42 protein-coding genes and 8 tRNA genes (2 of these 50 cut by a window edge) are annotated in these 57671 nt (G+C 26.9%); 18 read left to right on the plus strand and 32 right to left on the minus strand.

The genetic code is table 4. The features are described 5' to 3' along the window. From JXZ93_RS00205 to JXZ93_RS00215, 3 genes are all read left to right on the plus strand, one after another. A protein-coding gene (locus tag JXZ93_RS00205) for a PolC-type DNA polymerase III (RefSeq protein WP_205852388.1) crosses the window boundary here: on the plus strand, nucleotides 1-2316 show its 3' portion. The gene continues 2070 nt to the left of window position 1, outside the view; 2316 of the gene's 4386 nt are visible here — the last part of the coding sequence; its start codon lies off the left edge, out of view; its stop codon occupies nucleotides 2314-2316. Between the two features lie 13 nt (nucleotides 2317-2329). Continuing rightward, a complete protein-coding gene (locus JXZ93_RS00210) occupies nucleotides 2330-3142 on the plus strand; it encodes an HAD family hydrolase (RefSeq protein WP_205852389.1) in 813 nt (270 codons plus the stop codon). Between the two features lie 182 nt (nucleotides 3143-3324). Next, nucleotides 3325-5709, plus strand: coding sequence for a phosphoketolase (locus JXZ93_RS00215; protein ID WP_205852390.1), 2385 nt, complete (start codon nucleotides 3325-3327; stop codon nucleotides 5707-5709). A 190-nt stretch (nucleotides 5710-5899) separates the two neighbouring features. Here JXZ93_RS00215 and JXZ93_RS00220 read toward each other — a convergent pair whose 3' ends face one another. The 4 genes from JXZ93_RS00220 to JXZ93_RS00235 all read right to left on the minus strand — a co-directional run bounded on the left by JXZ93_RS00220 (nucleotide 5900) and on the right by JXZ93_RS00235 (nucleotide 13815). Next, a complete protein-coding gene (locus JXZ93_RS00220) occupies nucleotides 5900-7276 on the minus strand; it encodes a ribonuclease III family protein (RefSeq protein ID WP_205852391.1) in 1377 nt (458 codons plus the stop codon). A 125-nt stretch (nucleotides 7277-7401) separates the two neighbouring features. Further along, nucleotides 7402-9282, minus strand: coding sequence for a DEAD/DEAH box helicase (locus tag JXZ93_RS03530; RefSeq protein WP_205852392.1), 1881 nt, complete (start codon nucleotides 9280-9282; stop codon nucleotides 7402-7404). After that, nucleotides 9275-10519, minus strand: a complete 1245-nt coding sequence (locus JXZ93_RS00230) for a hypothetical protein (RefSeq protein ID WP_205852393.1) — start codon at nucleotides 10517-10519, stop codon at nucleotides 9275-9277. The genes JXZ93_RS03530 and JXZ93_RS00230 overlap by 8 nt, the downstream gene beginning before the upstream one ends. A gap of 11 nt (nucleotides 10520-10530) precedes the next feature. Then, nucleotides 10531-13815, minus strand: a complete 3285-nt coding sequence (locus tag JXZ93_RS00235) for a hypothetical protein (RefSeq protein ID WP_205852394.1) — start codon at nucleotides 13813-13815, stop codon at nucleotides 10531-10533. Between the two features lie 166 nt (nucleotides 13816-13981). On the opposite strand from JXZ93_RS00235, the gene JXZ93_RS00240 reads away from it, so the two are divergent. From JXZ93_RS00240 to JXZ93_RS00250, 3 genes are all read left to right on the plus strand, one after another. Continuing rightward, a complete protein-coding gene (locus tag JXZ93_RS00240; protein WP_205852395.1) occupies nucleotides 13982-15871 on the plus strand; it encodes an MIP family Ig-specific serine endopeptidase in 1890 nt (629 codons plus the stop codon). A 250-nt stretch (nucleotides 15872-16121) separates the two neighbouring features. After that, the gene (locus JXZ93_RS00245; RefSeq protein WP_205852154.1) at nucleotides 16122-16853 is read left to right on the plus strand and encodes an MAG0920 family protein; all 732 of its coding nucleotides are present in this window, start codon (nucleotides 16122-16124) and stop codon (nucleotides 16851-16853) included. Between the two features lie 276 nt (nucleotides 16854-17129). After that, complete coding sequence (locus JXZ93_RS00250) at nucleotides 17130-17564, plus strand: hypothetical protein (RefSeq protein WP_205852396.1); 435 nt, start codon at nucleotides 17130-17132, stop codon at nucleotides 17562-17564. A gap of 29 nt (nucleotides 17565-17593) precedes the next feature. On the opposite strand, the gene JXZ93_RS04035 is transcribed toward JXZ93_RS00250, so the two are convergent. From JXZ93_RS04035 to rpmH, 24 genes are all read right to left on the minus strand, one after another. Next, on the minus strand, nucleotides 17594-18520 hold the full coding sequence (locus JXZ93_RS04035) for a bifunctional oligoribonuclease/PAP phosphatase NrnA (protein WP_205852397.1): 927 nt from the start codon (nucleotides 18518-18520) through the stop codon (nucleotides 17594-17596). Next, on the minus strand, nucleotides 18510-20666 hold the full coding sequence (locus JXZ93_RS00260) for an ABC transporter permease (protein ID WP_205852398.1): 2157 nt from the start codon (nucleotides 20664-20666) through the stop codon (nucleotides 18510-18512). Before JXZ93_RS00260 ends, JXZ93_RS04035 begins: the two co-directional genes overlap by 11 nt. Then, nucleotides 20666-21541 (minus strand): phosphonate ABC transporter ATP-binding protein, encoded by an 876-nt coding sequence (gene phnC, locus JXZ93_RS00265; RefSeq protein ID WP_205852399.1) that lies wholly within the window; start codon nucleotides 21539-21541, stop codon nucleotides 20666-20668. Before phnC ends, JXZ93_RS00260 begins: the two co-directional genes overlap by 1 nt. Before the next feature lie 7 nt (nucleotides 21542-21548). Further along, nucleotides 21549-22853: a PhnD/SsuA/transferrin family substrate-binding protein gene (locus JXZ93_RS00270; protein ID WP_205852400.1), complete on the minus strand. Its 1305-nt coding sequence runs from the start codon at nucleotides 22851-22853 to the stop codon at nucleotides 21549-21551. A gap of 300 nt (nucleotides 22854-23153) precedes the next feature. Further along, nucleotides 23154-23777 carry a hypothetical protein gene (locus JXZ93_RS00275; protein ID WP_205852401.1) on the minus strand — a complete coding sequence of 208 codons (624 nt, stop codon included), beginning with the start codon at nucleotides 23775-23777 and terminating at the stop codon, nucleotides 23154-23156. Nucleotides 23778-23894: 117 nt separating this feature from the next. Further along, nucleotides 23895-24608: a peptide chain release factor N(5)-glutamine methyltransferase gene (gene prmC, locus JXZ93_RS00280; RefSeq protein ID WP_205852402.1), complete on the minus strand. Its 714-nt coding sequence runs from the start codon at nucleotides 24606-24608 to the stop codon at nucleotides 23895-23897. Next, nucleotides 24608-25687 carry a peptide chain release factor 1 gene (gene prfA / locus JXZ93_RS00285; protein ID WP_205852147.1) on the minus strand — a complete coding sequence of 360 codons (1080 nt, stop codon included), beginning with the start codon at nucleotides 25685-25687 and terminating at the stop codon, nucleotides 24608-24610. The genes prmC and prfA overlap by 1 nt, the downstream gene beginning before the upstream one ends. 108 nt (nucleotides 25688-25795) lie before the next feature. Next, nucleotides 25796-26428, minus strand: a complete 633-nt coding sequence (locus tag JXZ93_RS00290; RefSeq protein WP_205852146.1) for a signal peptidase II — start codon at nucleotides 26426-26428, stop codon at nucleotides 25796-25798. Next, nucleotides 26412-29117 carry an isoleucine--tRNA ligase gene (gene ileS / locus JXZ93_RS00295; protein ID WP_205852403.1) on the minus strand — a complete coding sequence of 902 codons (2706 nt, stop codon included), beginning with the start codon at nucleotides 29115-29117 and terminating at the stop codon, nucleotides 26412-26414. Before ileS ends, JXZ93_RS00290 begins: the two co-directional genes overlap by 17 nt. Nucleotides 29118-29226: 109 nt before the next feature. Next, nucleotides 29227-29302, minus strand: a tRNA-Phe gene (locus JXZ93_RS00300). Nucleotides 29303-29307: 5 nt separating this feature from the next. Continuing rightward, nucleotides 29308-29384, minus strand: a tRNA-Asp gene (locus tag JXZ93_RS00305). A 3-nt stretch (nucleotides 29385-29387) separates the two neighbouring features. Beyond that, nucleotides 29388-29464 (minus strand) — tRNA-Met (locus tag JXZ93_RS00310). 26 nt (nucleotides 29465-29490) lie between these two features. Then, a tRNA-Ser gene (locus tag JXZ93_RS00315) sits at nucleotides 29491-29583 on the minus strand. A gap of 7 nt (nucleotides 29584-29590) precedes the next feature. After that, nucleotides 29591-29666, minus strand: a tRNA-Ile gene (locus JXZ93_RS00320). Between the two features lie 29 nt (nucleotides 29667-29695). Then, a tRNA-Met gene (locus tag JXZ93_RS00325) sits at nucleotides 29696-29772 on the minus strand. Between the two features lie 5 nt (nucleotides 29773-29777). Continuing rightward, a tRNA-Ala gene (locus JXZ93_RS00330) sits at nucleotides 29778-29854 on the minus strand. Nucleotides 29855-29859: 5 nt separating this feature from the next. Continuing rightward, a tRNA-Pro gene (locus JXZ93_RS00335) sits at nucleotides 29860-29936 on the minus strand. A gap of 254 nt (nucleotides 29937-30190) precedes the next feature. Then, nucleotides 30191-30859: a beta-phosphoglucomutase gene (gene pgmB / locus JXZ93_RS00340; protein WP_205852404.1), complete on the minus strand. Its 669-nt coding sequence runs from the start codon at nucleotides 30857-30859 to the stop codon at nucleotides 30191-30193. Next, a complete protein-coding gene (locus JXZ93_RS00345) occupies nucleotides 30852-33236 on the minus strand; it encodes a glycosyl hydrolase family 65 protein (protein ID WP_205852405.1) in 2385 nt (794 codons plus the stop codon). Before JXZ93_RS00345 ends, pgmB begins: the two co-directional genes overlap by 8 nt. Nucleotide 33237: 1 nt before the next feature. Next, on the minus strand, nucleotides 33238-34893 hold the full coding sequence (locus tag JXZ93_RS00350) for an alpha-amylase family glycosyl hydrolase (RefSeq protein ID WP_205852406.1): 1656 nt from the start codon (nucleotides 34891-34893) through the stop codon (nucleotides 33238-33240). Continuing rightward, on the minus strand, nucleotides 34893-36908 hold the full coding sequence (locus tag JXZ93_RS04040) for an alpha-amylase family glycosyl hydrolase (protein ID WP_205852407.1): 2016 nt from the start codon (nucleotides 36906-36908) through the stop codon (nucleotides 34893-34895). Before JXZ93_RS04040 ends, JXZ93_RS00350 begins: the two co-directional genes overlap by 1 nt. A gap of 194 nt (nucleotides 36909-37102) precedes the next feature. Continuing rightward, complete coding sequence (gene yidC / locus JXZ93_RS04045; protein WP_205852408.1) at nucleotides 37103-39151, minus strand: membrane protein insertase YidC; 2049 nt, start codon at nucleotides 39149-39151, stop codon at nucleotides 37103-37105. Then, entirely contained in the window at nucleotides 39141-39470 is a 330-nt protein-coding gene (gene rnpA, locus JXZ93_RS00365) for a ribonuclease P protein component (RefSeq protein ID WP_205852139.1), read from the minus strand. Before rnpA ends, yidC begins: the two co-directional genes overlap by 11 nt. 13 nt (nucleotides 39471-39483) lie before the next feature. Next, nucleotides 39484-39630 (minus strand): 50S ribosomal protein L34, encoded by a 147-nt coding sequence (rpmH, locus tag JXZ93_RS00370; protein WP_205852138.1) that lies wholly within the window; start codon nucleotides 39628-39630, stop codon nucleotides 39484-39486. A 240-nt stretch (nucleotides 39631-39870) separates the two neighbouring features. Between rpmH and JXZ93_RS00375 the strand changes: the two genes are divergently transcribed. Beyond that, a complete protein-coding gene (locus tag JXZ93_RS00375; protein ID WP_205852409.1) occupies nucleotides 39871-40713 on the plus strand; it encodes an HAD family hydrolase in 843 nt (280 codons plus the stop codon). 9 nt (nucleotides 40714-40722) lie between these two features. Next, the gene (locus tag JXZ93_RS00380) at nucleotides 40723-41388 is read left to right on the plus strand and encodes a PQ-loop domain-containing transporter (RefSeq protein WP_205852410.1); all 666 of its coding nucleotides are present in this window, start codon (nucleotides 40723-40725) and stop codon (nucleotides 41386-41388) included. 22 nt (nucleotides 41389-41410) lie between these two features. Here JXZ93_RS00380 and JXZ93_RS00385 read toward each other — a convergent pair whose 3' ends face one another. Genes JXZ93_RS00385 through def form a run of 4 tightly spaced genes read right to left on the minus strand, consistent with a single transcriptional unit; the run spans nucleotide 41411 to nucleotide 44745 of the window. Beyond that, nucleotides 41411-41962, minus strand: coding sequence for a DJ-1/PfpI family protein (locus JXZ93_RS00385; RefSeq protein WP_205852411.1), 552 nt, complete (start codon nucleotides 41960-41962; stop codon nucleotides 41411-41413). A 1-nt stretch (nucleotide 41963) separates the two neighbouring features. Beyond that, nucleotides 41964-42890, minus strand: coding sequence for an MSC_0882 family membrane protein (locus tag JXZ93_RS00390; protein WP_205852134.1), 927 nt, complete (start codon nucleotides 42888-42890; stop codon nucleotides 41964-41966). Nucleotides 42891-42899: 9 nt separating this feature from the next. Further along, entirely contained in the window at nucleotides 42900-44156 is a 1257-nt protein-coding gene (locus JXZ93_RS00395) for a hypothetical protein (RefSeq protein WP_205852412.1), read from the minus strand. A gap of 25 nt (nucleotides 44157-44181) precedes the next feature. Continuing rightward, a complete protein-coding gene (gene def, locus JXZ93_RS00400; RefSeq protein WP_205852132.1) occupies nucleotides 44182-44745 on the minus strand; it encodes a peptide deformylase in 564 nt (187 codons plus the stop codon). A 75-nt stretch (nucleotides 44746-44820) separates the two neighbouring features. Between def and plsY the strand changes: the two genes are divergently transcribed. The 10 genes from plsY to JXZ93_RS00450 all read left to right on the plus strand — a co-directional run. Next, nucleotides 44821-45549: a glycerol-3-phosphate 1-O-acyltransferase PlsY gene (gene plsY / locus JXZ93_RS00405; protein ID WP_205852413.1), complete on the plus strand. Its 729-nt coding sequence runs from the start codon at nucleotides 44821-44823 to the stop codon at nucleotides 45547-45549. Nucleotides 45550-45642: 93 nt separating this feature from the next. Then, on the plus strand, nucleotides 45643-46542 hold the full coding sequence (locus tag JXZ93_RS00410) for an ROK family protein (protein ID WP_205852414.1): 900 nt from the start codon (nucleotides 45643-45645) through the stop codon (nucleotides 46540-46542). Between the two features lie 100 nt (nucleotides 46543-46642). Further along, complete coding sequence (locus tag JXZ93_RS04050) at nucleotides 46643-48691, plus strand: alpha-amylase family glycosyl hydrolase (protein WP_205852415.1); 2049 nt, start codon at nucleotides 46643-46645, stop codon at nucleotides 48689-48691. Nucleotides 48692-48792: 101 nt separating this feature from the next. Beyond that, nucleotides 48793-49242 (plus strand): hypothetical protein, encoded by a 450-nt coding sequence (locus tag JXZ93_RS00420; protein ID WP_205852416.1) that lies wholly within the window; start codon nucleotides 48793-48795, stop codon nucleotides 49240-49242. A gap of 18 nt (nucleotides 49243-49260) precedes the next feature. Next, nucleotides 49261-51738 (plus strand): hypothetical protein, encoded by a 2478-nt coding sequence (locus JXZ93_RS00425; protein ID WP_205852417.1) that lies wholly within the window; start codon nucleotides 49261-49263, stop codon nucleotides 51736-51738. Between the two features lie 6 nt (nucleotides 51739-51744). Then, nucleotides 51745-52269, plus strand: a complete 525-nt coding sequence (locus JXZ93_RS00430) for a hypothetical protein (protein ID WP_205852127.1) — start codon at nucleotides 51745-51747, stop codon at nucleotides 52267-52269. A gap of 2 nt (nucleotides 52270-52271) precedes the next feature. After that, nucleotides 52272-55388: an ABC transporter permease subunit gene (locus tag JXZ93_RS04055; RefSeq protein ID WP_205852191.1), complete on the plus strand. Its 3117-nt coding sequence runs from the start codon at nucleotides 52272-52274 to the stop codon at nucleotides 55386-55388. A 3-nt stretch (nucleotides 55389-55391) separates the two neighbouring features. After that, a complete protein-coding gene (locus tag JXZ93_RS00440; protein ID WP_205852126.1) occupies nucleotides 55392-56342 on the plus strand; it encodes a sugar ABC transporter permease in 951 nt (316 codons plus the stop codon). Nucleotides 56343-56345: 3 nt separating this feature from the next. Then, nucleotides 56346-57542 (plus strand): ABC transporter ATP-binding protein, encoded by a 1197-nt coding sequence (locus tag JXZ93_RS00445; protein WP_205852125.1) that lies wholly within the window; start codon nucleotides 56346-56348, stop codon nucleotides 57540-57542. Nucleotide 57543: 1 nt separating this feature from the next. Beyond that, on the plus strand, nucleotides 57544-57671 hold the start of the coding sequence (locus tag JXZ93_RS00450) for a hypothetical protein (RefSeq protein WP_205852124.1). The gene runs 580 nt beyond the window's last position; 128 of the gene's 708 nt are visible here — the first part of the coding sequence; the start codon lies at nucleotides 57544-57546; its stop codon lies beyond the right edge, outside the window.

Below are 57671 nucleotides of genomic sequence, written 5' to 3' on the forward strand. Positions count from 1 at the left end.
GAAAGATGTGATTATATAGAAATACCAGCGCCGCAAACACTTTCTCATAAATGAAGCGGAAAAGATGATTTTTCAAAAGAAGAAATAGAAGGGTTGCTTACACATCTTGTTAATAAGGCAAAAAGTTTAAATAAGATGGTGGTTGCTATTGGTGACGTTAGATACGAAACTAAAGAAGATGCAATATTTTTCAAATCACTAGTATATTCAAAAGGAATTGGAAATACATCTCATTTTTTGTTTGATTATAGAAAGAAAGATAGTTTACAAATACCAACATTAAATTATTTAACAACCGAAGAAATGATTCATCAATTTAGTTTTCTGGGTCATTTAGATTTAGTAAAAGAAATTGTTGTGGAAACTCCAAATAAAATTGCAGATATGGTTGATGATAATATTGTTGTAACGCGAGAAAAATTATATACCCCTAAATTTGATAATTCAAATGTAAAATTAAAAGAGTTAGTTTATAGTAATGCACATAAGAAATATGGTGAAAAATTACCTGAAATTGTAGAATTAAGGATTAAACAAGAATTGGAACCTATTTTAAAATATGGTTTTGATGTTGTTTATTGAATTTCACATATTTTAGTAAAAAAATCTGAAGAAAATGGATATATCGTTGGTAGTCGTGGTAGTGTTGGTTCATCTTTTGTTGCAACAATGGCAGAAATAACTGAAGTTAACCCATTACCACCGCATTATATTTGTGATAATTGTAAATATTTTGAGCTAGTTAAAAATCCTCCAACTCCATCAGGTTATGATTTAGATGATAAAATGTGTGAAAAATGCAATATTTTAATGGATAAGGATGGGAATTCGATACCTTTTGAAACTTTCTTAGGTTTTCAAGCTGATAAAGTTCCGGATATAGACCTTAATTTCTCAAGTGAATATCAAGGATTTATACATGATTATATAAAGGAACTTTTCGGAGAATATCATACTTTTAGAGCTGGTACAATATCAACTATAAAAGATAAAACAGCATTTGGTTATATTAAAAAAGCAAACGAAGAGTTTAATTTTGGTTACACAAATAGTTATATAGACTTTTTATCATACAAAATTGAAGGAGTTAAACGTACTACAGGTCAACACCCTGGTGGTATTATCATTGTACCAAAAGAATTTGATGTAGAGTATTTTACACCAATTAATTATCCAGCCGATGATACTTCATTAAATTGAAAAACTACTCATTTAAATTTTGAATCTATTCATGATAATTTATTAAAATTAGATATTTTAGGTCATAGAGATCCTACCGCGATTGCTATGTTATCTAAGATGACAGGAGTTAATGTTAAAACGGATATACCTAAAAAAGATCCTAGAGTTATGTCATTATTTTATAGCACTAAAGAGTTAGGTATTCAACCGAGCGAAATTGGAGACGAGCCTACAGGTGCAGTAGGATTACCAGAATTTGGTACCAACTTTGTTAGAAAAATGCTTAAAGATGCAAATCCTAGAACTTTTTCAGACTTAATTTCTATTTCAGGATTATCACATGGTACAAACGTGTGAAAGGGTAATGCAGAAACATTAATCAAAGAACAAAATATGTCTGTAAGTGATGTCATTTCTTGTAGGGATGATATTATGTTAATTTTAATTAAAAAAGGTTTAGATCCCTTATTTTCATTTAAGGTAATGGAAAAAGTTAGAAAAGGTAAAGGATTAAGCCCGGAAGAACAATCAGAGCTAAAGAAAAATAATATTCCGGAGTGAATGATCAAAAGTATGTTAATGATTGAGTATATGTTCCCTAAGGCACATGCTACAGCATATGTAATTATGGCTTGACGTATCGCTTGATTTAAGTTATATAAACCATTAGAATATTACTCAACGTATTTATCTATCCGTGTATCAGAATTTGATATTAAAGTTATTGTTGATGACTTTAAAGCGGTAAAAATTAATGAAAAAATTAACGAAATTAATAAATTAAAAGATAAAAAGAAATTAGACGAAGATCTTCTAGTAACTTTAGAAATAGCACGTGAAATTTATGCTAGAGGTTATAAAATTTCTAATATTGATTTAATGAAATCTAAAGCAGACGAATGAATAATTGATTATGAAAACAATGCTTTAATTCCGCCTTTTACATCTGTTAAAGGTTTAGGTCTTGCGGCTGCCCAAAAATTAGTTCAAGCTCGTGAAGAAAGACCGTTTATTTCGAAAGAAGACTTTAAATTAAGAAGTGGTGTGAATAAAACCATAACAAACGTGCTAGATGAATTAGGTGTTCTTAAAGATCTAACAGAAACTAATCAAATGTCATTATTTACATTATAATTAAGGAGAAAAAATGAATAAACCAAAAGTAATTTTTATAGACCTAGACGGAACAACTTTAGATGGTCCAGGCGAAAAATTTTGACACAAAGAAGCCACAGAATATACAAAAAATATAATTAGAAAACTTCAAACACAAATTCCGGTTATTGTATCAACCGGGAGAGGTGTTAACCCAAAAACAGCTAAAATAGTTAGAGATTTAGGTTCTGAAACTTATATTGCTTGAAATGGTGCACAAACAGTTGTAAAGGGAGAAGTAGTTAATAAAGAAATAGTAGATCCAAAAGTTGCTCAAGAACTTTTTGATGAAATTAAAAAAAGTAAATCTTTTGTAGTTTATAATTCAAACTCAAGAGATTTGGCGTTTGTCAAAAACTGATTTTATAAAATTCTCATGGGATTTGGTAAGAAAAATGCTAAAAGATATAAGGATTACAAAAATGATTTTGATGTATACAAGGCTCTTATTTGAAATTTAAATAAAGATAGAATCAGAGAATTAGCTAATGAATGAGGCAAAAAATTCGAAGGTAGATTAACTGTTACAATTAGTGGAAATAATAATATACTAGAAATAACAGGAGCAAATGTATCTAAAGGTGATGAAGAGTTAAGATTATGTAAACTGTGAGGGATCGATCCAAAAGATGCAATTCATATAGGCGATTCGATGAATGATGCATCTGCAAAAGGCAAGATAGGAAAACTTGTTGCCATGGCAAATTCAGTTGATGAATTAAAACAAATAGCTGACGAGGTTACAAGTCATTCATGTAATGACTCCGGACTCGCTAAGTATTTAAAACAATTTATAGAAGAATAAAAAAAGATATTCGGTATTTACTGAATATTTTTATAAACTTATACAATGCAATGGAAAATATGAAATAAAAACATATTTTTATAAAAAATAATATAAAAATAATATAATAAATATACTATATAGTTATCTTTTGAAAAAAAAGATTCTTTTAATAAAAAATAAAATAATAAATTAGGAGATTTATGAAAAAAAATGATTTTGATAGTAAAGATTATTTAGATAAAGTTCATGCTTGATGAAGAGCTGCAAATTATTTATCATTAGGTCAAATGTACTTAAGAAATAATCCTTTACTTTTTGATAAAATTCGTCCAGAAGATATTAAAATGTATCCAATTGGGCACTGAGGAACAATACCTGGTCAAAACTTAATTTATGCACACTTAAATCGTGTAATAAATAAATATGATTTAGAAATGTTTTACATTTCAGGTCCAGGTCATGGTGGACAAGTTATGATTTCTAACTCATTTTTAGACGGAAGTTATTCAGAACTATTCCCAGAAATTACAAATGATACTGAAGGGTTAACAAGAATGTTTAAAAGATTCTCATTCCCTGGTGGTACAGCGTCTCATGCTGCTCCCGAAACACCTGGTTCAATTCATGAAGGTGGGGAATTAGGGTATTCAATTTCGCATGCAGTAGGTGCTATTTTAGATAACCCAAATATTATTGCGGCAACAGTTATTGGGGATGGTGAAGCAGAAACAGGTCCTTTAGCAGGAAGTTGATTCTCATCATCATTTATTAATCCTGTAAATGACGGGGTTGTATTGCCTATTGTTCATGTTAATGGTGGAAAAATTTCAAACCCTACAATTTATGCTAGAAAAACTGATAAAGAAATTTCAGATATGCTGGCAGGTTATGGTTGAGAAGCTATTTTTGTTGAAGCTGACCCAAAAGATACTATTGGTATTCATGAGCTAATGGCAGAAAAATTTGATTTAGCAATCGAAAAAATTAAAGCAATTCATGCTGAGCAAAGACAAAGACCAGCTGAAGAAGCAACAAGACCTGTTTGACCAGCTTTAATTGTTAGAACACCAAAAGGTTGAACATTACCTGAAAGAATTAATAACTTAAAATATGAAGGAAGTTTTAGAGCTCACCAAGTACCAGTTCCTGTTACTTCTGAAAACCCAAAAATGATTGATGAATTAGAAAATTGATTATTATCATATAAACCACATGAATTATTTAACGAAGATGGTTCTTTTAAAAAAGAATTTGCTGATATCGCGCCAAAAGGTGAAAAAAGAATGGCAATGCACCCAATTACAAATGGTGGTGTAAACCCTACAACACTTAATTTTGGAAATTGAGAAGATTTTGCACTTAAATTTACTAAACCTGGTGAAGTTAAAGACCAAGATATGGTAACAGCTAGCTATTGATTTGCTGATATTATCAAAAGAAATCCAACAAACTTTAGAGCTTTTGGACCTGATGAAACTAAATCAAATAGATTATTTGAAGTTTTAAAAGTAACAAATAGACAATGAATGGAAAAAATTAATCCTGAATTAGATGAAGCTTTAAGTCCTGCGGGAAGATTAATTGATTCTCAATTATCAGAACACCAAGCAGAAGGATTCTTAGAAGGTTATGTATTAACTGGACGTCACGGATTCTTTGCTTCATATGAATCATTTTTAAGAGTAGTTGATTCTATGTTAACTCAACATATGAAATGAGTTGTTAAAGCAAATAAAATTTCATGAAGAAAAGATTATCCTTCATTAAACGTTATTGCAACATCAACTGCATTCCAACAAGATCACAATGGTTATACACACCAAGATCCAGGTATTTTAGGACACTTAGCAGATAAAAGACCTGAATTAATCAGAGAATATTTACCTGCAGACTCAAATACATTATTAGCAGTTTTAGATAAATCATTTAGAGAAAGAAATGTAATTAACTTAATTGTTGCGTCAAAACAACCTAGAGATCAATTTTATAACGTAGAAGAAGCGAGAGAATTGGTTGAAAAAGGTTACAAAGTAATTGATTGAGCATCAACCGTTAAAGAAGGTGAAGAACCAGATTTAGTTGTTGTAGCTGCAGGAACAGAACCAAACTTAGAAGCATTAGCTACAATTTCAATTTTAAATAAACATTTTAAAGATCTAAAAATCAGATTCGTTAATGTTGTTGATTTATTAAAATTAAGACATCAAAGTATTGACCCACGTGGTTTATCAGATGAAGAATTTAATTCAGTGTTTACAACAAATAAACCAATATTATTTGCGTTCCACGGATTTGAAGGTTTAATTAGAGACTTCTTCTTCTCACGTAGAAACCACAATTTATGAGTTCACGGATACAGGGAAAATGGTGATATCACTACATCATTTGATATTCGTTTAATGTCACACATGGATAGATTCCACATGTCTAAAACAGCCGCTAGAGCAGTGTATGGTCAAGAAAATGTTAAAGATTTCTTAGATTTAATGGACGAAAAAATCGCATACCACAACTACTATATAAAAGAAGTTGGTATTGATATTGATGAAGTTAGAAATTGAAAATGAGAAGATTTAAATAAATAATAACAGAGAAAAACTGAACTTTAACAAGTCCAGTTTTTGTTTTTAATAATAAAAATTTTATATTTAAAACGAAATCTATTTTTTAAAAAATTTAAAAAATCATAAATTTTAATTTAAAAACCTTAGTCTTGTAAAAGGGCTAAGGTTTTTAACTAATAAATAGTCTAGAGTAGTTTCGTATTTTTTTCAACTATTTATCTTTGAATTTGTTATTAATTGCTAAATGCAATTGATTAGAAAGTGAATTTAACGCTTTTGTACGATTGTTTGATTCAATTTTTTTAGTCATTGTTTCAGAATTATTTTTAAATAGCAGCGAAACGTTTAATTCAACCTTATCTTTTGATATTTGTTTTTCAGTGATATCAGTAATTTCGATTTTATATTTCTCAAATTTATTTTTTAAGCTAGCAAAAGGTCTTGATTCCTTTTCGTAAGCGACTATTTTTGATGCTAAATCATCGGTTTTTTTATTTTTTGCTTTTGGTTTATCTATATTTTTAATATAGTTAGCAATATAATTTTTAACTTCAGATTTTAACTTATCTTTTTTAGGTGCAGAAACTTTAAAGTCATGGTTAGTGTTTTGGTTATTAAGTTTCAATTTACCTACAAAAAATCAAGTTGTAATGCCGCTTTGCTTGCTTTCAAATTTAAATGTTAGTGATTCGACTTTACTTAAATCGTCTTTATTTACATACTTTTCTAAATCTTTTTTAGAAGGAGTATTTAAATTATTCTCATAATCACTTAAACGGCTAGTAGATCATTTATCTAATTTTACAATTACATCGTTAATCGAATCTTTTTTCTTTGACTTTTTAGACTTAAATTCAACTAAATTACTATTGTTTAACTTATCTTTAACAGATATTATACTTTCTCAATTATTGTTTGAACCTTCCTTAACAAGTTGAGAAAGTGTATTTGTAACATCAATAATATTTAATTTTATTAGTTTATCAATATTACTTTTTTCTGTTGGAATTTTGAATGCTACTTTATTTTGTTTAGAAATTGCAACTTCTTTACTATTTTTAACTGTATTATTAATAATATTTTCGTCACTTTTTCCAGAAGATTCACCAATTTGTAGTAGTCTAATTACAACATCACGAGTAATATTAAAATCATAATTTGAGTCTATATATACAGCTCCAATGATTGCTTCAATAATATCAGCATTTTCTTTAGAGCTATCGTCCTCGTCATTTGCTCGACTAGAATGCTTTAATTCATTAATGTTAATTGTTTTTGCGATTATTTTTAAATGATCATTTTTAAAGTAACTTTGTGATTCATCGTTTATTTTACCTAAATCAACCTCAATGTCTAAGCTAGGGATGTCTTTTTTCTTATATTTACCAATCAAATATTCTTTGACAACTAAATTTAGAACAGGATCCCCTAAAAACTCAAGGTATTCATTATTTACGGTTTTTAAACCGTTTTCTAAACTTCCACCATTACTATTTGTATTTGAGTATCCTTTTGTAATTAAGGCCTGATGTAGCAAAAGTGGATTTTTGAATTTGTACTTTAATATATTATTTTGTAGTTTAATCATATTTATCTCCTTTATTTTTGTTAAATAGGCTTAAAATATGCGAAACTACTCATTAATATTTTATAATAAATAATTAAATTTAATTAAATTTATTTTAATAAAAAAAGCAAACAAAATGAATGCTTTTATTTTAAATCTTCTAATATTTTTAAAATATCATCCGAAGAACTAAAGGTTTGAGTTTCTAAGTGTTGGGATTCTACTGCCTCGTTCATTATTTCTTCTTTTTGCAACAATCTTTTATATATTTTTTCTATTAAATTGTATTTTAAATTTCCTAAATTGTAGTTTTGAGAAATGAAATGATATTGAGTATACTCATCATTAGTTAATCCTAGTCTATGAATTCTATTTTTTGATTGCAAATAATGCACTAAATTATAACTAAGATCATAGTATATTGCATCATGAGAAATTTTGTGAAATGATACAGATTCAGCCAAAGTGTGTGGATTTGTAACTATAACATCATATCGACCTTCTTTGAAACCTTTAATATATAAAGTTCTTTGTTGATCTTCCACTTCGCCATGAATTTTGACAGTTTTAATATTATTTTGGTTTAAAAAATCATAAATAGTATTTATTGTATCTTTAAAAATACATCAAACAATAACTTTTTTTCTTTCAAATACTAAAGATCTTACTAATTCGAACATTTTTTTAAATTTCGAAGAAAAATAGATGTTTTCTACCAATTCTTTTGAAATGATATTAAAATTTAGCATTTCGTTTTTACTTAATTCCAATGAATCTAAAATATCATCATCTTCTATTGTTTTTGCTAGCATTTTAGGATTAGACTCTAATTGCATAAATCTAATAAGTTTTTCTGGGCCATTTTTAATATTTTTATTTATTTCTTTAAAAATTAATATTTCGTCTGGAGTAGCTTCTACTTCAATAAATTTATCTTTTAATGGCGGTAATATTTTCAAATCTTTTTTTGATGTTCTTATGAAGAAAGGGTATAAATCTTGATTTACTATTTTCATTTTTGAAATATTATTGTTTTCGGATATTTTTTCTAATTCTTCAACGGAATAAGGAAAAAAATCTTTTAATTCTTTTGAAAACATCATTTTTGCACTAACAAAAATATCTTTATAAGTATTAGGCAACGGTGTTCCTGTAAGTTGTATTATTCCACAGTTTTGATTACCTAAAATAATTTTTATTCACTCTTGAGATCTAACGCCATCTGGATTCTTAATTTTATGTACCTCGTCAAATATCACGAAAGTTTTTTTATTTATAACTTTATTTGCGTGCTCTTTAAAATTAAATACTTTTTCATAATTCAATAATATTAAATTTTTATTTCAAAAATTTTGCACTTTACTTTTCGTACCTTCATAAATATATTCTTTTAATTCTATGTTGTTGCCAAAAGTATTTTTTCATTCATTGATCCAAGACTCAAAGGAGTTTTTAGGAGCAATAACTATAATTTTCTCTGCTATTCCTTTGTCAAAAAGAGCTGAAAATATGGCTAGTGTAGAGGAAGTTTTTCCGGCACCAGGAACAGAATAGTTTAGTGAATTTTTCATTATAAAACCAAAAAAACTATTTAATAATTGTTTTGGTTTTAATTCTCTAATTAAATATTTTTTTATGATAATTTTAAAGTTATTAAATTCATCTAATAACAAATCTGAAAAATTATTATTTTTTATATCTATTCCCACATTTTTTCTTTTTGTAATAATCGATTTTTCTTGTTCTAAAGTTTTCTCTATACTTTTATCTATTTCAAAAGTATAGTTTATATCAGTACAAGATTTTTTTATATTTTCTATTAAATTTTCTATTTCATTATTTGAGAAGTTTTCTTTTACAACTATATAATTTTCATCTAATGAAGAAAGGCCTCAATCAAAAAACTTTTTTAAGAATTTTCTTTTATAAGTCTTAGAATTAGTAAAATGATTAATGTTTCCGTTTGTTCTTACTATTTTGTATAAATTATTTTTTATTTCTAAGGTTGTTAATGTTAATTTATTCATTTATTTCTTTTAACATTTCTTTTAATTTAGTAGATTTTTTTATAAGTACTTCAATCGGTTTTATTAATTCATTTATTTTATCAAAATCTAATTTAGAAATAATTTCATTATCTATTTCGTCTATTTTTTCGATTGCATTAACGATTAATTTTAAAGGAGCGTTTTCTGCTTCTTTTAAACTTATTTGCTCTATTAGTTTTTCAGGTAATTGTTTAACTTTTTCAGATTCATTGCTATTTGCAATTTCACCTAAAAAACTATCTAAATCTTTAATGTTGTGATTTTCATCCACATAATTATCTAACGTATCCAAAACGTAATCAACGATACCCTGTTCTTCTCTAATAAGTTTATTTCCAAATTCTTTATTTTGAATTATTTTAGTTATTTTACGTATAAATCTAGTTTTATCTCCGCTTTGAACAAGTAGTAAATTTGAAAATAAAATATTTTTTAAATCATTTATTTGATCTTCAGAATATTCTTGTTTTTGGGCATTCTTAATTATTTTTACAGATTCTAAAATTGGATCATGTAAAGAATTTTCACGTGCTATATAATATTTATTTTTAGCACCTATAAATTCTAAAAATTCAATTAAAAATTCAGATTGTTCAATTTTTTCTTTTATTTTTTTAACACTCTCTCTTGTTGCCTCTGCATATTCCTCTATTGTAACAGTTTGTTTTAAAACTATATCGTTATATGCCCCTATCATTGATTCAATTGGATTGTAAGAAACTTTTTCGTCAGTACCTATTTGAATATTTAGTTCAAGCAATTTTATTTTCTTGCTATTATTTTCATAATTTAAATCTAAAATAACGGCTTTAAATTTATATTTATTAGGTAATGAACTGTTTTCTTTTTGTAACATTCTTAGGCATGTTAATCTACGGTTACCGTCTATAACTCTACCGTCGTTTAAAACAACACCGGCTTCAATTTGCCCTAATAGTTGAATATTTTGCTTGGTTCTGTTTAATGCCATTTGGTTACTTTCGAAAATTCATTTTTCAAAAAGATTATTATATTTTTCAAAATCTTTTTTTCTATATTCTTCTAATGGATAATCTGTTTCTTGTGAAGACCAAGTAATTATTCTATCATTTTTATCGTTATAAAATAATGGCTCAAGTTCAATTTCATAAACTGGGAAATTATTTACTCTACCGTCTATTACAATATTTTTTGTTTCATTTGTTTTTCTTATGTATTTACTTTCTAATAAATTCATAAATTCTCCTTTTATTTTTTTAATTTATCGTAAAAAATGTTTTTTGACATATAAATAATATCTGAAATATCGTTTATATAATATCCTAAATCTTTTAATATTTCTTTTATTTTATATTCGTCTAGATTATAAAGTTTGTAGTTTTCCTTTATAACTTCGATAAAGTCATCAAACAGAATATGTTGTATTTGCTTATTTCAAAAATATTTATTTATAGTATCTTCTATAAAATTGTTAAATGATAAGAAAGGACTATTTTTATTTGATTTTTTTAAAAATATTTTTTGTTTTTTGGATATTGAAGATATCTTGTTGCTTTGAGAAAGCAAATTTTCGTAGAAAATATCTTCAAAACCTAAATTAAATAATTTGTCTGAAAACCCATTTTCATTTAATGATTGAATTGTAAAATAGTCATTTTTAACAAAATTATAAACATTATTTACAAAATTTTTTATATCTTCTATAGTAACTAAACCGTTTTTTGTTAGTTTTTCAATAGAAATCCAATAGTTATTGTTTATAGGGAATATTTTATTTGTTTGTTTTAATATGGTTATTGTATTATTTGCTTGTCTATCTTTTCAAAAATTATCCTTATCAAAAACTGCTATATCATCTGGAATTTTTATATAATTTTTACCTTTTAAATAAACATTAAAAATTGCGTCTGCAAAATTTGGAAATTTTGAGCTGTAAAAATAATTGTCATTCCTTTTAAATTCTAATTTTTCTAGTGTGTAGATAGGTATAAAATTAATATTATTATCTAAAGATTTAGAGATTATTTTATAAAAATCATTTGTTTTATAAATTTCATTAACTAAATTTGATTTAATTTTTTGAATATCATCATCACTAATGAAATTATCAGGATTATCTATTGATAATATGTTATCTTTTGTAATAAATTCTTTTATATGAATAAAACTGTTAGATGTAAAACTTTCTTTATTAAATCCATAATATTTAGAATATTTTTCTTGAAAGTCGTTTTTATGAATGGGTGAAAATTCATTTAAAAAATTAATTATTTGCTCTTTATGATTTTCCATATTAAATTTAATTATTGGAGACCTTGAAAAATTAATTTTTTCTATTAAATAATTTTTTTCAAATAATTTTCTCAAAAGAGCATGTAATTCATATTCATCATTGATATCATAGTCGTTCATTAAATCTAAATTATTATCAAAGATTAATTTTGTTGAAAAAATGCTATTTTCATATTGTTGAATATTAATTATTTCAAGAAAAGTAGCAAAGTCAAATGAATTAAACGGATAATATCTAAACATTTTTCCTCTAGAGTAAATTACATTATCTAATCTAGTTAATATCGCTTCAACTGGCCTAGAATTTTCTAAAAATAAATTATTATCTATTTTGTTATTTTCAATAAAAAGTTTATATTTATTAAATATTTCATCTACTCTTGTTAATGATTGAAACTCTTTTTTTATTATATATTCTAAAATATTAGATTTTTTTAATGATATTCAATCATTGTCTATCTTTAACCTTTTTCTTTCGTTTAATAATATGATTTTAATAATTTTTATATTTTCCTTAGGTATTTTTTCGTCAAATAAGGCATTTTCTAAGGGTGTTTTACCTTTTCTATAAAATAAATATAAATAATTTGATTCTATTTCTGAGGCATTAAAATATTTTTTAATTTCATTTATTGAAATATCATATTCTTCATAAATATATGAAAACCTATCCTCTAGGAAATGAGTATTTAAATTTAATATTTTATTTTTAATAGTTTCTCTTAGAAAAAGGTTTTCACCGGAAATATCTTTTGAATTTATTATTTTGCTATAATTTTCTATTTGCTTATCGAAGTCAAAAGAATTGATGCTTTCGTGTTTATATAATCACAAATCGTTTTTTCTACGTATATTTTCATTTAATGATAATTTATCTACAACTCTTTGCAATGATTCGTTTTTAAAGACAATATTTTCAAATAGTTCGTCAGTTGTTTTATATTTGTTTGATTTTTTGAGTAAATTAATAATATATTCTTGGTAAATGGGTAAATAATTATAAGTTTCTATATTTGAAGTCATTTTTTCAAAAACATTGTTCAATAATTCTTTAAGATAAATTATTTCCCCATAAAAAAGATTTTTAAACATATTTTTATAAACTTTTCTAATTTCAATTAATTGAAAAATATCGTCTTTTTCAATTAATTTTACCCCATTTATAAAAGAGTTTACTTTACTCATTTTAGACGGAGTTAGTGCGATGTTATTTTTAAAATCGTATATATCAGATATTTTTTTAAAATTATTTGTATTTATTATTTTTTCAATAAAACTGTTCTTCTCGATTATTGAGTCTAAATTTAAGTTAAAATACTTTTTATTTTTAAGTTCGAAAAAATCCTCGTCGCTTATAATATCGTTTTTATAATAATAAGAATAATTAGATCGTTCTAGAACGTAATTTTTTATTTTTTTATAATTTACGGACCTCATTTTTTCGATATGTTTATCGCTAAATTTGTGATCAATTAACTTTTTAATTGTTAGTATATTATTTTTTAATATTGGTTTTGAAATTTCGTAGTTAATATCAATGCTTCCGAACCATTCTTTATATATATTTAAAGCAATTTCAAATGTATTATATTCGTTGTTTATGTTTTCTTCTTTGTGCTCATTTTCCGCATTTTTTGTTATTAAAGTTTCTTTAAGGTTAGTTTTTTCTATAAATTGTTCTTTATTTTTTAAAATATAATCTATAAATTTTTCGTTGTAAGTAATTTTATTTTCGCTAAAAGTATTTTCGCTTATATAGTTTTTCAATAAAATTCTAATATTTTCTAAGTCGCTTTTAGTAAATTTAGTTTGTTCTTCATAAATTTTATTTAACAAAATAATTTCCTCTTTATTAAAATCTTCAGACTTAAACATTGATTCATATAATTCATATAAAGATTTTATATAATTTAGTTTAATTATTTCTTTATATTTTTCGTCCTTATAAATAAAAAAATCTGAAGAATAATTAAAAAGATTTTCTTCATATTTTTTAGTTCTAAAAAAGACTATATTATCAAAATCATTTATTATATAATTTTGCTTAGTAAATTTTATTATTTTAATTATGTAATCCGCTTGCTTTTGGTCAAAATTATCAATTATAAATTGATCATTTAATGATGATAATTCAAATAATGTAATTATATTCATTTTCACTAATTTTACTTTTAAAGATTCTTCTAAGTAATGTATATCTTCTATTTTTTTAAAAATATTAAAAAAGTGTTTTATATTCATATTTTTATTTTACAATATTTTATTTAATATTTAGTTTAATGTGAAAAAACATTTTTTATGTCTGTTTTTATGTCTAAAAAATATTTTTTCACTTTTTATTAAAATTTATATATAAGTATATAATTTCAAATATTGATTAAATATTCATAATAAGGACGGTACTAAAATGAAAAAGAAAATATTATTATCAATGATATCGACAGTGATTCTACCTACAATTGCGGTGGTTTCTTGTTCACAAAATAAATATAATTCTCCAAAAAAAGAAGAGAATAAAAAAGATATTAAAAATAATGATAACTTAGCTAAAACAGAATCACAAAATAATAAAACTAATAGTGATACTACACCAAATAAAAATGAAAATGTGGCGGATTCAACGAACTCAAACGCCAATGCTCAAGACCAAAGTAATGTTGCAAATACACAAACTAATGAAAAAACAACTAATCCCGAAAACACAGGTGAAAATCAATCAAATAGTAATGCTAATGAAGTTGGAGGGAGTGGAGCACAAAATCAACCTTCGAAACCGAATCCTGAAATGCCTTTTATACCTGATGCTGATTTTTTCAATAATTTAAGAAAAAGAGATCAACAATATTCAATGGATGTAAATAAGTTTACAAAACCTAGCGAAAAAGACATTTATAAAGAAATATATGACCGTACATTTGCGATTAAATTTGGTGTAAATTTAGGCACTGACGATAGTTCGTTTTTAGCAACTTCAGGTGGTACTGCTTGATTGCTTGATTATCATAAACAAGATGAAAACAAATACAAGTTGTTCTTAGCTACTAATTTACATGTTATCGGTATGTTATCTAATACTTTAGAAGAAAGTGTTGCAAAGCAATTAAATTACGATGACGAAAGAGGTTTTAAGGCTAATTCTATTTCGATTGGAAAAAGTAGTGAATATATAACTGATTTTGAAGCTAAAAATAATAACTTTAATTATGCAGGTGAAGAACGTTATAGAACAAATTGATTAACAAATAATGAATTATTCACAAACAGAGAAAGAAGCGATAATGATGCTTCCAGAACACAAATGGCTAATGATGGTGCTATTTCAAAACCTAAATTAATTTTTGCAGGTTATGATTTCATAGATCATAAATATATCGATAAATATCAAGAGGATGCAAAAAGAAAAACAAAAGAAGAATTTGATAGACAAAAACGAGAAACATCGCAAGATGAAACAGATAAAAATACTAATCTTTGAGCACTTAATAATACATTACAAAATGATAGATATATACCTTTTTACACTGACTTTGCTGTTTTTGAAATAGATGTAGATTTTTCAAAAATGGATGATACTCATTCGAAATGATTTAAAGATGCAATTGATGCTTTAAATAAATACATCAAAAGAAATAAAGATAATACAACACCTAACCAAGACAAGTCCGTTTCGACATACACACTTACAACTGATTACATAAGTGCAATGCAAAATTCCGGAGAAAACTTAACCAATGCAAAAGATATTTATATCGGTGGATATCCAGCTTTAGGTTCATCTTCATCAGCTTGAAGTCGTAATAATCCAACAGAGAGAAACAGTGGCGAAAATTGATATACAGGTACTTCAAAAAATTCAGAAACTTTTGGATTACCGGCTAGAGCTTATGAAGAAAAAATGACAAATAATAATTTTTCTCCATATACAGAAATATTCGGTAAAACATTAGCTGATTTTTATGGATTTACACAAAGAATTAACTTTTCATCATTATATTATGGAGCATCAGGTTCAGTTGTTTATAATGAATTTGGACAAATTATTGGAGCATATAGCGGTGTAAGTAGTAATGTAGAATATGGTGATTTAAGTAAATCGGGTTCATTTACACCTTTATTATTATCAAATGATTATACATTCAATAACGATACTATTAAGGCATATAACTTGATTGACGGAAGTGATAAAACTAAATATTCTGCTCAAACCGCTTCATATCGTGAAAACTTAAGAAAAATTTATCCAAATGGATTTGGAGATAATAAAAAAGATACTGCAATATTTACAAAAGGATATTAAAATAAAAAAAGCATATATTAAGTGATAAGATCTTAATTTTGCTTTTTAATATAATTGTATTTAGAAATTTAACAACTCAAAATATAAATTTTAAATTTGAATTATTGTTGAAACAATAATTCAACTTTTTTATATTTATTTGTATTTTTTGACTTAAATTCAATAAAAATGACAAAAATATATTTTTAATTTTAAATTTATTATTATTAAATATAATTTTCAATCATATAAAATAAATAAAAAGGAGAAAATGACAAATTTAGTATTAGTTTTTGCTTTTTTGTTAATACCAATGTCTTTATTATTAATAATGGTAAATAATACAAAGTGAAATTTTAAAATGTATATTGTATTACTTGACAGTATGCTTAAAAAATTAAAGAACAATAATTTAAAGATAAATGATAAACAATTAAAGAGAATTTTAAAAACATTAACTGTTTTGGTTTCTTGATTATTTGTGATTAGTTTATTTGGTGTTGCGTCTGTAGTTATTAATGTTATAACAATTATTTCTAAAACAAGCAATTTTATTGCGTTAATACCTTATTTACCATTAGTTTTATTATTTATACCACCAGTAATATTTTTATTTTTATTTGTAAGAGTATTAGTAATTCTTATTAAATTTAAGAAACTAAATAATAATAAAGATGTTTTATTAGAAGAAAAGCTTGACGTAAATAAAAGCAACTTAGAATTTAAAAATATTTTTAAATCTAGACGAATGATATATTCATATAAATTATCTGCACAAATTTTTATGTTTTGAAGCAATAAAATAATTAATGTACGTAAATTTGATATGGATAGATTTTTAAAGAATATAAATAATAAAGAAGAATTTGAATATATTACATATTTATTATTGTTTTCTGGTTCAAACCACATCCTTGATAACCAAAACAATTCTTTAAGCGATGAAGAAATTATTAAAATTTGAAATAATTTAGATGATGTTTATTCAAATTTTAATAAGTAAAAGGAAATAAAAAACATGGATAGTATATATTTATTCATTATAATTTTTTTAGCAAACCTTACTTATGTTAGTTTTTGTTTTAGAATACCATTTTTAAATGTTAAATTTTTTTATTCTGTATTTAATTCATTGTTTGTTAATTCGAAAAATAAAAATTTAAAAATTAATCAGCAAATTGAAAAAATAATTAAAAGAAAAATAAGAAATTTCTTAATTTACACTTCTTTCCTAACGATTTTGTCAATTGTTTTAATTCCTCTAATTATTTTTTATTCAATGAATGAAACTATTGAAGTTTCAAGAAAATGAGGAATAATTTGGGTTGTTTTAGGTATAATCACTCTTATTCCTATTTTATATTTTAATATTCTTTGAATCAAAACTTTTTCTAATTATCTTAAATATAAAAAGATTAATTTAAGTAAATTTACATTGGAAGAAGAAGTTAAAATCGAACCACAAAAAATAAATGAAAAAATTTTTAGAGTAAGAGAACTTTTAATAACTATTAATAATAAAAATAATGAAGTTGAATCGACATTAGCTTCGATATTTAATATAACTAAAAAACAGAAGCAATTTGATTTTTACTTTTATTTATTACTTTTCCCAGGTAATAATCATATTTCATTAAATGATAATACTTTCAGCATTGAACAAATAATAAATTATTGAAATAATAGAGAAAATATTTTTAATGAATTGTTATAAAATAAAAGCCGCTTTTAAACGGCTTTTTATTATGCTGTTATTAAATTATTAATATAATTTATAACTTTGTCAATTTCATCTTTATTTTTAATTATAAACCCACTTGAATTGTGGTGACCTCCACCACCGAATTTTCTTGCAATTATTGAAACATCAAAGGATCCGTTTGATCTAATTTCAACTCTATAATCACCTTGCTCTCTTTTCAAAAAAGCAATTGTAATATCTGTGTTTGAAATTTCAACAAATTTAGCGACTAAAGGTCTTACTATATCGTTAGTTATTATATCGTTTGATACTGTATATGTTACATTTTCGACAACCTTTTTATTATTACATACCTTTCAAATAGTATTTAATTCTTCGTTATTAAGTTGCATTTTAATTAGTAAGGAAGAGTAGTTTAAATTATGTTCAAATAGCACTTTCATAGCTTCAAAAGTTTCGGAGGTTATATTTCTTTCTTTAAAAAATTCGGTATCGGTTAAAATTGCAACTGCCGCACCTTCAAGTGATAAATTATTAGTTTTAAGATTCAAATGTTTTATAAGCATTGCAATTAATTGTCCTGTGGCAGGTCAATTATCGCCACCTATTTCAAATAGTCATTCATTTTCAAATGGGTGATGATCTATTTTAATAGATTCTTGAGTTATAACTCTATGATCGTAAATTCTTGATTTTGTTGAAGTATCAACAACGATTTTAAGACTTTTGTTAAAGAATTCATTAGATACAAGATTCTCTTCTTCTTTTAATAAAAAACTTAAATTACGTGGGTAATCTTTACCTGATATTTTTACTTCTTTAATTTTTGTTGAATTAAGCAAAATTAATTCTTTTAATGCAACAGCACTGCCTAAGGTGTCACCATCAGGTTCTATATGAGTACATAAAGTTATATATTGTGCTTGAGATATTATTTCTCAAAATTTTTTAAGTTGTTTAACTAGCATGTTTTTTACTTTCAATTGATTTATTTTCAAAATATTTAGAACTAACTTTATCCGAAGATTGTAAAGATAATTTTAATCTTTTGCTTCACGCTCAAATTCTTAAGTTTTTATTTTCGTTTCAAACACTTAAAAAAGCTTCTTTTTTAAGTGTTCTTAATTCTTTTGAAATTAGACTAGATTGATTTAGTAATCTTCTTTTTAAGTCTATATATTCCCCTAATTTAATTTTATTTTCAAAGTAAAATTTGTTTTTCAATTGATTATTAAATTTAGCAATATTATATTTAGCAATTCTATTATCATAGACAAAAATTTCTTTATTTATTTTTGATAACGCTAGGGCTTTTACTAAAACGTTATTTCTAAAGTATTTTTTAAAATATGCATTTTCTTCTAAGAAATATCTGTTCATTATTTTCTTTCTAAGCATATTAGAAATTTGCTCAATTATTAATAATAATACAATTGTAAATATTAAATAAGAACTTAAAATGCTTCAATAACGTATATCTGCTGAATAAACTGTAATTTGATATCCGTAATCACAAGCTCCAACAGCTCCAATAATTACGGTGCTTTTAAAATTGATTTCAATTCTATATAAGAAGTTAGAAAGTGTTTGCGGTAATATTTCTTTAATTACTCCTATTTTAATTTTAGTTCATGTAGAAAGACCTAAACTTTCGAGGGATTGAAATACTTTATCATCTATTTTATCCACACTTTCATTTATTAATTTTGCAAGCATACCAATACTGTGAATAGCTAAAGCCAATGTTCCTGCTCATATGATTGAATCTTTTTGTCAAAGTAAAAATATTAATGCGTATGTAAATGGCGGAATTGCTCTTAATGTTATAATTATAAATTTGAAAAATAGAGAAACAAATTTTCCTGATATTTTTTTAGATGCTAGTATTCCGAAAAATAAACTAAACACTAACCCTATAACACTTGCTAAAATTGCAATAGCTAGTGCTTCTGTACCTAAAATAATAGGATTATCACCGCTATCCCATTTAAATACACTTAAATTTGGTGTGAATAAATTTTTAACACCTTCGTTAAAATATGCTAATCCTTCAGGTCCAGTTGTTCTAAATTCAATTGAAAATAATGATATTATAAACAATATAAAAATAATTATTGAAATAGTTATTTTTATATAAATATTTTTGGGCTTTTGTTTTTTAAGTTGTTCTAGTTTCTTCTTAAAATTTAAATTTTCATCAATAGTTGGATGTTTTGGAGAATATTCTAAAATTCATTTTTTCACTAAAAATGTAAACATTTCTAGCAAGATCATAAATGCTACAAGTATTCATATTGCAATTGATAAGTGTGCAAAGTTGTTTGGGACTGCATATTCATCAGCCATTAACTGACCTATTGTGGAAATTCCAATAATACTTAAAATTGCTGCAAAACGAACAACCATTTCGAAACTATAAAATCCATAACTAACAATTCTTTTTAACAAATATGGAAGAATAGATTTTTTAAATGCTATTCACTTAGTATTTCCTATCGCTTGTAAACCGTAATAACTAGACACATCATAAGTATCTAAATCTTCATATAGTCATTTTGCCATTAGTGAAGCAACAAAAATAGCTATGGAAAGAGTTGCAACTAATGATGGAGATAAAATAAAATAAATTATATAAGCATACACTATTGGCGGTATCGTTCTCATAATACTCATAAATGCACGCATTGGTACATAAATTCAAGGAGTTTTAATAAAATTTTTCGAACTTAAGAGCGCAATTGGAATACCTAAAAAAATACCTATTATTGTTCCTAAAATCGAGTAAGAAATAGTTTGTCAAAGTAATTTTAAGCTTTGGGTAGTAGTATCTGCAATTGTTATATCGGTTCTTGAACCTATAACTGCATTTGTATTAAATTTAAAAAAATTAGCTATTAATTTTAAAAAACTTTGGGAATTTTGAAAATCTGGTTTTATTTTGATAAATAATAAAATTATCGCAATTAAACTTATTGCAAATGTTAAATAAAAAAGTCAAGGAAATTTTTTAGTTACTTTTTGGCCGTTAATGTCGACGAATTTAGGTCTAAAATAATCATAAATTAACTGTATAAGTTTTTTAAATTTGAAGTTTTGCTTAAATGAGGTACTCATTATTTAAGGTCCTTAATTTTAAACATTATTTCTTCTTGAATTATTTTTCTCTTTCTCTTTGTTTCAAGAAATTGTTGTTGATCAAATTGCTCTAATTGTTCACCGTAAATATTTTTTAATACTTCTAAATTAACTTTATCTCAGCTTCCGTCAAATACCACTTTACCTTTTTTGATTCCTATTATTCTATCTGCATATTGAAGTGCTAAATCTACGTGGTGTAAATTTGCTAAAATAGTTATTTTGTCCATTTTGTTAACTAATAAAAAACCGTCCATAACAGATTTAGCCATAATAGGATCTAGTGCACCTACAGGTTCATCAGCTAAAATAATTTTAGGTTTTTGAGCTAGAGTTCTCGCTAGTGCAACACGTTGCATTTGCCCTCCACTTAAATCCTTAGCTCTATCATATGCGTTTTCTAAAATATTAACTCTTGCTAAACATTGATAGGCAAAATCAATATCATCTTTTGAATATCAACCTAAAAATGACCTTAAAGGATGCATTTGAGGAAGTCGAGCAGCGAGAACATTTTGTAAAACACTAATATTATCAATTAAGTTATATCCTTGAAAGACGATACCTACTTTTGTTCTAAACTCTCTTAAGTGTTTTCTTTTTAAGTTATTTACATTAAACGGTCCGACAGTTAATGTTCCTGAAGAAATTTCGTTTATTTTATTAACAGTTTTTAATAATGTTGTTTTACCTGCTCCAGATAATCCGATAATTGCAACGAATTCACCTTGGTTAATAGAAAGATTGACATTAGTCAATCCTTTTTTGCCGTTAGGATAAGTTTTATCTACATCTTGTCATTTAATGTTTCAATCACCACTTATCCAATTATTTTCACTTTTTTTTAATTTCATATTATAACTATTCACCTTTAAATGACTTAAATCCTGTAAAGTGTTTTTTAAATCATGCTTCAGGGAATATGTATGAACCTGATGAAGTTGTAGATGTATATGCAAATTTAATTAATCCTTTAACTTCATCTCATGGTAATGTTCAATTTGATCCTTGTGTTTCCAATGCGTTTTTAATTTTTAATGCTATTTCAGAGTCTTTTTTAGCCATAATGTATGAACGATAGTAACCAACTACCGGAAGATTACCATTTGCAGAATTTATTAAACTGTCAACTTTTGTTTTAAGTGCTTCGTTGTATCCATTTTCATTGTCGACTTTTTTTGGAGCATTTTCTATGTTTTGTGGAATGTATAATTTTTTTTCGTTTTGAGAATTAAATGTATTGTAACCATTTATCGCATCTACTAATATTTTTTCATCGGTAAAAGCAGGTGTTGTTGTGTTAGTAGTTGATTCGTATGGATCTATTATTTGTACGGATCTACCGGCCACTAAAATAAAGTTTGTTCCTTGTGCTTGTTCTGCTCATGAACCTGCTGGTAAAAATGCAACATCTATAGAACCTTCTCTTAATGCATTTGCGGCAGCATTATATTCTGTAGCTGTTGAAATTTCAATATTATATCCTTTATCGTTTAAGTATTTTTCTAATGCTTGAGAAGCTTTTCTAACTTCTGCAGGATCACTTGAAGGTATAAATTGAATTTTAAATTTGTTTGTTGAATTTTCTTTTCTTGTCACTACTCCATTATTTATATCAAAATAATCTGAACCTTCTATTAAAGGTGTTCCATAAGTGTTTACTTTTGTACCTTTTGTATCAATTATTATTTGTCCATTTTCATCAACCGATGAGTAATCATTGTGACTATATGTTGTAAAAACAAATTTTGTTTTTCCTGGGTTTTGAATGTCACTGATTTGCAATTGTGGATTACTTTTATCTCTAATTGCTGATTGTAAAATGATTTTAATTGCTTCTACATCACCTCTTTTTAAATTTGATCTAGCTTGTACACCATCGTTTGCTATAATTTCTGTTGCACCTACAGCAACTAAATTATTAGAGTTTTTAATCAAAACTCTTGTATCACCTCAACCAGCAGCTAATGTTGCAGTTCCTAAATCTAATTTTGTCATTTCATCAGAATAACCATTTGCTTTAATTAAATTAAATTCTGATTTTGAATTTTTATCGTTTTGTTTTGTTGAATTTGAACATGAAGCAACAAGAATAGGAAAAGTTCCCAATGTAGTTAATGTTGCTAATTTTAATGTTGTTATAAATAATTTTTTAGTTTTTTTCATTTTATTTTTGCGCCTTTATATTTTAATTCTAAGTTATTTAAGTGTGTATAATTTTAGAAATCGCCTTTATTAATTTAAAAAACGTAATACACTTTTAAGTTTAGCAACTAACTTTTAAATTAATAATAAATGCAAGGTTATAAAGAACTTTTTTATGTTTTTTATCTATTTAAATTTATTTTGGTAATTTAAATAATTATCATATATAATTAAAGTTAACCAACAATTCAAAAATGCAATTTAAAAAGTTTATTAAAAAATAAGTCTTATTATCTAATAGGTGTAATAAGACTTATTTTTTTAATCTAATGTAAATTCCTTTGTTAATTCTATTGTGTCTTGAATATATTGACCGCGTCTTTGGTCAGCTTTTCTTATATAATGTGACAATCAAAGTTTTAAGGTTATTGTGTTTCCGCTTTTTGAAATAATTACATCATCTTGAGATTTGTGTTCCCCATTTGAATTTGCTCTTAATGATGATTCTTCTTTTGTTGAACTATCATATGAGTTTTTAAATGTATAAATATTCTTATCTTGTTCTAAAATAACTTGTTTATCAGGATTATTATATGTTGGTTTATCATAGAATTTTTTACCAACTCTATCATAATATAATTTACTTTCGCCATCGTTTAAACCTTTTAAAAATTCTTTATTCGCTATGGTAATCGAATTCATGAAAGGCTCTCTATTTTTTTCAAAGCTAAATTCTTCTTCTGATTGTGTATTAGCACTTGCGTTTGCACTAGCTTCTGTTTCAATGATGCTATTTTTATCAGAAACTGTTATATTGGCATTGGTTTTTGTTTTGTTTTCTTCTTTTTCTTTTGATTCATTATTGTTATTTGTTGTAGAACATGCTACCGACGCTATTGTGGCAATAGGTAGAGCAAAAATTGAAAATAAGGTTTTAAATTTCATCGTGTATTATTTTATCCTTTCATTTTTTTGGTAGGTTTTTTATTATATCATGTTAAATATGTAAATTATAAAAAATATAATAAAAACCTAAAAGTACTTATCTATAGTATTTTTAGGTTAAAAAATTATCTTAACAAATCTATTTTTATTGCTTAAATCTTTAGTTATTTCTAATAGTTTGAATTTATTTTTAATTGAATTTCAAAATTCAATATGTAATGGATTTATTTCAAAAAGTAAAATTCCGTTTTTATTTAAATATTTTGGTGCTAGTTCTATAATTTTTTTGTAAAAAAATAAACCATTGTCGTCAGCAAATAAAGCATTATGTGGCTCGAAATCTAAAACAGATTTACTTAATTTTTCATCATTTCCTATGTAAGGAGGGTTAGAAACGATTATATCAAATTTACCTGTTATATTTTCAAATAGGTTTGAGTGCAAAATATTAACTTTTAAATTATTAATATTACTATTCAATTCTTGTGACTTAATTGCTTCACTTGATATATCTGAAAGTGTAACAGATATATCTTTATATTTATTTTTAATCGCTAAACCAATGAATCCAGAACCAGAACAAAGATCCAATACAGATTTAAATTGATTTAATTTTATTTCTTCGATAGCTAAATAAATTAATTCTTCTGTTTCATATCTAGGAATTAAAACATTATGTCTAATATCTATTTTAATATCTGCCATTTCAATATAGCCCATTATTTTTTGAATAGGCATACCGCTATTTAATTGTTCTAATTCAAAAGAAGATATTTCCTCTTTAAGTCCATATCTTCTTTTTTCTAATAATAAATCTTCTTTAGAAGGCATTAAATACCAGCTTCTTTTATTTTTTCGTTTTGTTCTTCGGTTAAGAGAGCATCGATTATTGAGTTAAGTTTTCCTTCCATAACAGAGTTAAGTGAAGTTGAGTAACCAATTCTATGATCGGTTACACGATCTTGTGGATAATTGTAAGTTCTTATTTTTTCAGATCTAGCTCCTGAACCAGCTAATTTACGATATCCAGATTCTTCTTCTTGTTTCTTCTTGAGCTCTAAATCATATAATTTAGATTTTAAAATACGCATTGCTATTTCTTTATTTTGGATTTGACTTTTACCTTCTTGACAAGAAACGATTATACCGCTTGCGAAGTGTGTAATTCTAACTGCAGAGTCGGTTGTGTTAACTGATTGTCCACCGTTACCACTTGAACGAAATACGTCTACTCTAATATCTTCAGCTCTTACTTCAATTTCTATATCATCATCAATTTCGGGCATAACAGTAACTGTAGAAGTAGATGTATGAACACGACCTTTTGTTTCTGTTACAGGAACACGTTGAACTCTATGTACACCACTTTCAAATTTTAATTTTGAGTAAGGCTTATCACCTTTAACGGAAAAAGTAACTAATGTAAACCCTCCGGCTTCTGCAACTGTAGCATCTAATAATGTTGTTTTCATATTATTTTGAGCACATCATTTTGAATACATTCTATATAAGTCACCAGCAAAGATATTGGCTTCATCTCCACCGGCAGCACCACGGATTTCTACAATAACATCTTTGTCATCATTTTCATCTTTAGGTAAAATAAGTATTTTAAGTTCTTCACTTAATTTTGACATATTTTCTTCCGCTTCAGCAATTTCCATTTTTGCTAATTGAATCATTTGATCATCTTTTTCGATTGAAAGTAATTCTTTAGCTTGTTTTAAGGTTTCCTCGTTGCTTAAGTATTTTTTGAAAGTTTCTACTATATCGTTTATTGAATTAATTTCTTTATTAATTTTATTGTATTTTTTAATATCAGAAATAACATCAGGGTTTAAAAGTGCTTTTTCTAACTCTTCATGTTTTTCTTTAATTTGCATTAGTGATTTGTACATTGTGTTTTCCATAGTATTTTAATTTTAACACAAAAAGCACTTTTTGTTATTAAAACGATTCTATTTAGAACTAAAAAAATATCAAAACATTTTAAAAGCTTTAATGTTTTGATATTTAAATTATTTAATGATTAATTTTTGGTTTTTGTTATTCTTTTCATTTTTATGTTCTAAGAAATTAATGAATAAAGAGTATATTATTGTTGAAATAATTCCGATAAAAATACATAAATCGGCAAAATTGAATGTCCCGCGGCTTTGTGCAAAAGGAGTATAAAATACATCTTTTACATATCCATTAAATATAAATCTATCCATTGCGTTTCCTATATCTCCGGCTAAAACCAAACCTAATAAGAAAGCTAAAACAAATCTTTGCTTTTGCCAAAAAAGAACAGATATTAAAACTAATATTGCAACTGCTATACCGATAAATTGTATTATAAAGGTATTTCTTGTGGTTAAAAAGGTTACTCCTCCGTGCCAAATGCTACGCACACCAATAATTTTATAATCCAATCATTGACTTGGGCTTTGATATATTTTTTCAGGAAGGAAATAATTATTTCCGTCTGTTATTAATCCTTCATTATTTAGTGTAAAAATATCACCGTGTTTAAATAATAAATTCTTTGTTAGTTGATCTATAGAAAAGAAAATAATAAACACTACAAATATAACTATATAACTAGCTAAAATTCTTTTTTTATTTTGATAAATTTTTTGTAGTGAATTTTTAATCTTCGAGTTCATCTAAAGGAAATTCCTTTACGATATTAGAACAACTTAAACAAATGTTATTGCTTTTATCGAAATCATTTTCCTCGAAGTGGTTTCAGCATCTTTCACATTTTAAAGATTCAAATGTTATTATCTGTGTTTCTTTTGTATTGTCAAAAGTTACTTTACCAACCATTAATAATGTTTTTAAATCTAGTGATTTAATTAAATCAGAATTAGTGTTTAAAATTAAATGTGCTTCATTTGAACGTTTAATTAGACCACTCTTAATTTCTTTTTCTATTAGGACATTAACTTCGTCACGTAATTCGAAAAATTCTTGATATTTTTCTAAAATAACATTATCGTACTTAAATTCATTATTGTTCATATATTCTGAAAGCATTAGTAAAGTTGGTTTATTCTTGCTATTAAAGAATGAAAAGGCTTCTTCTGATGTGGTTGGTAAAATAGGGGCAATTATGTGTACTAAGAATTCAGTTATTTCATAAAGATTAGTTAAAACCATAATTCTTTCAGGGTTATCAATTTTTTGAACATACAAAATATCTTTTGTTATTGTTAAATAAAAACTGGAAAGATCGACTATGTAGTTGTTTAATATTTTAATAACGTTGATAAATTTATATTCGTCATAAGCTTTAAAAATAGTTTCTTTAATATTTTCCAATTGATTTTTAATATACAAATGAATTCCTGTACGTTCTAGTTCTGAGTCGTATTCAAAATTATTTAAGTTACCTAATAAGAATTTAATTGTGTTTCTAATTCTACGGTAAATTTCGGTATTTTGATCTAGTATTTCATCGGAAATAGAAATATCGTTTGAGTATTCAGAATTAGCAACTCATAATCTCAAAATGTCTGCTCCACGTTTTTTAACTATATCAAGAGGGTTAATAACATTGCCTTTAGATTTAGACATTTTTTCACCTTTTTTATCAACAGTGAATCCATGTGAAACTATTTTTTTATAAGGCGCAAAACCGTTGAACGCCACAGAATTAATGATTGAAGAGTTAAATCAACCACGATATTGATCTGTACCTTCTAAATATAAATCATAAGGAGGTTTAATTCCGTTTTCATCATCAATATCTACAGCGATGCTTGAAACACCAGAATCGAATCATACATCCATTATATCCATTTCACGAGTAAAGCCTTTTCCACGATATTTTTCTGGTAATAATTCATCAGTTTCTTTTTCTCATCAAACATCTGTTCCAAATTGTGAAACAAGATTTATTACATAGTCAAAAATTTCTTCTTCAAATACAGGGTTTTTATCTTGATCGTAAAAGAAGATTAGCGGAACACCTCAAGTTCTTTGTCTCGAAATTGTTCAATCACCTCTATTTAAAATCATATTATAAAGTCTTTTGTGCGCTCATTCAGGATATGTAGTAACGTTATTTTCAATTTCTGAAAGTATTTTATCTCTTATTTTATCAATTGAAACAAATCATTGTGGTGTCCCACGATAAATTATTGGTTTGTGTGTTCTTCAATCGTGTGGATATGAGTGCTTAAAACGACTAAAATGTAATAAATCCGAACCTAAAAATTGACCAATTAATTTGTTGGCATCTTCGTAAAAAATATTATCAAATTGTGTATTTGTATTTTCGATATATCCTTTATCCGAAATATGCATTATCATATTTAAATTGTATTTTTTACCAATTAAATAGTCATCTTCACCAAACATAGGTGCAATGTGCACTATACCAGTACCAGATTCTGTTGTTACGTGGTGACCTAAAATTAAATGAGCTTCAACTTTTGTTATAGGTGTGTTATATAAAATTGAATGATTCTCAATTTCAGAACCAATGAATGTTTCTAAAATTTCATATCCTTCTCAATTTAACTTTGAAACAAATTCGTTTAATAATTCTTTAGCAACAATATAACGTTGGTCTTGATATGACAAAACATTATATTCTATTTTTTCACCTAAAGCAGCACCTGCATTTGCCAATAATGTTCATGGTGTTGTTGTTCAAATTATAATTTTATCATTTGGTTTAATTGATTTAAAAGTAGAACTAACGACATTGAAAGAAACATAAATAGAAGGTGAAACAACATCTTGGTATTCAACTTCTGATTCTGCTAAAGCACTTTGTGAACTTGGTGATCAATAGACAGGTTTAAGGCCTTTATAAATTAAACCATCGAAAACAAGCTTCTTCAATACTTCTAATTGTTTAACTTCATATTTTTTATCAAGTGTTATATATTTTTTATCATAGTTGGTAAACAATTGAAGTAATTCCAATTGTTTTAATTGTTTATCTACTTGTTTTAAAGCGTATTTAGCAGCTTTTTTTCTAATAATAATAGGACTTAGTTCATCTTTATTTAATTTTGCCTCTGTCAACATTTTGTGTTCTATTGGTAAACCATGAGTATCTCAACCAAAAACAAAAGGAGAATAAAAACCCCTAAGTGTTTTGTATCTTACTATTATGTCTTTTAAAATTTTATTTAAAGCGTGTCCAACATGGATATCTCCGTTTGCGTATGGAGGTCCATCATGTAAAATGAAGCGAGGATTGTTCTTGTTTTTTTCTAAAACTTTTTTATAAACTTCGCTTGTTGCTCAAAGTTCTCTAAATTTAGATTCTTTTTGAGTTAGGTTTGCTCTCATTTCAAAATCAGTTTTAGGCATGTTTAATGTTTTTTTATAATTCATATTTTCTCCACAAAGATTGTTTATAAATATTTTTAATTATATTATAAAATAAAAAAATAACTCTATTTTATAAGCTAAAATGTAGCTTCCAAAATAGAGTTATTTTGAATGGTGGCCCCGGCAGGAATCGAACCAGCGACACACAGAGCTTCAATCTGTTGCTCTACCAACTGAGCTACAGGGCCATAAATGGCGGTCCAGACGGGGATCGAACCCGCGTTCTCCTCCGTGACAGGGAGGCGTATTAAACCACTTTACCACTGGACCATTTGGTTGCGGAGACAGGACTCGAACCTGTGACCTTCGGGTTATGAGCCCGACGAGCTACCAAACTGCTCCACTCCGCGATATAAAAATTAATAAACTATAAAAATGGCGGGTGATGAGGGATTCGAACCCCCGCGGGCCGTGAAGCCCCTGGCAGTTTTCAAGACTGCTCCCTTCAGCCGGACTTGGGTAATCACCCATTTTATTGGTGGACCTAACAGGACTCGAACCTGTAACCAACCGGTTATGAGCCGGTTGCTCTAACCATTGAGCTATAGGTCCAATAAATATAATGGATTTATAGTTATTTTTGGTAGCACCGAAGAGAGTCGAACTCTTGACCTTCCGGGTATGAACCGGATGCTCTAACCAACTGAGCTACAGTGCCATATATGGTGGAGAGTATGGGATTCGAACCCACCACCTCCTGCGTGCAAGGCAGGCGCTCTAGCCAAATGAGCTAACCCCCCATAAATGGTGAAGAAGACAGGATTTGAACCTGCGACCACTACAGCCCAAATGTAGTGCTCTACCAAGCTGAGCTACTTCTCCAACTTATTTTTTAGGCTATAGTATTATACTACAAAAAAAGAATTTGTAAAAAATTAATTATTTTTTTGTAGTAAGTATAGTATAACATAAATTTATCTTTTTTATAAGTTAATTTATAAAAATATTTAATTGAGCAATATTATTATAATATAAAAAATTAAATGATGATATTTTTTATTAAATATTTTCGATAGTTTATAAAATTTAATTAATTTATTAAAAAATCAAGATATCTAGTATCCTGATTTTTAGTTTTATTTTAATTTAATAATTGTTTGAAAATCTAACTCTGAAGTTGATTTGTAGATTGTATCGGCTTTTGAAAAATCTTCAGATGATCCGTGTGTAATAGCTACAGCATACATGTTTGCATCTTTAATACCTTGAATACCCGCTGGAGCATCTTCAAATCCAATACATTGATCCACTGATAAATTAACACCTTTAGCTGCTTGAATAAAGATATCCGGTGCAGGTTTTCCGTTTTTAACATCCCCAGGATAAACGATAAAATCAAACATTTCTTTGATTCCTAATTTATCTAAAATTGTAGGTGCATTATAACTACTTGAAGCAATTGATAATTTAATTCCTGCATCTTTAGCATCTGTTAAGAACTTACCTATCCCTGGTAATAATGATTCTTTATTAATTTCTGTAGATAATAAAACTTTATATAAATCATTTTTTCTTGTTGCGATATCATTCATTTCTGATTCTGATAGTACAAGATCAGGTTTTTTCATTTTGATAATTGCTTTAAGTGTATCTAATCTTGGTAAACCTCTTAATTTTTCATTATCATCATTTGTATAATCAATCCCAAATTCCTTAACTATTTCTCTTCATGCTTTAAAGTGTAAAACTGCTGTATCAGTAATAACACCGTCTAAGTCAAAAATAAATCCTTTAATTTTAGTCATTTTTTACCTCGAATAATGTTGGTTTATTTGTAATGTATTCTTTTTTACCATGAACATATATTACACCGTCAAATCTTGATGTACCAATTGTTTTAATACTAAATTGTGTTTTTTCTAGAATAACTTCAAATAATGTTCCTTGATATTTAAATCTATATGTTAGTCCTGATCATGCTTTAGGTAAAATTGGATCTAAATGTAATTTATCATCATGTCAATCAAGTCCACCGAATCCAAACACTATCATTTGGTAGATTGCTGCTAATGAACCTGCATGAATTCCGGCATTTGAAGTATGCATTGCTGGACCTAAATCTATATTAATTCCATATTTAAAAATATCATAAGCTTTATCAATTTTTTTAAGCCTTGCTGCTTCAATTGCGTATGTTGCAGGAGATAATGATGAATCATGTGTTGTAAGTGGTTCGTAGTAATTAAAGTTTGCTTCACGAACCTCTTTTGAATATAGGTGTGGCAATATGTTTGTTAGTAAAACTACGTCTGCTTGTTTTACTAATTGAGATGATAAACGTTTAATACCTTCTGTAGTGTTAAATAGTTTTTTACCAGCATCTCCAAGCATTTGGAATGGTAAAACATCTATTTTAGGTAATTTTAAGAATTGATCATTTTCTGCAATAATTAAATCTTGATTTGGTTTTTGTTGAACTAACTTTTCAGAAACCTCTTTTAATTTTGAAACATTAATTGCGTACGGTATTTTTTGTTTGATAGATGCTCACACATATGGTTTTTTAGCTTTTAAGTATTTTATGTATTTTAATGCTAAGTCAATGTTTTGTTTTGCGAACATATTGATGTATGCATTATTGTCTATGTTACCTTTGTATTCGTTAGGACCCATAACATCTTTAATTTCATAACTTCCATCTGGTTGAAGTTCGGCTCTATGTTGATAGAAAATGGCTGTATCGATAATCATTTCGAATCCCATTTTTTCCATAAATTTCTCATCTTTAGTTACATTATAGTATTGGTTAACTGCATAAGCAACGTCTGCGGAAACGTGAATTTCTTGACGTCTTGAAGCGATAGGAACTTGTTTACCTGTAGCAACATCTGCTTGACCTCAATATGGACACACTTCTCCCTCAGTAGGTCACGCCATTTCTCAAGGGAATTGCGCACCTAATAAGTTGCTTTCTTCTTCACGTTCCTTAACTTCTTTTGCTTTAGCACGAGCTCCTTGAATACCTTTATATCTATATGTTAATAAGTTTTTAACAATTTTTGGTTCATTAAATAAGTAAATAGGATTAATAAAGAATTCTGTATCTCAATATGTGTGTCCTTGGTAACCTTCTCCAGAAAGTCCTTTTGCACCTACATTCATATTTGTTGAATGTCTTGGGACAAAACCGTTTAAGTGGAAAATACCAAAATCTAAAGCAAGTGAATCGTATTTACTTTCTTCGTTTTCACCTTTGATTTGAACGTAGAATTGTTTTCAAACTCTTTCATCCATTGTGTTAATTGATGCTTCTTTTAAGTTATCGTATGTTTGAGCTAAAAGTTCAGCATGTTTAAGGTTTGCGTTTTCTTTAACAATATCATGTTTAAGTAAGAATTTTTTACCATCTACACTTGTGTGGACTGACATAAGTTTTTCTAAAACAATAATATCACCCGGTTTTACATCGACATTAATTTTAAATCCGACATAACGACGTTGCATTTCTACAACATAATCGTCATGTCCACCTTTTATACGTTTACCATTAACAAATAATCTAGTAATCATATTGTGAACAGCAAGTTTTTTAGATAAAGTTGTTTCTTGTTCCATTTGCAATGATTCGGTAGTAGGTCTTGCTTTTTTACCTTCCCCAAAGTGTTGAGTACCACTATTTGTTACTTGACCGTTAATCGCAGGTTTAAGAGTAAGTTTAACAGAATTGTTTTCTGGTGTTTCTAAAACTTTGATTGTAATTTTTTGTCCGTATACATTTGCATCTGCGTTTGAAACAAAACGCTCAAAATTGAATTCAAATTTTCCGCTTCCTCTTTTTGCGACTACAGTTCTTTTTAAATATCCTTCACGAATGTAAAGTGTTTTTGAATATTCATCTCTATTTTTAAGATCAAATTGTAAGCCGTTCATAAAAATAGGAGTAGTCATTAAATCTGCTAAATTAGCTAATTCTGATACATCATCTTTTGTATCTTTATTGAACATACCGTTAACGAAAAAATCTTCTTTGTTATATGAAGCTTTTTCTTCATCGGCACTTCTTATACCCATATAACCGTTACCTAAAGCAAAAATACTTTCTGTTTTAGCGGTTACATTACGATCAAATTTAACTTGTGTAACTGTTTTATTTTCTAAATCATATTTTAAAAAGTCTTTCATTTTAAACCTCTTTCTTGGCTAATAATATTGATTCAAATGGTCTCAACGTATTAGCAACTATTTTGTTATCTTTATATGAAGATAAAAGCTGTGTATATCCCTTTAATTCTTCATCTAAAATTAATTCTTTGTTTGTAATATTTAATATAGCAATTAATTCTTGTTCTTCAAATTTTCTTGTAATTTTTGCTACTCCAGTTGATAATAATTCTATTTTTGAAGTACCGTCAACTAAAACATCATGAAATTTATCTTTACGCATCGAAATTAATTCTTTATAAAAGTAAAAAATACTATTTTTATCATCCAAAGCATCTTTAACATTAATTTCTTTTTGGCTTCTACCTAAAATAAATCATGGTTTATTACCTTTATTAAACCCAGCGTTTATTGAATTATCTCATTGCATTAGTGAACGACCAGCATCACGAGAATTTATATTTAAATATTTTATAAATTCACTTTCACTATAAACTTTTTTCTGGTCCACTAAATCTGCAAATCCGTTAGCAACGTCCACGTCTCTAAATTCATCTCTATTTGCAAAATGTGTATTTAATAGACCTATTTCTTCTCCATAATAAATACATGGAATACCTTTTAAGGTCATTAGCATTAAAGCGTGAGATTTTGCAGATTCCTCTCTAAAAATAGATTCATCACCTCAACGAGAAATACTACGTGAAGTGTCATGATTTGATAAGAAGTTAGTAAACATTTCAGGTTTAATTTTTTCATTATGTTGGAAAGGTTGTTGTTGATAAACAAATTGTTTGTAATCTCAGTTTGCATCAAAACCATTTCTTCCGGTCTTGTTGCTTCAACCAATTCATCATCATGAGAAATTGTAGTAGTTTTGAGAAACTTTTGATTCTCCATCACCGTATTTTAATAATTCTTCCGCAGTAATACCACTTGCTTCACCTAAAGTGAAAGCGTCAGGTTTATCAAAGAAAGCTTGTTGATTGAACGCTTTTAAATAATCAACTGCACCATCACATCATGCAAAATATGGGTTTGCATTAACATCATCAAATGTCTTTGCAACGTGTTTAATTGCATCTAATCTAAATCCGCGAACACCTAAATCATATCAGAAGTTAATAACATCAACCATAGCCTTAATTGTGTCTGGATGTGCTCAATTTAAGTCTACTTGTTCTTTTGAAAATAAGTGGAAATAATATCTATTTACACTAGGAACAAATTCTCATGCAGAACCACCAAAAATGCTTTGAGCTTTCTTTTCTTCGTCATTTAATTTATCTCTTCAAATAAAATAATTGTGTTCTATGTTATCTCTAGATTCTATTGCTTTCTTAAATCAATCATGTTCATTTGAAACATGATTTAAAACAATATCCATTATAATGTCAATTCCTAATTCTTTTGCCTTAGTAGCCATTTCTTTAAAGTCTTCTAAAGTTCCGAATTGTTTTCATACTGACTTATAATCTAAAACATCATAACCAGCATCTACGAAATTTGTTTCGTATGTTGGTGTTAATCATATACTATCAATTCCTAATTCTTTTAAGTAGTCTAACTTTTCTGTAATTCCTTTTAAGTCACCGTCTCCGTCATTATTAGAATCATAAAATGATCTAGGAAAAATTTGATATATAACTCTATCTTTTAATTTAATTACATTTTTCATTATGCTCTCCTTAATAATATTGAAGAATTTTTATCTAAAATTCCTTTTTTAAATTTTATTCTTGAATTAAATAATATTTTGTCGCCATCATTTAATTTGTAATTAATTTCTTGGTTCGAAAAGTTATGTATTACTTCTATTGTTTCATTATTTAGTGAAATTGTAAAACTTAAAATCCCTTTTTGAATATTTGTTTTTGTAAATTTTAATGATTTATTAATTTCTTCGTTTGTTGCTAATCTAAAGAATTTTGTTTTATTTCTAAAGTTATTTATTTTTTTGAAGAAGTCATATATAAACTCTTTAACACCTTCTTTATCAAGATGTTCTCATTTGATAGCATTTACATAATCTGTTGTTTTGTATGAGTTTGGATGATACGAATTTTTGTCTGGTTTTTCATTAAAATCATCATACTCTGAAACTTTACATTTAAACCCTTCTTCACCAGAGTAATCACACGGCTTGCTTTGTAATAATTCGGTACCAGCTAAAATAAATTGTCTTCCTTGGGTGAAAGTGGTCATCATTAAAGCTTGACGATAAGTTTCTATACGTTCTATAAAAGTTAAATTAGTAGTAGTTGTATTAATTTTGTCTCAAAGTGTCATACCGTCATGACAAGCAGCGTAGGCTAAATTTGTTGCTATATCATCTGAATATAAAACATATTTTTCGCGTGAGTGTTTTGCGTTGCCGAAATTAAAATCTTTAATACCACCAACAATCGATGTAACGTATCTTTTAAATAGTGTTTTATCATATTTGGATATTAATCCTGGTTTAAAATCATTGTGTTCGTATCCTTTAATCGCGTCTCTAAGAGAATCGTTAAAGTAACCAAATCCAATATTATTTGATTTTACTCCTTTAATATATGAATCCTTAAATTTTAAATCAGAGAATGGTCAAGCTTCTCCGTGTAAAATTATATTAGGATTAATTTTACGTAATTCTTTAGCAATATAATCGATTGTTTCGTTGTGATGGAATGATGAAAGATCAAATCTAAAACCATCAATATTAAAATATTTAACAAAATACTTTAAAGAATCCACCATTATTTTTCTAACCATATAACGCTCATCTGCTAAAGGCGCATAATTAACAGGAGTTATTTTAGCGTTATCTCTATAATAATATCCTGGAAGTATATTATCATAAATAGAATTAGTCATCATGTGATTATAAACAACATCCATAATAACCCCAACACCATTATTGTGGGCATCTTGAACTAATTTTTTAAGTTCTTTAATTCTAGCGTGTGGGTCATCAGGATTTGAAGAATAAATTCCGTTGATTGTAAAGTAATTATGCGGATCATAACCTCAATTGTAATTTGTTGTTCATCCTTTACCTTCACCTTTTTTGTATATCTTTGTTTCGTTGTCATTAACGGTGTAAGCAGATTGAATAGGCAATAATTGAACGTGTGTAATTCCTAGGTCTTTTACGTATCTAAATAAATTGTGTTCTCTCAATGCATTAAATGTTCCGAGTCTGGATTTAAAATCTTTTTGATTTAAAGCGCTTGTGAAATCACGAACATGTAATTCATAAATACTTGCATCTACGTGATTATTTTTTCTTCAAATTAGTTTTTTTGGTTTGTTTCCATTTTTGTCTGAATTAATATTAAGTAAAATACCTTTTCCAACTTTTGTTTCTTCACCTTTTCAGTCAAAAGAAGCCAACGAATAAGCGTAAGGGTCTAACGCGTAGGTTTCGCTTTCGTTACTATGGGTAATTTTAAATTGATATAAGAAATTTTCATATTCGAGTGGTAACTCAAATTTTCAAATTACTTTTTCTTTAGTTCCTTGTAATGTATTTATTATTTTTTCTTTATCGTTTTTGTCGAAAATTAATAATTCTACATTTTTAGCAATTGGTTGCCAAATCTTAACTTGAATTAGATTGTTTTTAAATAAAACACCTAAATCATTTTTTTGATATGAATATTCTTTATCGAAATTTATGTAGAATTTGCTTGATTTATTTCTTAAATTCATAGTGATAGTATTATATAAAATAAGCGTTTTTAGCATTAAATTTTGTTTAAATTCTTGATATATCAACAAAGCAAAAAATAGCGTAAAAATAAGTATTTTGTTAGTTAAAATTTGCATTTATTTTATATATATTTTTTAATAAATTTTTATGATTTTGCATATAAAAAATGACTAAGCATTTGCTAAAGTCATTTTTATGATTTTCTAGCTAGTTTTTTAGAATATTTTTCTTTAAACCATTTTGTTTTCTTAAGTTTGTGTAATGAAAGAACTTCAAGCATTTGTCATAATCCACCGAATAATCAATAAATTTGAACACCAACTCCGAACATAATTGTAATAATTGCGAACACCGCGACCATAATTTTTTGAGTTTTTTCTGATTTTTTAAGCGCGTTCTTTTCTGAGATTGTTGTAGTTCTTTTGAATTTTTTTCTATTTAAGAATTGTGGTAATAATTGAGAAAGTATTTGGATTGCTATAGTTAGTACTAAAATTCATAGATAACTAAAGTCTCCACCCATAACTTTTTGGAATGAAACTGAAGAGAAGTTTAATCCTAATCAAACTGTATCTTTAATTTCAGGAATACCTTGAATAACCCTTCACATAGCAAGGAAAATAGGCATTGATATTAATAAACTACCAAATTGATCTAAAGGATTAATATTGTATTTTGCATATAGTGCTTGAATTTCTTGGTTTTTTCTCATTTTCATTTGTTTATTTTTTTCAAAACCTTGATATTTAGCTTCTATTGCCGCTTTTTTATATCTTAATCCTTCTTGTAATGATTGTGACATTTTAGTTTTAAAAGTTAATGCTAATGCTATTAATCTTGTTAAAACCAATGAAATAACAATGGCGATAATTGCTTCTCACCCTTTTAAATCAGGTAGTGATTGTTGTAATGATTGCACAACAACTGATAATGGATAAACTATTAAACCATAGAATGGTCCATATTCTCACGATTGTGCTCAATTAGAAATAGGTTGTAAAGGATAATCACCTCTAAACAATAATTCTTTATTAATAACGTTTAATTTTGATTCTTCAAAATTATACTTATTAATATTAGAAGAAATAATTTTAGATTGTTCTACACTTTTTGGGTCGTTTTTATCTTTTCTTTTTTCTACAAATCCTAAAGAATTTAGATAATTAAGCATTGTTTCTTGGTACATTCTAATTAATGTTAATTCCGGTTGAGAAACTTCAAATAAAGTTTCATCACTATCTTGAGCAACTATTACTTTTTTGTCGTCTTTTATTAAACTTTTAAAATATTCTGATACTGATGTGAAGTCTTCGTCGTTAATTTTATTTATTGTATATTTATTTAAATCACTTAAAAATTTACTATTTTTACCAAATGTATAATTATAAAATTCTTGTAAAACATCTCTAGCAAACATAAAGTTTGCAACTGTAATTTTATCGTTTACGTTTGTAATATTTTTGTCTTTTTCATTGTAGTTATTTACTAATTGTAAACCACTAATAAAGTTAACTGATAAGTTTCCTTTACTATCAACATTGTAAACATCTTTTTGTATTGTTTTTTTACCATCTGCAGATTTTACATCTATTTTATGTTTCTTTACATCAATATATGGAATAGCGGTATTAGGTAAAAATCTTAGCAATACAATATCATCAATATCGTTTACATATTTATAAGAAGTTGAGTTAGCAGATTTAAATAAATATCTACCATTTTTTTCTACAATAAATCTATTGTTATTATCTTTTTGGCTTTCAATATTAATAGCGGATAAGAATATTTTTTGACCATTAGTTTCGACACCGTATTGACCACCGTTTTCTGTGGTTTGTTCTCTTAATTTAGATAAAATTTCTCTATCATTAACATAGATGTTTTTATCAGCATTTTGTTCTAATATTTGTAGCTTTGATATTTCTAATTTTTTTTCTGTATCGTTTCCGTCATTGTCAACTAAAGGTAATGTTGTTGTTTTTTCATTACCATATTCACGTTCTTTGAATGTATTAACTCTAGGTGCAATATCATTTTTATTTGTGAAAAATTCTATACCGTTACCAACGGTTGTTGAATTTTTCAAAACAAATGATTGAATACAACCTGTCATAGTTAGACCAAAAATTAAAAGATATAAAATGATTTTCATTCATTTAAAAAAACCTTTTTTAGCTTTTTCTTTTTTTTCGTCCGAACTATTGTTATTGTTTCTAAAATAATTAAAGTTATTATTTTTCATTTTTTCTAAATCTTTCAAATAATTTTTGTATTTCTACTTTTTTAATAGAAAAAGGAGAGTTACAAAACTCTTTTCTTGCAATAATAACAAAATCATAATTTAAATCATACGGATTTAAATTATTTATTATTGCCTTGAGTTGTCTTTTATTAAAATTACGACCAACAGCATTTTCAAATTTTTTAGGTATTGTTATACCCATTTTAAAAGAATTACTTTTCTTGTAGTATAAAACAATATATTTATTATGTAATGAATTGTTTTTACTTATTATTTCTTGAAAATCCCAATTCTTTTTTAGTCGATATATTTTTTTCATGTTGGTGCTTTTATTATTTGTCAGAAACTGTTAAATGTTTTCTACCTTTAGCTCTTCTAGCAGCTAATACTTTTCTACCATTGGCAGTTTTCATTCTTGCTCTAAAACCGTGAACTTTTGCATGTTTTCGTTTATTAGGTTGGTATGTACGTTTGCTCATTTTTCCTCCTTATTTAGATTATAATATTTAAGCGTATTTATATTATACAATAATTTAATTTATACATTAACTAATAATTATTATTGTTTAAAAGTTATAATAGTAATATTAATTCATTAAAAAAACATCTAAGTTTGTGTCTTGTTTATTAAGTTTTATTTTTTAATTTTATAAAAAATACAAATAAATATATATAATTAAAAATGTTTCTTTTTATAAGAAAACGATAGGAGTTTATAAATGAAAAAACTTTTTGCTTTTGATTTGGATGGAACCATTTTAGGTGAAGATAATAGCATTTCAGAATTTAATTTTAATGCTTTGAATTTGTCTAAAAAATCAGGTAATCTAAATGTAATAGCTACTGGAAGAGGTATAAGTAAAGTATTACCTTTATTTAACAAAAATACTATTAATAATTTTGATTATTTTGTGTGTTCTAACGGAGCAGTTATATACGATATAAAAAACGAAAAAACCTTTGTGTTAGGAAAATTAGATAATGCCATATTTGATATTATTAGAGAATACTCAGATGAAAATAAACTAGTATTAACAATAGATTCGTTAGATTATAATTGTACTATTTTACCTGAAAGTAAAATACCTAATTGGCTAAGTAATGAAAATAAAATGGATCTTAATATATTAAACATTTGTAATATACAAGACTTGAAAAATAATATAGAAAATAATAATTTTCATATTGTTCAAATCGCAACTAGAAATCCTAAAAAACTTGCGAAAAAGATAACTAGTGAAATTATTAAGTTGCTTGATAAGTACAAGGTTTCAATTTTTCTAACCAACGGAGTGTATACTGACATTAACCCTTTAGGTGTTAATAAATTAAAGGGTCTTGAAAAAGTTTTAGAATTAGAAGGTTTATCACATAAAAATTTGATTAGTTTTGGTGATAGTGGAAACGATATTGCAATGTTAAAAAATGCTAACTTAAGTTTTGCAATGGGCAACGCAACAGACGATGCAAAGGAAGCCGCAAGTAGAATTATTGGTAAAAATAACACAAATGCAATAGGAGAAACTATCATAGAAATACTAAAATTTAATAATGTGTTATAATTTTGTCCTATGAATTATACAATTGACGTATTATCGTGAATAGCAGCGGTATTTGTGATGATTTTAAGTTTACCGCAGTTAATCAACATCATTAAAACTAAGAAAACAGGGAATATCAATTTTGTTTCGTTTTGAATTTTTCATACCGGAGTATTGATGTGAACATTTTGATCATCATTTGGTAGCGAGAAATTATTTGCAACATTAATTGCTAATTCAGTTTGTTTATTCTTATATACAGTCATGATTGGTTTGTTATATTATTTCAAAAAAGAGTTTAGCTTATTTAGAAAGAAAATAGCATATTTAGGATTATTAATATTTCTATTAGTTTGAACAAGTTTTATAATAATAAGAAATGTTTCTGACTTTAGATGAACCGCAGATGTTCAAACTGCTATGGCATTAATTTTCCCATCATTAACTACATTTGCGTTCTTGCCACAACTAGTTTTTTCTTGAAGACATAAGCATTGAAAAGGTATATCAATTTGAATGTATGTGATTTATGAATTAAATAACTTAGTTTGAATAATTTGATGAATATTATTAATAATATCTTCTGTTGGAGGCGCAGAAGTTGGTCCGTTTATTGGTGGATTAATTTGACAATTAATTTCATTTATCTTATTCGGAACACAATTTATATTTACATTTAAATATAGAAAAAGTTAACATTGCAGAATGTTAACTTTTCTTATTTTCCTATTATAGATTTATAAGTATCTATTGCAGTTTGTTTATCAAAAATTTCTTCAAGAACTTTATATGCTAGTTTTTCAGCGGTCATAGCAGAACTTCCTGTTATAAAATTATTTGATACTACTACATCTGTATCTTCATAATCTTTATTATATCTAAATAATTTACTTCATTCGCTAGGAAAGCTTGTGAATTTAGTATTTTCTGGAATTAAATCATTTTCTTTTAGAGCATTCGGAGCGTCGCAAATTGCTCAAACTAGTTTTTGATTTTTAACAAATTTATTTATCAATTCGTGTGACTTAAAGTTTTTTCTTAAAACTTGCGCACCTTTACCGCCTGGGATAAATATGGCATCGTAATCTTTAAAATCAACTTCATTTAGGATATTATCTATTTTAGCTAAATTTAGTTGTCCGTTAGCGCTTTTGAGTACAGGGTTAAAATAATCAATTTTTTCAAATTTATTTGAACGACTTCAAATTGTTATCGGAGTTACTAATTCTAAGTCATTAAAATTATCTTCAAGTATAACTAATAATTTCATTTTATTTTTTGCCTCTTCTAATAATTCCTCTATATGAAAGATATATTATTAAAACAAGTGGCAATAATACAACTAATATAAATATAATTATATATGTTCTGAATCATGCTTTATTTTCACTTGCTTTTCTTTCTTCAACAAGTTTCATTACAGCTATTGCTGATTCAGCAGTACCAAATTGAGCTTTTACATCTTGAATTCTTTTTTTATCGTATAAAGTAATGAATAAATATAAAGCAAATATTCCAACAAACACACCACCATCAATTGCTAGCAATGTAGTTGTATTTCCAAATGTTGAATCAAGATTTTTCACTAAGTTTAAATATATGTGTAAATTTAGTGAACCATTTGTTTCGCTTTCATTAAAAGGTTGTCCGATAGTTACTTCTTCTATACCAAAATAAAGTGTTATTATTGCTAAGTTAAAAATTAGGAAATAAGTAGTGAAGAAAACGAATATTCATGTAAGCCTTAATGATTTGAGAGTTAATGCTTTGTATAAATCAGCAAACATTGTGCTTGATGCTGCGTCACCGTTAGAATAATTAGATCTGTAATTTTTCTCAACGTTTTTTCAACCTGAAATTTTAATTAAACTTCTAACAGAAACGGAGAATGAAATTAAAAGTACAAATGCAATTAGTACGTATCATCCTATTCCTCTATGAGGATCTTTTGCGGTGTTTAAAAAATAATTTACACCAATTGCAGCTAAAGATAAAAGGAATAATACTCCTCACAAAGTGAAAGAAAGGTATCTTATTCTTTTTTCTTTTTTTATTATCGAATATGTTGATGGATTAAGTTGTTTTTGTGGATCAACAAAAAGAGAACTATTGTTAATTTGTGAAGTTTGTAAATTTACTGGTATCTGACCTGTTTCGATGTTAACAGAATTTGTGTTATTTTGTTTTGGTTTAAACATAATTAAATTTTAGATGGATTTTAAAATTCCACTATTTTCACTTTCTTTATTATTTGATTTAGGGTTTTCATTTTCTATTTTTTCACTAGAATTGTCTTTTTGTTTCTCTCTTTTTTCCAATTCTGAAAATAAAGAGTTAATAACTTTATCAAAGTTTATAATTTTATTTTCTTCTCTTTGGATATTTTTTTCTATGATTTGTGATATTTTACTTGAAAGTTGTTCTTTAGCTTCTGTTGTTAAGTTAGTTGAGAAATTACCTAATATTGATTTAGTTTTATTGTCTAATGAATCTTTAATATATTCATCATATATTTGTGAAATGTTATCAACAAAGTATTGTGTAGCAATTTCTTTTTTCTCATCTTTTGAGGCTGTTACGTATCTAGGATCATCAGATGTAACTTTAGCACGTACTTTTGTAGCTGTTTCATCGTCTATAACATTCATTTGTTTTAATTGTGGTATTTTGTCAAGATTATTTAAAACAATCTTTCTTAATTTAGGATCGTTTAATGTTTCTGTAAACCCTTCCATAACTTTTTCAAATTTTTCTTTAGCATCTTTATTATCAGGGTTATTAATATAATCATTAAACAATTGTTCACCACTAGTCAATACTTGATAAACTGATATTGCAAAATTTCCAATACCGTTAAGGCTAGCCCCCTTACCTCCAGTCATTATTTTGACGGCAACTTGGCTCGCCTTTGATGTGCTGTTGTCTTTTTGGCTTGCACTTAGTAAAACGTTACTAAATAAGAAAATACCAAAAGATGAAGCAATCATATTTGAGGCTCCGGTTATTAATCTCATTGTTGTCTTTGTCACAAAACCTTTTTGTTTGTCAATTCTTTTTCTTCTTTTACGCATTCAAAAGTGAATTGAAAGGGTGATTGAGAAGAAAATACCCCTCAACAATCAGTAGAATAATAAAGCTGCAAATGTAATTACAAAAGGTATTACATCTTTATATTCTTTAAAACGTTCGTTATTTTGCATCAAAGTTGCAGCGGTTATAGAAAATATAATTGTTAATCCGACTGAAGCAATTTTAGCAATAATATATTTTGTTCTCAATCACATACCAACAACAAAAGATATTGCAAAAAGCGCAATAATAACAATTGGTATTATATATGTTAAGCTAGGTACATCTAACTTCGTAAAAAACGAGTTAATTTTTTCTAAAATTTGTGATATCGCGTCTTTACTTTTTTCTGAAGAACTATTTTCAGAAAAGTAACTAACGTAGTTTAAGTTCATTTGTATTCCTCTCCATATAATTTGTCTATAAATAAGTAGATTTTTTAAGTTTTTTTCAAGGTTCTTTTTTCTTTAGACGATCGATAAAAAGCATACCGTTTAAGTGATCTAATTCATGTTGAAAAACAATAGCTAAATAATCTGTAACTTCATATCTTAAAAATTTCTTTTCGAAGTAACTATAAGCATCAACTATTATTCTTTTACTTCTATGTACATAACCTGCTTGATTTGGTCATTCTTCAGGAACAGATAAACAACCTTCACCTTCGCTTAGTGCTACTAATTCTTTACTTTTAAAAACAACTTTCGGATTAAAAAGTACATCTTTAAAAATAACTTTTTCTTTTTCATCTTTTATAAAAATATAAAAAGCATTTTTTAGAATTCCATATTGAACTGCAGCAACACCTACACCAGGTCTAAATTTTGTTCCTTCTGTTTGTGAATCATCGATATGGTAAATCATTTGCTCTGCTAATTTTATGTTTTCGTTAGAAAGCGGTAATTCTACATCTAAGGAATTTTTCCTTAAAACCTTATCTGGTAATTCAACTATTTTTACATCAAATTGTTTTTGTTCATTCATAGTATTTATTATATAATTAATTACAGAAAAATTAAATATATAATTTATATAATTACACTTTTAAAAGGGAGAAAAATGGAAATTTATTTATCTATATTAACTAATTTGCTTTTTGTTGTGATTGGTTATTTGGTCGGCTCAATTAATTTATCTATATTATTAGGTAAATATTTTTTCAAAAAAGATTTACGCGAATTTAACTCTAAAAATGCCGGTTCTACTAATGCTAGACGTGTATATGGTAAATTTTTTGGTACTTTTATTTTAGTTGTAGATATTTTAAAACCTATAATTGTGATATTGTTATCATACGGAATATCTAAGCTTATAAACAATAGCATAAAAATTAATTTAGAAGTTTCAAACACATTTGAAAGTTCGAATAAGATTTACAATGAATTAATTTTAATCCCTACATTTGGTGGTTTTGCGGTTGTGTTAGGTCACGTTTTTCCTGTTTTTCATAAATTTAAAGGCGGAAAAGGGGTCGCAAATTTTGTTGGTTTAATGTTAAGTATAAATGTAATTTCCTTTTTGGTTTTTGTTGTTATATATTTTTTAGTTTTATATATTAAAAAATATGTTTCAGTAGCAAGCATTAGTGCATCAATTTCTTCTAGTGTGGTACTTTTTATTCCATGAATTATTACCGGAGAACTTGGTATTTTTAATAACATTTCAGGTATAAATTATTATTTTATAATTCCATTAATTTCTTTATTTTTAGCTTCATTAATAACTTACTCTCATAAGCCAAATATTTTAAGAATCAAAAATAAAACAGAACCAAAAATTAACTTTTAGACCCGTATACTTTAATTTTGTGGATAATTATAATTGCATTTATATGCAATTATTTTTAATTAAATAAATATAATAACAATATATAATATTAATATGAATTATACGAAATATGCAACAGTAGATGTTGGTGGAACAAATGTGCGTTTTGCCTTATTCGATAAAGATGCCAAAATATTGATGAAAAATAAAACACAAACAAATATTAATAGTGCTGAAATTACATGCGATTGAATAATCGATCAAGTTAATAAATATAGTATTGAACACCTTGCTTTATGTATACCTGGGCCTAGCGATTATAAAAATGGTATTGTTTTAAAAAGCCCTAATTTATTAGGTTCTTGAGTTAACTTTGATGTTAAAAATTACTTATTATCTAAAACTAACTTAAAGTCAATTGTCTTTGAAAACGACGCAAATGCTATGGCTTTAGCAAATCATAATAAATATACTAAAGATGTCAATGTTAGTCAATTCTTCACAATTAGTACTGGTTTTGGTGCGGGTTTAGTTATAAATGATAAAATTTATCATGGTAATAATTATTATGCTCAAGAAATTGCACAAATACCTGTATCGACAACAAATTTTAGCGAAAAACATCGTTTAATAAATGATTATGCATTAGAATTGCACTGTTCAGGCAGTGGAATAGCAACAAAAGCTCAATTTTATAAGATTGCTAATAATGCAAAAGAAGTTTTCGAATTAGAATCAACTAACGAAATTGCTAAAAAAATAATTTTTGAAGCAAAAGACGCATTAACAAGAATGTTTGCAATTAGTGCAGGAATTATTGCTCCCCAAGTTTTCTTTGTTGGTGGTAGCCTAGCTTTAGCAAACAAAAAATTTGTTATAGATGCATTTGAAGAAGCTAAAAAGATTAGTGATTTTAACCATTTTAATAATGTTGAATTAGTTTTTGATGAAATGGGAGACGATTCTGCACTAATAGGATTATATTACTTGATTAACCAAAATACATTGTCTTAATGTATTTTTTTAATATAGTACTATTTGATGTATCAAGTTAAAAAAAATAGATAATATATGATGGGGAAATTTTCTAAAATTGCCTATAATTAATAATACTATGAAGAAAAAAATAAAATTATTACATTTAACAGCTGGTATTTTAGCTCCAGCAACATCATTAATTGCTTTAAGTTGTTCGACAACAAAAACTGATGATAATGCTAAAAGCAAATTGGTAGCTTACGAACAAAGCGATTTTCAAAAAAGAAGAAAAGAATCAGGAAAAAATTGAATTGGTTGAAATAATCCAAAATTTGTAGAGATAAATAGACAAAAAAGTTTAAATAATTTTACATACTCTGACGAAGCCGAAAATGTAAAAGCTATTGCTCCTTTTAATAACAAAGCAAAGAGATCTAATGTTGTATATCAATTAATGGTTTATTCATTTGCAGATGGGAACGGAGATGGTATAGGAGATTTTATTGGTTTAAAAAATAACCTAAGTTATTTTACTAATTTAGGAATAGATACTCTTTACTTGTCTCCTATATTTCCAGCATCTACATATCATGGTTATGATGCAATTGACTATACAGCAGTTGCTCCAGAACTTGGCGGGATGGAAGCTTTTGATGCTTTCTTAATTGAAGCACATAAAAATGGAATTAGGGTTGTTCTAGATATGGCTTTCAATCATACTTCATACGAACATCCATGATTCCAAAGTGCGCTTTTAAATGATAAATCAACATATAGAAGTTTTTATAATTTTTACACAAATGTTGGTGGAGGAAGAGCAAATAGAGAAGGTGTTGATGATTCTAACTTAAGAACTTATTTTAAAGCAATACCTCAAAACGGTTCTCAATTTACAGATTATGATGGTAAAACATATCCAGTAAGAACTACAAATAAACATTGAGTGGCAGAATTTTGATCAGGTATGCCTGACTTAAATTTATTTAATTCTAGGTTACAAGAAGAAATAAAAAATATTCACTACTTTTGAGCTAAAAAAGGTGTAGACGGATTTAGATACGATGCATTCTATCATTTCTTCCAAAGTGAAAATAGATTTAAACGTACAGAGTCTGGCGCTTCTACAACAACTAAACTATTATCTGAATGAAGAAAAGCAGCAGAAAAAGGTTATGCTGATGCTGAAAAAGAAGGTGTAACAAGATCTTCAAATTCTCCATTCATGTTCGGTGAGTGATGAGGTGATCCTGCTGGCGCTACAGATAAAGGAAATTCGAAAGATTTTTGGTTTAATAAACAAGATGATTCTATGGCGATAGGTTCTTTAATTGATGCAACAAAATGAAGATACAATACAAATGTAAGTATTAGTCCCCAAGACGAAAGAAATGTTTTAAATAGTCTTAAAGATAAAAACGGGATTGCAAGAGAATGAATGCCTCATTTAGAAAATCACGATGTTGATAGATGAATTACATATTTTAGAAATACTGTTTCTCATGGTAAGGTAGGTGCAGAACCTAATACACTTAGTGATCAAGAAAGATGAGCATACGAATATGCGGTATTTTCATTATTAACAAGAGGAGGATATCCGACTCTTTACATGGGTGATGAAATATTAATGCAAGGCGGTAATAAAGGAGAAGGTGATACAAACGTTCGTGAACCTTGGTATTGAGGTGATATGTCTAAACAAGTTTATTTTAGTGACGAAAGAGACGGAGCTCAAATTTTACCTAAGGCATCTGTTGGTGAAGGTAATACAGAATATTTAATCTCTGATCCTAATGGTTTTTATAAACTTGTTTCTAAATTAATTCAAGTTAGAAAAGATTTTCCATCTGTAAGTGAACAAAAAGTTGAAAATATAGCTAACCCCGAAATAGTATTAGATTATCAATTAAGACCTGAAATTTACCAAGATGATTTTAAATATAATGAAACAGTTTTAAGAGATAATCACGACGGAACATATGTATTATTTATTTTTAACGGAGATAATAAACCTATTTCAAATGTTTGACTTAAAAAAGAGTTTGAGATAAAAAAAGTTTTATTATCTAAAAACATAACTGCAAAATTAATTGATGAATCTAATCCTCAAGAAAGCCCTACTCTTATACAAGGTAAAGATGGAGTTAAATTAGCTGCATTCTTAATTGGTAAAAAAGAACAAAAATAAAACACTCATCTTGATATATCAAGTTAGAATGACAAAAAATGATTAAATTTATAAAGGTAGAAATATCATAAATAAATTTATTGTAAAATTATAATTAGGATATGAAAAAGAAATATAAAATAAAGAAAATCCCCTTTAAAACTAAAGTTAGATGGTTATTTCTAGGCAAGTACCCTTTAGAAAGAAAATATAAGCCTAAAATTTTAGAATACTTATTTCTTATATTTTCAAGCATTGTGCTTTTAATTCTTCAAATAATTTTTGCTTTATATTTGATAAATTTAGCAAAAGAGGTAGAAAAAGACAGGTATTTAGTTAGTTTAATTCTAGAAATAAAAAAATATACTACTAGAATTCTTATATCTATATATTTCACATCTTATTTGGTTGCTTTGATTTTATCGGTACATGTCTTTTATATATTGCGAAAGACAGAATTCAATAAATGGATTGCAATCATTGGTGTAGTTAGTTTATTATTAATGTTAACACCCATAAGTATCCTATTCTTAATCGTCGCTTACAATAAAAATGAATTAGCGTTCGAGTAAAAAAATAATGGAGACAAAATGAAAAGAAAATTATTATTATCAACTGGTTTAGTTGCGGGTATCGCATCTCTTTCAACAGTTATTGCTTGTGGTTCTACAACACAAAGTTCATCAGGTAACACATGAGCAAATAGAAAAGAAATAGTTATTGCTGTTGATGGAGCCCAAGAAGACTTTTATAATGAAGTTATTAAAGAATTTAATGAAACACCTTATGCTAAGGAAAAAGGTTTCAAAATTCAAACAATTAACAAAAACGTTTTTGGTGCCTTAGATTTCGGCACACAAGGTTTAACAGATGAACAAGTTCCTGATTTATTTTATGCACCTAACGATAGAATTACAAGTACAGCACAAACAGGTTCATTAGCTGAAATCGATGAATTTGATCCTACTTTATTTGATGAACTTGCTAAACAATTGGGAGTTACATCTGCTGAAGAAATTAAAGAAATGAGAGATTTTGGTACTGTAGAAGGTGTTATTAAAGGTGATATAAACGCTGGTACAGTTAAAAAACTTTTAGCATTAAGACATAACGCTGAAGGTATAGTTATGGCATCTAGCGAAAACGAAGATGAGTCAAGAAAAATTTTAGAAAATGCAAATACTGATACATTAGCGGAATTAGTTACAAGTGGTGAAGCGTTATTAAGAATTCAAGACTTTTGATTTGGAAACGGAATCTTTGGTGGAGTTTTCGATAAATTACAAAAAGATAAAATTGAAAATGGTGAAGCAGCTGATTATTTAATGTCAAAAATACTTTATAGTGATAATAATGAAGTTAAATCAGGATTTATTAAATCAGACAAATTCCACCCAGAATTTAAAAAAGCTCTTGATGTAGTTGGTGATTTATTGTGACCAATTTATGAAGCTGCTTTTAAGAAAAACACAGTTGATTATGGACAAACTGTTTGAGGGAAAAAAGGTATTTCTCAAGCTGACTTAGTATCATTTTTAGGTTCAGATGTTGGTAATGCTCAAAACATTTCATTTAGATTAATGAAAGAAGGAAAAATAAAATTTGCTTTAGTAGGAACATGAGATATTCAAAATGCTCAATCTACAGCAAATGCAAAATCATTCTTTAACGTTGTTAATACAAAAGATGACTATAAATACTTACAAGCATCAGGTTCATGATCATACGCTATTAACGCAAGAAATAATGGTGTTTCAGAAGATAGAAAAAATGCTATCGTTGAATTAATTAAGATTATTTTTAAAACTGAACCATACTTAAAATACTTTGAAAGAGATTCAAAAATTCCTTTTGCTAAGGCAGAACGTACAAGAGTTCAAGAAGCATACAATAGAGTCAATACAGAAAAAAATGCTGAAGTAGCAAAATTTGCAACAGATTTAGGATTCAAAAATTTTGAAGACTTAATTGTAAAATATCAAGAAGTAGTTCAACCGATTGTTAAATTAGCCAGAAGTGGTTTATTAGGAAATACTTGAAGCATCGAAACAAATTCAGATCCTTTAAACGATGCTAATAAATTACCTAAATCAACATACCAATTATTAACAAAAGAAGAAGTTAAATTAAAACCCGAAGATCAAAAAGGGAACTATAACGTTAAACCTGATCAAATGTCTAACGAACAATTTACAACTCTTAACAATAGTTTAGAAGATTCATATGCACTTAGAAACGTTCTTTCAGCAATATTAGGATTGACAAATCTTGCTGATCTTCGAGGTAACAATGAACCATGACAAATTGGTGAGGGTGTTATTAAAGGTGGATTATCTACAATAACAAATCCAAAATTTTCGGAATTAATGGAAGGTAATAACGCATGACACGTTAGAAAGGTAGAAAAATACATTTTCGGCGCTAACGGAGATAATGGTGATGAAAAAGAAGCTTTAATTCAATCATTTTCAAATGTTGTAAATGATGAAACTGGATTAAATGACTTAATTAATAGTGTTATCCAAAGAGCTAAAGACTTTTCTTCAGAAGTTGCAAAAACAACAGTTGCAGCTGATGTAATTGAAAAAGCTGTAAAAGGATATTTAGCTAACTTTGTTAACGTTGCTAAAGTAAGAAATGCTACAGCAGGAATTTATGCTGAAGGTAAAATGGTTAATTCTGATGGTCAACCTTCTGAAGTTACATTTGACGAAGTTACTGAAAAAACTGCTGAATACAACAAACTAAAAAGTGTTGATAAAGTTCTTCAAGTTGTTGCTTCAAGTAGAACAATCCAAGAAGGTGGAATTGGAATCTTGTCAACTCAAGAAAGACGTATCGATAACTCTAACCCTCAATTTGGTCAAGTATGAGGAAACTGAAACGAAAAAACAGTTGGTAACAAAGTTAAATTGGAAGAAATTAAAAATTCAGTTAATAATAAAGAACAATTTGTTGCTGCTATCGAAGATCATTTAAGTTACTTATTTGGTGAAACAGCTAAATCTATTACAGGTAAAGCGTCACTTACAGTTGCTTTCGATCCAAAAAAACCAGCTAACAATTAATAAAATATGTATCAAAAATACAAGACAAATATTAATAAACAACAATTTTATATTTTAATTTCATTAATAGCGTTACTATCAGTAACATTATTAGTTTGGGTTTTAATACCATTTGGTTATGGTATTAATCCTAATTATATTAATAAAATTGAAGCAAATAATAATGACGAAGAAGTTAGTAAACTTGTTTCACAATTAGCAATGAAAACAATAATATCTTACATTGCAAACTCATTCGTGATAATATTTTTCTTGGTATATATATTACTTTTAAAAAATAAAATTAAAGCAGGATATCTATTCTTTATAATTTGAATTTTAGTATTTATAACTTTTATTGCAATGCCATTTTATGGTGGCTCAGAGCAAACAAGCCAATATACTAAATTTCAATTCTGGGTAGGTATCTTTGCTTCGTTTTTATCAGGAATAAATGCATTTACATTATTTGTATTTATGTTAAAATACCACATAGATAGAAAATTTCATTATTATGAATGATACAAAATACACAAAGGACGAAGCAAATAATTATGGAAGATTTAAAACTTTATAATTGATATGGCGAGTCATTTGATAATATTTTACCCCAAAGCTCAGGTAATATGGTGGCTTACAAAAAGCAAGTAAGAAACATATTTTTGAGAACAAGGGACAGAATAAAGTCTCAAGAGAGTATAGACAAAGATTTATACTTAAGAGCAAGAACAAAACTACAAGATAATTTAAAAAGAGAACTTGCGAGTCACAAAGTTGCCTACAAGAATAAACTTGCAGTTTTAAAAGATTCTATTAAAAAATTATCATACGCAGATTCAACAATCAACTTGTTGCAATTTGAAATCAATAAAATTAAGGCGTCTTTAAAGGATACAAAAAAATATGCAAAAGATTTTGTTTATTCTTTACAACAAAGCGCTGATGAAATTGATGTCAAATTAGATAACATAGAAAAATTAAAAACAAAAACTTATGTTGATGAAGAAGAATTGTTTAAAAAATTCGCTATTTACAACATAATGTATATTTATATTAAAAAAACAGGTAAGACCGATTTTGATATTAAGCTAATTCACGACGATCTATTACCAATAGAGCAGGAATGAGTTAAAAAACTTGATAATCCAAATCAATATTTCACTAATATTTATAATTCAGTTGAAAAACAAAGAATAAGTTTATACAATCGTAAACAAGAATTAATAAGAAAATACGAAGGAACTTATAAGTTACAAAAACAACTTTTCATTGAAGAAACAGAAGAAATTAAGTTAGTAACTAAACAGAAAATACTTGAATTAGAATATGAATATACAAAAAAATCTAATGAACTACTAGAACGTGCAAAAGAAACTAAAACAAAAGCGTTGGCGAAAATTGAAGAACAAAAAGAGATTATTTTAAATGCTGAAACAAAAAATAAAGCTATTGTAAAAGAAATAATCGATAATTCAAACAAACAAATTAAAGAAATAAAATCAAACTATAAAGAACAATTAAAATTAGTTAAATATCGCTCAATGATACAAAACACCAAAGATTTTATGAGTTTTTTATCAAAAAATGAAATTGATATTCCTCAATTAGACTATACATTCAAGAGTACTTTTACACTAGACGAAGCGAAGGAAATTTCTAATAAATTAAATAGTCAATTAAGTGATTTCTTAATCGAAAATAAAGAAAATCATTTTGTTCAAATTGCTCATTCTCAATTTTTTAGCAAAATTAATTTATTTAGAACATATTACGAATTCAAAAATTTATTAAAGTCACAATACAAAGAAAAAGTTGGTTTAAGTAAAGTTAAATATACTTATGAAGGTAAATTTAACTTAGAAGAATCTAAATCATTAAGAGATTTATTTATTGATTCTAGAAAAACTAGGTTAGCCTTTAGAAAAGAAAAAATAAAAGCTAAGTATGAACTTTTAGTTCTTAAACAAAAAGAAGTAGAAAAACTTAACAATAGAGATAACAAAAATATCGATGATTTAAGTTTTGAATTATTGACAGATAACGAAAAATTTAAGTTAGCAAAATCTAAAGCTATTAAGCAATTTAAAGATGAAAAAGCAGAATTAAAACGTAAAATAGCTTCAAAAGAAATTTCAAAACAAGCTTACAAAAATAAAATTTACGAATATAAAATTAATAAAAAAGAAACTATTCGTGAAACAAAATTAAAATCAATGTTAATGTCTAATAAAGAAATTCTAAGAACAGCATTTTGAAGGGAATTTTCTGAAGTTAAAGTTAACAAAAAAATATATGAAAGTAAAATAACAGAAGCGCAAAAAACTATACCAGTTGAAACAATGAAGAATTTAAGATTCCTAACATCATTTTTAGGATTTGTTTTTCCTGGATTATCAGAATTATTATTCTTCAAACAATATGTTAAAGGTACTTTATTAACATTGTTATCAACTTTTATATGAACAGTTATTATTCCATTTTCATTTGGTGCTTATTGAAGTAAAATGGGTGGAATTCCAGGATTTAGTGACCTTGGAAAAGGACTTCATAATTCATCACTAGGTATTTTTACGGATGCTCGTTTATATATATTTGGTGGTGTTATTTCGGTTGTTTTATTAGTTTTCGCATTAGCGTATTTATCCGTATCATCGATTAGTTCTTATCGTGTTGCTAAACAATTAGAATATGGTTCAAGACCAAGTAAATGAACACATACAAAAAGATGATTAAATACAAGTGGATTTCCATGGATGATTTCACTATTCGGTTGATTTTTAATGATTTTCATCGTTGCAACACCGATATTTACATCTATATTAATTTCATTTACCAACTTCGGTTATGAGCATCAAGCTCCGTCTCAAACAGTTGATTGAGTAGGGCTTAAGATGTGAGGATATTGATGAGTATTTAGAGAAAATAACTTGTTATTATCATTACAAAGAGTTATTGTTTGAACAATAATTTGAACAATATTATCTACATTAATTCCGATAAGTGTAGGTATTATAATTGCTGTATTAACAAACAGCCAAAGAATTAAATTTAAAAAAGTATTTAGAGTTATTTACATTTTACCTTGAGCAATTCCTGCGTTCGTTACACTTACATTTATTAAAAGTATGTTCCAAGGTGGGGACCAAGGTTTCATTAACTTAATTATGCTTAAAATAGGGTTAATTAGTGATGCCAAAAACTGATTAGCTGAAATAGGTACAACTAGAGTTCTTGTTATTATAGTTCAAACATGAATTGCTTATGCTTGAATCTTTATGTTAGTGACAGGTAACTTACAATCTATACCAAAAGATATTTATGAAGCTGGTTCAGTTGATGGTGCAAGAGGTGCACAGTTATTTAGATATTTAACATTACCTTCATTATTACTTTCAATTGCACCTATGTTAATTGGACAATTTGTTGGTTCATTCAACAACTTTACAACAATTTCTATATTCACAGGTGGTGGTCCTGCTTTTGCGAATCCTACTGTGTTTGGTGAAGCTTCAACAGATATCATTATTTCATGAGTTTATAAGTTAACACTTGGTACAGTTAAATTTGCCGGAGATCAAGCTTTCGCTGCCGCTTTAACAACTTTAGCTGCATTATTCAGTATTTCACTTGGTGCTCGTGGATTTATTAAATCAATGTCAAGGAGGGATTAAGAGATGTTTTCTAGAAAAAGAATTTATTCACATATTTTTGATGATATAAAAGTCAATAATAAAAAACTAGACAAAAAAAGATTAAATTTTAATGAATCAGATTCAAAACCTCCTACAACAATGGAAATAATTTGATTATTCTTTAATTATTTAATCTTAATAGTTTGAGCAATAATTGTGCTTTTCCCAATTGTTTCTCTAATTATTTCTGCTTTTAATATAAACAACCCACGTATTATTGCCATCACACCATTTAAATTTGGGTGAGAAAACTTTACATACTTATTCACAAGTGAGCAAAGTTATTTTGGTAGATGATATTTCAATACAATACTAATAGCCGTATTAACAATGGTTATTTCAACAATAGCAGTAGCCTTAAATGGTTACGCATATTCAAGATTTAAATTTGCTGGTTCTAAGCATTCATTGACAGTTATTATGATGCTTCAAATGATTCCAGCTACATCAGCTCTAATTTCGCTATATTTACTTATCAGAATGGGTAATTCATTAGGCTTCCCAACAATATTTATGTTGATTCTAATTTATGCAGGTGGTTCAATTTCTGGTAATACATTTATGTTGAAAAGTTATTTAGACACAGTGTCATCAGAACTAGATGATTCGGCAAAAGTTGATGGATGCAATAACTGAGGGCTATTCTTTAAAATATTAGTTCCAGTTATCAGACCTGCGTTAATTATGGTTGCTTTATGATCATTCTTGATACCATTTACAGACGTTATTTTACCTAAGTTTGTTTTATTTGAATTAAAAAATACAACACTTGCTGTTGGGTTAAGTTACTTTATTGATACTGAACCTAAACACGTTAATGCGGGTGCTTATGCTGCGGGTTCAATACTAGCTTCAGCTCCAGCGTTTGTATTATTTATGTACTTACAAAGATACATTGTAGGTGGATTAAGTGACGGAGCCGTGAAAGGATAATATATGAAAAACAATTTAGACCAAAATTTGACTTCAGATTTAGAAACAGGTTTTGAAACTATTGATTTAGATTCGATGCTTTCTGAAGTTGGGGAAATTTCTTCCACAAATAGCGGTGCCCACATTAATTTAGTAAATATTTCTAAAAAATATGAAGGAAACGAAAAATATACATTAGAAAATATTAATCTTGAAATTAAACCAGGTACCTTCTGTATCTTTTTAGGACCATCAGGTTGTGGTAAAACTACGCTTTTAAGAATGATTGCTGGTCTTAACTCAATTACTAAAGGTGATTTATTATTTAATAATAAAAGATACAACAACTTATTACCAAATGAACGTAATATAGCTATGGTTTTCCAATCATACGCTTTATACCCACATATGAATGTTTATAATAATATTTCATTTGGATTAAAAATAGCTAAAGAAAGAAAAGATATCATTGACCGTCGTGTTAAGGATGTTGCTAAAATTTTAAAAATAGATGAATATCTATATAGAAAACCTCGTGATTTATCAGGAGGTCAAAGACAACGTGTTGCGATAGGACGTGCTATCGCTAGAAAACCACTTGTTTTCTTAATGGATGAACCTCTTTCAAACTTAGATGCTAAATTAAGAGAAAGCATGCGTAGAGAAATTGTTAATATCCATAGAATGTTAAACACAACAAGTATTTATGTTACACACGACCAGTTAGAAGCTATGACAATGGGTGACCAAATTGTCGTGTTTAATGATGGAAAAATCCAACAAAGCGGTAAAGGTAAAGATTTATACTTTAGACCTGCAAACGTTTTTGTTGCAAAATTTATTGGTTCTCCAACAATGAATACTTTTGACGCAGTTTACAAAGGTGGTAAATTAACAGAAGTAAATAACAGTTTAGAAATTACTTTAGATGAAGAAGCTAAACAACATGTAAAAGAAAATCAAAAAATAGTTGTTGGTTTCAGATCTGAAGATTTAAAAATACATAATAAACAAGTTCCAAATTCAGTTTTAGGAAAAATAACAAATATTGAATTAATTGGTAAAGATCAACTTATCGCAGTAAAAGTTAATGAAGATTTAGAGTTTATTGTTAACGCATCAAATAGTGAAGAATTTGAATTATACTCACATGTGTATGTTGAATTCATAATACCAAGAATACATTTATTTGATAAAGAAACCGAAAACAGAATTAATTAACATGAAATTTTTAGAACATTTTAAAAATTATAAAGAAAGAAAAATTCTTTTATTCTTAATTACATTATTAGTATTTATTTCTTTAATATTCCAAATAGTAATGTATATTAATTTTTTCGATAGAATTGA

Source organism: Mycoplasma sp. CSL10166 (assembly GCF_017116885.1).
In the GTDB taxonomy this organism is placed as follows: Bacteria; Bacillota_I; Bacilli_A; order Mycoplasmatales; family Metamycoplasmataceae; genus Mycoplasmopsis.